The following is a 57274-nucleotide window of genomic DNA, read 5'->3' on the forward strand; positions in this document are numbered from 1 at the left end:
TCTTAGCGCCCGCTCCCGGTGCTCTCTTCGGCCCCTACTCATGTACCCGGATGCGCTCATGCTTAATCCGTTCGCTGTCGTGTTAGATTGGGTTCGTTCTGCCAAATTCTAAATGCGCTTTCTTCCTCGTTTTGTCGCTTGGGTTCGTTCTGCCAAAAAGTTATGAGAACACCTCCTTCAGAACTTCATCGTCTTGCCTGTACTCGGCAAGAGCCTTTTTGCGCTTCGAACGAATACGCCGCTCATATCGGCCGATCTTTGCAGCCGCTCGAGCTAGCTCAATGCTTTGGATCGCTGTTTGAGCCCCTGCAAGCGCGGCAAGCACCTCGCTTTGCGCCGCTCGAATGCGCCTCAATTCTAAGCACGATTCCGCAAGCATATACGCGTGTTCGTACGACCGGAGATTATTCGAAGGACCGGATAAAATCCTCGCAAGATGCTCGACGTGTAACCGCCCAATTGGATCTCGGGTGATTGGGATGGAAAGACCGTGGCCCAACGCGTTCTTGGCTGAACGCGCCTTTCCTGCTTGAGTCCGCGGTCCGGTGCTCAGCTTCGCGTTGCGTTGGTTAGCTGAGACGCGACGACCGGAGATCATTCTTGGTCCTTACATGCGTGGCTCGTCTTCTCCTGTTGCGCGATTTTTGCCGAGCGCTCGGCCTCGAGCTCGCGCTGCTCGTCATAGAAACGAAACTTTGCGTCGTTGAGACGGACATAAAAATTCCGATAATTCTTCATCTCTCTCGTGATCGCCCGGACCTCCTTACGAGCCGACGCAAGCATCTTATCGATGAATCCGATTGCTTCCGCACTTTCAGTGAAAGCAAGCGCATGAAGCGCGTCCCCGTCATAGCCGTACGCTCTCAGACGCGTGTTCAGTTCGACATCGGTCGGATTCTTCATCAGCGTCTGGCGCTCGGCACGCGCTTTGACGCGCGTCAAATGATTGGTGCCGGGTGTCCCCGCGTCGGGATGGGTCTTGGCGAGAGCTTTATCCAGCACGTCTGCACGGGCAGTCGGAATGAGAGCATGCTTCAACAGCCGAAGCCGGCTGATTTCAAACCAGAGCGCAGCGAGCTCGACAATCCACATCCACTCCACGGTCTCTTCGGGACAAAGATCGATCACCATTCCTTCAAGCAGCTGATAGTACTGTTCGGGCTTTTCCCCCGGCAACAAGCGCGGCAGCGTCATTACCAATGATACCAATTCCTCGGGCACATCGCGCTGATCGATCCAATACTCTGCGCCGTAGCGTTCCATGAGGTAGCCTCCTTCCTGGTTAGCGGACTTAAATCCACGAACGTATGGAGGCTCGACAGCGCAGACGTCTCTGCTGAAGTTATGGCGACAATTCCCTCTCATGCAGAGGCCCCAGGCCAGAGCGGACCTGATCAACCTAAGTTGGCTACCGCGTCAGCACGAAAAGGATCAGATGAAAGGCGCCTATGCCGTTGAAGGAGGGGAACTCGATGCGCTCGATCCCCGAAATCTGCGCCGGTACTCCTTCAGGTCCGAGGAGATCGCGATCCTCGCAATGTATGCGGCCGATAACGGTCCTCGCTCTCCGTAATGGTTCGGAAGCGACCTCAAATAGTCATTGAGCGGGGCGATAACTTCTTCCAAAAATTCGATGAATGGCCCCGCTTCCACCTGCTTTGGTCGCCCGTTTCTGTCTGCACTTTGGACAGAGTGTCTCTTTATCCGTGGATTGAAGCGCAAGAATATCCCCCGAAGTTCGAACGCCAGATGCTCAACCATCAGCTTTTTTCGACGACCACGCCTGGCCTCGCCCTTCAAGCGACGCATCGCCTCCTTGGCGGCAATTCGAATTTGGGCGGCGGTTGGCCTCACCGGCGTCCATGGCTCAGTCACATCGAACCAAAATGTGCCTGGCGGTTCGTCTGCGCGCTGGTAAGACTGTGCGAAGCTGCCCAACGCCTCGGGCTCCACGCGCCTGGAGCCTACGAGGGACGGGTCCTGCTCAACAGCCCTCAGCGTTGCAATCAGACGGTGCGACGCCTTGAAGCCTCCATCCACGGCGATGGCAGCAGCCCTGGCGAGAATGCCAGCAATCTCCCGTATCAAATGGATCGACGCGAGATCTCCGATATATCCGGGTTCATCAGGAGTGCCGTACTCGAGATAAAAACCGACCTTCGAGAGTATCTGCACGCGGCGTCCAAATAAGTCAGCTTCAATGGTCGCAGCGTCACTACTCCAATCGAAACTGACGTGGTCGAGTTCGGGTTCATACTTAACAGACATGGCTGCTTGACCTATTCACGTAACAAGCGTTGATCCTGTTAATCTCGCTCAGCCTTTTTCTGCCGACCAAATATCAAGCGGTCGTTCATATTTCGACATGCACTGGCATAGCTACACTTTGAATGCTCTCTTTGTAGAAGCGCACGGCGGCGCGTGCTGGAGCCGCAACCCTAACAGCCGAGAACCGTACACAAACTAAAGAATGCTAGCCAAGAGCCTCTATGCACCTAATCTGATGCTATGTGGAAAGCTTGAGGACAAACGATCGGCGGGCAGCACCACAGCTTGCCATTTCGAGCGAATCAGGATGCCTTCACCGCTCTCCCAAGCCTTCGCTCGAATGCGCCGGCCTTGAGCCCGCAACTCGCAGGAGAATTGCAAGGCCTCTGCTGCCACCAGCGCCTGAGAAAGTGTTGAACTTGAAACAAGAGGTCAAGCTGCTCAATGCGCAGCGCAAGATCCTGAGAACAGGATGCATGGCCTTGCGCGCGGTCCTCCGCGGTCCCGGCGGCAGCAACAAAGCCGAACAATTAACTGAACTAAGTTCCGCTCTCCGGCGGATATATAAGAGCTCGCTAATAGCCAATATTGAAGCCAACCAGACCATCGCAGAAGAAGCTGAGCTGCTTGTAGGCGATTATCTCGGCGAATTACCTGGCCTCGTGAAAGCCAACTCGCGTCTTTTGGAGACGTGCCTGCTTGCTATAAATCTGATAGATGAAGCCCGTCATCACCTGCAGGGCAACAAATAGGCCGAGCGTGGCTCTTCCGCTCACAGCGGAGCTCGTCGCCCGCCATCCCCAGAATTTCGAAGCCCGGGTGAAAAGACTGCTCGGCCCGGTGCCGGAGATGCGGGAATCCAGAGCACCGGTCGCCACGAATGCCTCGAAGTGTCGTGAGTTGGCCCACCGCGGCTTGGAACATTAACGTCATAGACTAGGACGCAATCAAAACCTGCGCGTTCCGATGAACGTCAGCGATAAGCTCCTTGCGCCAACCTATTCCAAAACGGTTAAAGCCTTCATCGGCATGGGTGCGGACGATTGTAAGCCCTCGGCTTGCGGCATAAGCCGCAATCAGCTCAGCTTGGTTCTGCGTCGAGTATTTCTGGTGGTCGGACATGCGCACATACTACGCAGCCCGAACGGGCCGCTCTGTCGCTCCACAGAATTGGTAGCTCCGGTTGCACGACTTCACCTCGCTAAGGGCGAACCGATTTGGTGCTGGGCTGAGGCTATCCGCTGAAAGCCCCGCCGCAGGGTTGGGGCGCTTTCAAACCGGACGCGCAAACGGCGGCCGGCACCTATCTGCCGGCAGAAGCCCTCATCACGGTGGCGCTCGCCGACCCCTCCTATCCGCTCCAACAGGTACTCGATACCACCTTCCACGAGGCGTTCCACGCGCTCGAGGACCGGATTCTTACCGATCAGGAATCGAGCAGAGGTTCGGGCGCGACACCAAGGGCTTTGTACCTCAGACCACCCGGGCACTGTTCGACAAGCTGGAAACGGAGGCCGAGAACGAATCCGAGTTCACCGGCCGCTACATGCGCTCGAAGATCGAGGAAGCCGAGCGGCGGCTGCCGAGCCTGCGGGAAGAGCGGAGCAAGCCGTTCGCCAAGGCCGACGACCTGAAATCGTTCCGCGATCGCCTCGAAGAGGTCATCAAGATCCTTGACCAGCGGACCAAGGAAGCCGAGAGCGGCGGCTGACGGGCGAGCAGGCGTCGATCGCGCGGTTTTCAATCGTCCGCCGCTCGTCATCCCTCACAGGGGCAGAGGTCGACGCGCCCGAGTTGCTCCAGCAGTTACAGCTTCCGCATGGTCGGTTCTGGGCCGACTACACGGCGCTTTCGAAGAAGCACCCCGAGGCGTTCTCCTCACCCGAGCAAGTGCGCGACCATGTCGAGAGCGTGCTGTCCGCCCCAGACGTCGCGATCCCCCAGCGAAGCGGCGATATCGACATCGTGAAACGCGCTGACGTGGACCGGATGATCGGCTTCCGCGCTCATCTCAAGAACGGCCGGTACCAGATCTCGACCGCTTACGTCCTCGAGCCGGGGCAATTGGAGCGCATGAAAAGCGGCGCGGCCCATGCCGGGGCGACGGTCTTGGAGTTAACTTCCAAGGATCACTTGTCCGGTCAGGGCCGCATCGACGAATATAACCGCGCAGCCGGTGCTGGACAAGCTCCCCGCAGGATGACGCCCGAGGCCCGCGCCAACCTCGAACTCGCGCTGACCGATGTGGTGCGGAAGATAACCGGTCCTGGCATCAACGTCCGGTTCGTCGACATCTAATCGCTGACGGAAAACGCGGTGTTTACGACTCTGCGCTAGTTGACACTTAGATTAGTCGTTATTCTTGCAAGTGCTGGTCAGTTGCTCGCAGACAGCTGGCGCTTGTTTCAAACTGTCCTGTGTTGAGTCCGGCAAAGACGCCCAGCGCTACCGTGGTGTCGGTTTGCTTAGCCGAACACCAGGACCTCCGCCGTTTTCGTCTATGAATTGAACTCCGGCGTTTTCTAGCGCCTGCCGAATGGCGCGCTGATTTGCGGCCGTCATTGACGTCACGCCGTCCTCTGATTCCGCCCGCCGAATCGTATTTGCGCCGACGGCCGACTCCTCCGCCAACTCCGCTGCACTCCACCTTAGGAGAGCACGAGCGGCGCGAATCTGCGCGCCAAAAAGAGTTTCGTTTCGCCGCTTGACATTTTCTACCATATGGGCAATTTTACACCATGTGAGCATTATTTTGAACTCTAGGAGCATAGAATGGAGTCGGTCAATTCGGCAAAGCAGATGTGGGATCGTAGATCCTTTATTGGCGGATCAGACGCTCGGATCATCATGGGCGATGACCAGACAGCGCTCACGCGGTTGTGGCGCGAGAAAAGGGGCGAACTCGAACCGGAGGACCTAAGCCAGAATCTCATCGTGCAGCTCGGTACCATCTCATCGTGCAGCTCGGTACCATCACTGAGGACCTCAACCGCACGTGGTACCAGCGCAACACCGGCCACGCGGTCGCGGACGTCCAAAGGAGGATCTGCCACCCTATCCACAAATGGATGGCAGCGACGCTGGATGGCCTGGTGCAACAGACCGGGGCCGTGTTCGAATCCAAGTTCATGCTGCCTTGGAATTTTTCCGAGGAAGCTGCGGCCGAGAAGCACATGGCCCAGCTCCAGCACAATATGTGGGTGGCGGCAGCAAAGTCAGCAGTGCTTTCGATCATTACCGGGGGCGGCAAATGGGTGGAGATCCAGGTGCATGCCGACCCGCTCTACCAACATCTCCTTTTGACGGCAGAGAAAAAGTTCTGGCGGTGTGTGCAGACAGGCGATCCGCCTTCGCTTTTTGGGATCGAAGTTCCGCGGCCACGGCTCGAGCCGTAAAGGTCGTCGACATGAACCCGTCGAACTCCTGGGCAGACCTTGCCGCGACTTACTTGCGGACTCGCAGCGCGCACCAGAATCACGAGAGCGCAAAAGCGGACCTCAAAAAGCTCGTCCCTGAAGACGCAAAGGAGGCGTACGGACACGGTATCCGCGCGAAGCGCTCGAAGTCCGGCGCGATCAGCTTTGACCCGATTCACATGGAGGGCTTCAATGGATCAGTCTAGTGAGCGCATCGGCGCGATCGCGGCGGCGCTTGCCAGAGCGCAGGCCGAGCTGACCAACCCGGAAAAAACCTTAGTTGCCACGATCCGCTCGCCGTTTCCGCGCGAGGAGGACCGCACGTTCCGCTACGCCTCTCTTGCAAGCGGCCTGGACATTGTGCGCAAGGCCTTGAGCCAGCAGGAGATTGCAACTATCCAAACCACCCGGATCGAGCCGAGTTCGGGGCAAGTTCGTCTGACCACTCTGCTTGCCCATTCATCAGGCGAATGGATTTCGGCCGACTGGCCGGTATGTGCCGCGAAGGACACCGATGCGCCGCACCGGATGGGGGCGGCCTTGACCTATGCCAGGCGCTACGCCCTGTTCGCACTGGTGGGTATCGCGGGCGAGGACGACTTGGACGCACCTGACGCCTTGCCCGGCCTACCACCGCCCCGGCCGAATGAGACGCGCGCAGCCGACGGCAAACGCAATAAGCCCGTTCTGCACCGTCCGCCAACGCTTGGCGTAGATCAGTCCGCCCAGCTGCGGCACCAGATGCTGGGTGAGATCGGCAGCTTAACCATGGAGAATGAGCTACTCGCCTGGGCCAAAGACGGACTCCCCCGGAAGAACGCTCTGCTGGAGGCGGATGCCCGGTTGATCGAGGTCGCCTATCAGCAGAAGCTGGGCGAAGCCGCACTTCCTTCGGAGAATCTGACGACCTCACCGACAGAACCGTCTGTCCCCGCCGTTCCACAAGGTCCGGCGGCTACGCTCGCCCTGCCGAAGGAGCCTATGCGCAAGCGCAGCAAGGCGCACCTGTCCTTCGTACGAGGACAGCCTTGCGTGATCTGCCAACAAATCCCATCGGACCCACACCACCTGAAGTTCGCCCAACAGAGCGCCTTAGGACGCAAGGTCAGCGATGAGTTTACGGTGCCACTCTGCCGCACGCACCACCAAGATTTGCATCGGCACGGCAACGAAAAAGCCTGGTGGGCGAATATGCAGATCGCGCCAATGCCTATTGCCAAAAAACTGTGGGACGCCAGCCAGACCGGGGGCCAAGAAGGGACCCCGATACTACCTAACCCCTCGCACACATCAACGCCCGAGGGGCTCACAACATGAATGCTCCCTCAATACCGCTTCGACCTTTGCACTACCCGCGGAGTTGGACTCACTATCGCCCCTCCTTTGCTGCTGCCTGGTGAATCACTCGAAAAATACGAGTTGATGCGCCACGCATCTTGGCTTTGAAGCTCTGCTAAATAGCGCTCAAAACCGACGCATGTCCCTACTCCGCGAGATCAATAATCGTCGTCCTGCAAGAGATAGACCGAAACACTACCATCGTGCAGAGTGATATCGATCGACACAAAGCCTGGAAGCCTGCTTAGTCGGGGCCCACTCATTTATCTGATCCCTCTCAAAAAAAGAGCGGCGACTACGGATGATCGAAGCTGGGCTGCCGTCGTTCTCAAACTCGTCCGCACAGTGATATAGACGCATTCGAGTACTGCCCATTCCATCCTGAGGCAATTGTTGAGCGCTACCGCCGCGCTAGTGACCGACGCAAACCCTGCGGCCAGCATGATAAATGATCTTAGCGCTTTCCAGTGGACGTTCGTCGAAGCATGCTCGTCGGAGACAAGCTTACAGATTTTGAGGCGGCTCGTGCCGCCCGCGGGAGAGGCTATCTATTCTCGAGTGCAAACCTTGAACGGTTTTTGAGGCCGCTCCTACACTCGAAAGAACGTTGACATGCGATGGTGACGAGACTGGTACGATCCGTGCGAGAGCCAGTGGATCGAGATATCGGTTTGCCAGGGGCTCCGGCAACCCGTATAAAACGCCGCAACTTTCCGCCAATCCCCACGATTTCCGGCCTGTTTTCGCCAGCCGACCTGACGCCGTTCCAATGACCAACCCCCGCACTTTGGTGCTGATTCCCAGCCGCATGGCGGCGACCCGCCTGCCCGGAAAACCACTCCTGGACATCGGCGGCCTGCCGATGATCGTCCATGTATTGCGGCGAGCGGAAGAAGCCCGGATCGGCCGGGTGGCGGTCGCCACCGACACGCCCGAGATCGCGGCCGCCGTGAGATCCCATGGCGGCGAGGTGGTGATGACGCGGCCTGACCACCCCTCCGGCTCGGACCGGATCTATGAGGCGCTCAGGGCCATCGATCCCGCGGGCCAGACCGAAATCGTGGTCAATCTGCAGGGCGATTTCCCGACCATTTCGCCTGTCAATATCAGGGACGTGCTGCCGCCGCTGGCCGACCCCGCCGTCGATATCGCGACCCTGGCGGCCCAGATCCACACCGAGGAAGAGAGCACTAATCCCAACGTGGTGAAGGCGGTTGGCTCGCCGATCGGCGATCGGCGCTTGCGCGCGCTCTATTTCACCCGCGCCACGGTGCCCTGGGGCGACGGGCCGCGTTACCATCACATCGGGCTTTATGCTTATCGCCGCGCAGCCCTGGATCGCTTCGTGCGGCTGTCGCCCTCTCCGCTGGAGAGGCAGGAAAAACTGGAGCAACTGCGGGCGCTCGAGGCCGGCATGCGGATCGACGTCACCATCGTCGACACAGTGCCCCGCGGCGTAGACACCCCGACCGATCTTGAAATTGCCCGCCAGACACTGGCGAAATCTCAATCCGCCTGTTCTGATGTAGCGGCGGTTCGCTAACGTTTCTTCCTCTGGCCTTGCTCTCCGTCGCCCTCCCCTTACGATCACGAGAACCAGTCCAAACTGGCTGACGAACGGGATGCAATCCTGGTCGAGCAGGGCTTGCCTTCAATTTCGTTTCAGCAGGCTATTGAGATAGGCGCCGTATTCGCTTGCCAAAATCGGTTGCACAAGCGTCTCTAGTTGCGCGTCATCGATCAACCCAAATCGCCACGCGGTCTCTTCAGGACTGCCAATCTTCAATCCCTGTCGATGTTCGATCGTGCGGATGAACTCAGAGGCTTCAAGCAATGAATCATGCGTTCCAGTGTCGAACCAAGCGAAGCCACGCCCAAGAACCTCGGCGTGAAGATCGCCCGCTTCCAGATATGCGATATTGACATCCGTGATTTCAATTTCACCCCGCGCCGAGGGCCTCAGCTTCGCTGCGATATCGACCACGCGGTTGTCATAAAAATAGAGCCCAGTGACGGCCATGTTGCTGGGAGAGACTTTCGGCTTCTCAATCAACGCCGCGATGCGCCCATTGGCATCTAATGTAGCAATTCCATATCGCTCCGGGGTAGCAACGGGATGCACAAAAACCGTCGCCCCATTCTTGCGAGCCGCGGCTCGTGCAACGGCATCGGGCAAGCCGTGGCCAAAGAACAGATTGTCACCAAGCACTAGCGCAACGCCATCTTCACCGATGAAATCGCGGCCGACAATGAAAGCGTCCGCGAGGCCGCGCGGACGATCCTGCTCGGCGAATGACAAACGAATGCCCCATTTCTGGCTGCCCCGAAACAACTCCTTGAAGCGCGGCAGATCATGGGGCGTACTGATCAGCAAAATGTCACGGATGCCGGCCATCATGAGCACCGTCAGCGGGTAGTAAATCATCGGCTTGTTGTAAACCGGAAGCAACTGCTTTGAGACTCCGAGCGTTACCGGATAAAGCCTTGTGCCGGCACCGCCCGCAAGAATAACACCCTTCATGTCCCGCTCCGTTGCTGTTCTGCTAGGTCATTATGAAGACCGCTCAGGATATCATCCAGCGCGCGCTCCCAGGGCCGTAAGGCGACGCCGTAAACTTGAAAAATCCGGCCGCAGTTAAGTATCGAATAGATCGGCCGCGCTGCGGGCGTCGGATATTCCGCTGTCGTTATAGCATCGAGCCGCGGCGCGGTGCGGCCGCTCGCGGTAAGCCAGGCAAAGACGTGGGCAGCGACACTGTGCCAAGTGGTGGCTCCTGAGTTCGTCAAATGAAACGTCCCGAACGCGTCGCGACCTTCGGACAGCCCGGTGATGATCGCGAAGATGGCTGCTGCCAAATCACCGGCGGAGGTGGGCGTTCCCCACTGGTCGGCCACCACACGAACAACTTCCCGTTCGCCTGCGAGCCGCAGCATCGTCTTGACAAAGTTCGATCCATGTGTGCCGCAGACCCATGCGGTCCGGAGAATAATGTGGCGTTCGCACCCTATGGTCACCAGCCGTTCGCCGGCCTGCTTGCTGCGTCCGTACACGCTGAGTGGATTGACAGGATCGTCCTCGACGTAGGGCTCGCGTTTGCGGCCGTCGAACACGTAATCCGTGGAGATATGAATCAAAGTCGATCCCTGCGACTGAGCAGCTTGCGCAAGGTTACCCGCGCCCTGCCCGTTAACGGCAAACGCGCGCTCCGCTTCGGATTCCGCCTTGTCGACAGCCGTATAGGCCGCGGCGTTGATAATGACCGAAGGTCGAAGCCTGTCGATTGCAACGCGAACAGCGGCAGCATCGCTGATATCGACATCCTCGTGCGTGAAGCCAACCACAGGCAAGCCGATCGACGGTTGCCTCAGCAGTTCGCGGCCAACCTGCCCCGCCGCGCCAAAAACGACTACCGGTCCGACAAGACGGCTCATGGTGTTGCGGCAGGCTCAAGCACGCCTAGCCGCGCGTTGTCGTATCCCCGCGCGCGAACCCGCTCACACCAGTCATGGTTAGCTAGATACCATTTTACCGTGCGACGCAATCCCGACGCGAGGGTTTCGAGGGGCTTCCATCCCAGTTCGCGGCGGATTTTGTTGCAATCGATAGCGTAGCGAAGATCGTGCCCCGGACGATCGGTAACGAAAGAGATCAGATCGGCGTGGTTCCGGTGCGGCCGATTGGGGATCAGATCGTCGAGGATCGAGCACAACGACCGAACCAAGTCGATGTTCGTGCTCTCGGCGTTGCCGCCTATGTTGTATTTTTCTCCGGGGCGTGCGCGGTTAAGGACAAGCCAAAGCGCCCGTGCATGATCGTCGACAAACAGCCAATCCCGCACATTCATTCCGGTGCCGTAAACCGGCAACGGCCGACCACGCATGGCGTTGGTGACCATCAGTGGAATCAGCTTTTCGGGATGCTGATAAGGTCCATAATTGTTGGAGCAATTTGACATCACCACCGGCAGACCGAACGTATGATGCCAGGCGCGAGCCAGGTGATCCGCCGAGGCTTTGCTCGCCGAGTAAGGCGAGTTCGGAGCGTAAGGTGAGTCCTCGCCAAATGCACCTTCCGCACCGAGCGTTCCGAAGACCTCATCGGTTGAGACGTGATGGAAACGGAAATGCTGCCGGCGCGCCGGCGGCAACCGCTCGAAATATCGACGCGTTGCCTGAAGGAGCTTAAACGTCCCGACGATATTGGTCTCGACGAACGCCTCGGGACCGTCGATCGATCGATCGACGTGCGATTCTGCGGCGAGGTGCATCACGGCATCCGGCTGCTGCTCACGAAAGATACGGTCGATGGTCTCTGAGTCGCAAATGTCGGTATGCTCGAAGCGATAACGATTACTCGTCGTAAGCGAGGCAACTGCTTCGGGCGATGCGGCGTATGTCAGCCTGTCGACATTAACAACCTCTGCGTCAGTGTCCTCGATCAGAAGCCTGCATACGGCAGAGCCTATGAATCCTGCGCCCCCTGTGACCAGTATTTTCATGAGATTCAATTGCGATAAACGAATGGATCAGCTAGGTCGCGAAAGCGCGGTAACGCCAGGTCTTTATCGGTAATCACAGCGGCGTCAGCTTCAACCGGCCATTTTATGCCAAGGTCTGGATCGTTCCATAACACACCACTATCGAGCTTCGGGACATATGGCGCGGAGACTTTGTAAAGCACTGACGTATCGGGCTCGAGCGTGCAAAAGCCATGAGCGAATCCTTCGGGGACATAGAGTTGGCTCCACGAATCGCGGCTTAACTCGACCGCGACATGGCGGCCATAAGTTGGCGAACCGCTTCGGCAATCCACAACCACATCCAGAATTCGTCCTGCGAAAACCATCACGAGCTTGGCCTGTGCGGCCGGCGGAAGCTGGAAATGCAACCCGCGAACAGTGCCCCTGGCGAGAGAGAAAGAATAGTTGTCCTGAACGAAATTCGTCATGACACCGGCTTCGCGCAACGCCGCGCTGTTATAAGTCTCGGAAAAAAATCCTCGCTTATCGGCATGCCGACGAAGACCAAGGAGTTTCACGTCAGGAACTTCAAACGTCGCAATTTCCATCACGAAGACAGCCTCAGCGGTTGCAATACTCCGATTGACGGAAAGCACAACTTTCGTTTATCACCAAACCCTTGAACGGGATCAACTCCGCCGCCGGGCTCACAGATACTCGAAGACCGGGGCGGCTGCGGCATGCCGGGCCCAGGCTTCCGACCGACGAACTAACCCATTCCGCTGTCCGAATCAACAGAGTCCAATGAAAAGCCAACTCCGCCGGGTCATAGTCGGCAACGTCACGTACGCTGTTGAAATCGATCCCGCATATCCGCTGACGGCGGGATGGCAAGTCAGTCTACAAGAGGCCTGTCGCGCCCATCCCGCCGCACTGGTTTGGGACGACCTTATCGTCAAGAAACGGCGGGGGTTTCGTCCCGAGGCGTTTCGGCTCGTGTGGCCAAGGCCAGACAAGCTTTTCTATCAGCAGGTCGATCACGCTGGGCGTTGTGCGGTTCGCGCAGACTTTGTCGGAGATGAAGCACCGGGAGCCACGTCGCGGGCACTATTGAGAATCATCGATGAGGAGCGGCCTATCGCATTCAGCTCCGACATTCTTCGCTTCACCCGCTCCGTCAAATCGTCAGTCTACAATCCAATCGCGCCGCCCCCCGCACCGTCCGCACGGGCCGATAAGATATCGGTTATCATCAATTATCGCGATCAGCCGGAGCTGATGGAAGCATGCCTGGAGAGTCTTGCGAGTCAGAAGTTGCGCAGCCGGCTCGAAGTGCTGTTGATTGACAATCAATCGTCCCCCGACAGTCTTGCGCGCATTGCATCTTCAGCGGCACGTCTGCTGTCGGCCAAAGCAGAGGTTTGTCATATCCGCTACGACAAGCCGTTCAATAAATCAGCGCAGGATAATCTGGGCATAGAGACCGCTTCGGGCGACGTGACGGTGATGATGAACAACGATGCCGCCTTCACTCATCTCGATGCGCTGCAAACTATCTCCGATTGGGCCGCCACTCCCGGCGTGGCTTCAGCCGGTCCATTGTTCACCGGCGAAGGCGGACGCCTGGTTTCGTCGGGCGTATTTATACGGCCGGCGCAGAAGAGCAGCCACACCATCATTCGAGAAAATGAACTCGTCACGTTTGCATCTACCGTTCATTACTCCGCCGGAAGCAGTTTCGGATGCGCTGCTGTTTCCAAGGCGGCTTGGGCCAATGTCGGCCCTCTCGACACCGAAACGTTCCGCTCGCAATACAACGATGCTGATGTTTTCATTCGCGCGCTGCGGTTGGGACTGAAGCACGTCTATGTCGGCTCGGTTACCTGCCATCATGAGCCCGGCCGCTCGGAAGCGCGCACCAAGCAGCTTATACAGAATCTCCTGAGGCAACTGATGGAACGTCATCCGGATGCCGCCCAATACGCCGGTACGGATCCCGATCTGATCAAGTATGGGGCCCTCCCGCAGTTTGAGAGTGCCAGGGCGAATGCCTGGATGACACTCGTTCACAAGACACGACAATTGGGCCGCTTGGCTCGCACAATCGGCGGCCGGACTTAACCCGTGGTCTTCAGCTCCGTCACGTTTCTGTTTTACTTCCTGCCGCTCCTGCTGCTCGCCGTGGCATTCACACGCTCGGTGTCCGCGAGCAATATGGTACTTCTTGTTTTCAGCGTCGCTTTTTATGCCTACGGCGAATCCGACAAGGCATACATCGTCTTCCTTGTCGTAGTCGTCAGCTTCCTGTCGGGCCTCGCGATGCAGGAAGCAAGCCTGTCTCGCAGACGTGCGGCACTGGTGGCGGGCATAGCGATCAATCTTACAATCCTGGCCTATTATAAATACTCCGGATTCGTGCTGACTAACCTGTCGGAAGTTGTTTCGCTTCCATTCGTCGTGAGTCACGTCCAACTGCCGTTAGGCATTTCGTTCTTTGTCTTTCATGCGATTTCCTACATCGTCGACATCCACCGGAAGATGGCACCCGCACAACGTCGCTTCCACGTCTTTACGCTGTATATTGTTTTCTTCCCTCAGCTCATTGCGGGTCCGATCGTTCGTTACCATGAGATCGCGGAACAATTTCTGACCCGGCGGATGAGCTGGCAGGATTTCAGCATCGGCGCTTCACGGTTTGTGATCGGGCTGGGCAAGAAGACGCTGATCGCAAACCCACTCGCGGTCGCGGTCGATCAGATTTTTGGATTGCAGCAGTCGCAGCTCAGTTTCGAATTAGCGTGGCTGGGTGCTATACTATATGCGCTTCAGCTTTACTTCGACTTTTCCGGATACAGCGACATGGCGATCGGCCTCGCGCGCATGTTCGGATTTCGTTTCCCGGAGAACTTCAACTATCCTTACGTCGCGCAGTCGATCCAGGAATTCTGGAGGCGCTGGCACATCTCTCTTTCAAACTGGTTTCGGGACTATCTCTATGTTCCCTTGGGAGGCAACAGGGTGTCGCCCGGGCGTACTTACCTGAACCTGCTGATCGTTTTCTTCTTGTGCGGACTTTGGCACGGAGCCTCCTGGAATTTCGTCGTCTGGGGCCTTTGGCACGGACTTTTTCTCATTCTGGAGCGATCATTCTTGTCGGCCGTGTTGCAGCGTACCTGGCGCGTACTGCGTCACGGCTATGCGATGCTGGTCGTCTTGATCGGATGGGTGTTCTTCCGGGCGGACGATCTACCGCAGGCCTTCAGTCTGATCTCCCACATGTTCAACTTCGCAGAGTTCCGAGGAAACCTGTATCCGCTGGAGGTCTACTTCACCACCGAGGTCCTGGTCTTGACGCTGCTGGCCATCTTGTTCAGCGCGCCCCTCGTGCCCTGTATGTCCGCGGCGATCGAGCGCTTCCGGCAAGTTTCGCGGCTATCCTGGGGTGTCGCTCGTGCGGCGCAGGTGGCTTTGTCGATATCCTGCTTCGTGCTGTCGAGCATGGCGGTAACTGCCCAAACCCATAATCCGTTTCTTTACTTCCGGTTCTGAACATGATGCTTCATGACCGACCGAAGGGGCGCGCACTTGATTTTAGCGGATTGTTTGCCACCGCGTTCGTGATCATGATCGCAACGCCGCTTGTGATCCATTGCTGGCAAGGCTCCGCGGCCGTCTTGCGCGACGAAAAGCGAAACGCTGCGGCATTTCCGTCTCTGCCGGGGAAGGACCGTCCCGTTCGAACCTTCGCGCGCGAGTTGGATGCATACCTCAAAGATAACTACGGGCTGCGAAACTGGCTGCTCACTTCCTACAACGTGGTTAAGTATCGCGTGTTCGGCAACTATGACACCGGATCTGGCCACACATTATTCGGCAAGCACCGCTGGATGTACTACACGCAATTTGAACAGATAGACGCGTACCGCGGGCGCTACGTCGTGCCTGAGAGCCACCTTAAGGAAGTTGCCGATGGTCTCAAGCGCCAATACGACGCCGTCACGTCGCGGGGAATGACTTATGCCGCTGTAATTGCTCCAAACAAGCAAACGATCTATCCGGAAAATCTGCCAGACTGGGCGCAGCGGTCCCTGGGGTCGAGTGCGACCGATCAGATCCTGGCATATGTTAAGCAGCAATACCCCGAAATCATCGTCATCGATACCCGCGATGGCGTTCGCAACGCGAAGCACCTCGCCCCCTTGTTTGTTCCGACCGATATCCATTGGACCATGCAGGCGGGCTATTTCGCCAACGCAGAAATCATTCCGGCGCTGCAAAAAGCAAACGTCAACATCCCTGATCCATCTCCCTGGTCTGAATATGCGATCACCCCGCAACAGGACGTCGGCGGTGACCTCAGCGCGCTGATCAATTTGAGAGCACACATGAAGGAAACAATTTACGCGGTGACGAAAAGCGGCGGCTTCCGCAGCCGAAGGGATCCGACAAGTCCCTATATGCAGTTTCCTACCCTGGATTCGTTTCATCCGACCTTTGTGTACAAGATCGACGATGACAGGCTGCCCAGGGTGCTGGTATTTCGCAATAGCTTCTTCACGTCGCTCATGCCATTTTTCTCGGAGCATTTTCGTGAAACGGTTATCTTGTGGCGTGACTTCGATACCGCCTATATCGACAAAGTTCATCCGGATATCGTGGTCCGTCAGTTCCTCGAAATGAATTTGTTTGAGCCTTCGCCGGAGACGCTGAAACAGTTCGTGGAGCGGTCTAGGTCCAGCGAGAGCCGCTGACTTGCTTTGAGTCACTGCGGGACTTTTCAGGGATTGATGCCTGTAGCCTGGTCAGGCATGGTTCGGGTACAAACAATGGAAAACATTTTGAACATCACTCCTACAGCCGCGCCGGTAGTCGCCGCTGGCATGGTCAAATTCGGCAATGACCTACCGATGTCGGTCATCGCCGGCCCTTGCCAGCTCGAGAGCCGCGCGCATGCGCTCGAGGTTGCCGGCGCCCTGAAGGAGATCGCGACACGGCTGAAAATCGGCCTCGTGTACAAGACCTCCTTCGACAAGGCCAACCGCACCAGCACAGCGGCGGCGCGCGGCATCGGACTGAAACAGGCGCTGCCAATCTTCGCCGAAATCCGCGCCTCGCTTGGACTGTCCGTACTCACCGACGTCCACGAGGTTTCACAATGCGCCGAGGTCGCGCAGGCCGTGGATGTGTTGCAGATCCCGGCCTTCCTGTGCCGGCAGACCGATCTCCTGTTGGCAGCGGCGGCAACCGGCAAGGTCGTTAACGTCAAGAAAGGGCAGTTCCTCGCACCGTGGGATATGGCCAACGTCGTCGCTAAAATCACGAGCGCAGGCAATCGCAACGTGCTGATCACCGAGCGCGGCGCGTCCTTCGGCTACAACACGCTAGTGTCGGACATGCGGGCACTGCCGATCCTTGCGCGGACCACCGGTGCCCCCGTCGTTTTCGATGCCACGCATTCGGTGCAGCAGCCCGGCGGCAAGGGCACGTCATCCGGCGGCGAGCGCGAATTCGTGCCGGTGCTTGCGCGGGCAGCGGTCGCGGTCGGAGTCGCCGGCGTGTTCATCGAAACCCATCCCGATCCCGACCATGCCCCGTCCGACGGTCCCAACATGGTGCCGTTGCGCGAGTTCGAAGATCTGGTACGGACTCTGATGGCATTCGACACGCTTGCCAAGGGTCAAGCTTCGGCGATTCCGGTGAAATCGGAATAGCACTGGACGACGACTTGTTTGTTATCAATGCCTAGAGCATGCTGCAATTGCAGTGCGCTATCCTAGGCAACACCTATTCGTAACAAGTCGTGTATGTGCACGATGCCAACTGGTTTTGCCGCATCAGTCACATAAACCGCGGTGATCTTTGAGGCATTGAGCATTTGGAGCATCTCGCCGGCAAGACAATCGGCGGTGACCGTTTTCGGATTCTTCGTCATCACGTCCTCTACCCTCGCATTCGTCAGATCTGGACGCATGTGCCGGCGCAGATCGCCATCAGTTATAATGCCGACGATGTCGCCGCAACTGTCGACGATACCAATGCAACCGAATCCCTTTGACGACATCTCGATCAATGCCTCAGCCATGTTCGTACCGAGCGGCTTCAGTGGCATAGCATGACCGATATGCATCAGATCTCGCGCATGTTTTAGCATGGCGCCGAGCTTGCCGCCTGGATGCAGCACGCTAAAATCGACTGGGGTGAAGCCGCGACTTTGCAAGAGCGCGATCGCTAACGCGTCGCCTAGCGACAATAACATCAACGACGAAGTGGTAGGCGCCAGATCATGCGGGCAAGCCTCGCGCGCTCTAGGCAAAGCCAAGACTATATCGGCCGCCCTCCCCAAGGTCGAACGTTCATTCGCGGTCATCACAATCAGCGGAATCTTAAAGCGACTGGCGTAGTTGATAAGGTTCTTCATTTCCTGTTGTTCGCCGGACCACGACAGCGCCAGAATGACGTCACGGTCGGTGATCATACCGAGATCGCCATGGCTCGCTTCCGCAGCGTGCACAAAGAAGGCAGGCGTCCCGGTGGACGCAAAAGTAGCGGAAATCTTGCGTCCGATATGGCCCGACTTGCCGAGACCCGTGACGATCAGACGTCCACTTGTATTGAGAATAAGTTCAACCGCTTCCCCAAAGGCACTACCAAGATCCGCGGCTAGTGCTGCCGCCAGCGCGCGAACGCCCTCAGCTTCTGCCTCAAGCGTCTTCAATGCGGATGTAATCGCCGCTTCATTGCCTTTTGGGGATTTGGATGTTCGGAGTTCGGTATGTGCCATAGCCAGTCCCTAAAGAAACAGTTAGTAACGGAACGCGTCTTGCGTGGTCTGCACCAACCCGCGCTCAGCGAGTACTCGGCAACTGCTTGTAAACAGAAGTTAGAGCCTTGCATGCCATCAATCAGCCGCACAGCATGTCAGAACATACACGGCCATTTGCCTTCAATGACTGGCAAAAAGCAGGATACGACAACCATTGCGCTCTTGCCGCTCCTCGACAATCCTGACCGAGGCAAAGCCCGCTTGTCGGAGCAAGGCCTCGATATCCGACTGAAGCAACCATTTGGCGTGATCATACATGCCTGAAAACACTTCGGTAGTGCCACCTTCCTTGTAATGTTGGTAGCGGTACTGCTTTCCGTCGACCTCGTACACGCTGCGTGCCATATCGGGAAGCGCGACGTGTGTGTCAAGCATGATCCCCTCCTTCGCGACCTTACCCAGAGCAAGCAAGTGTCGAACGGGATCCTTGAGATGGTAGAGTACCCCGACATGATGTATCAGGTCTGTTTCAGGTAGTGTGGCGAGATCAGAAGATAGATCCAAGTTGCACACAAAGACATTCGGGCAGTAGCCGAACATCGCGCAGCGGACGATGGTCTTCACCACATTTTCGATGCGAGAATCCACGGCGACCACTTTCGCTCCGAAGCCAAGCAGGCCCACAGTATGTACACCCTCGAAACAACCCGCCTCGAGGACCGTTTTGCCGCTCAATTTGAATATCTGATTCATCGTTTGGATGCGCCTATCAGGAATGACCTGCGGCGCGTCGCGCTTTCCCTTCCACGCAATGTTGCCGAAACGGCGGCCATGACTATCAACCGTGAAGCATCTCCATGGAAGCAATGCGTTCAAATGCCTGAGATCGTCGTCGGACATTGCATCGACGTGGCGCGTCGGCACGCGATGCCGATCAAAGCCGCCAAATTCGATCTTGTTGCCGGCAACGCCGACGGCCGCAGCCGAAGAAATTCTTTTCCAGATACTCGACCAAAGCGTCATAATGAATTCCAAACGGCTATGAGTTGGGGAGCTTCGGAGGGAAGCGACTGGTTGCCATTAACAGCGGACCGAAACTATCCAAACAAAGACTTCAGTTCCGGAGCGCGGGCTTTGGACCAGCCGCGTAGAGCAATTCCAAGCCGCCAAGACCCCTGGGCAGGCATCCTTGTATTGAGTGCCACGCTCAGTTAAAATACCTGCTCGTCTTGCGCTAGGTCAATGCGCGCGACCACGCCCAAACGCCTAGCGTACCTACCCAATCTGATGGAGACGACGTGTGACGCTTGAAACGCCGGTTCGAATATTCGTTGGCACTGACCGCTCGCAAATGGTCGGCGTCAAGGTGCTGGAATACTCGGTAAAACGCCATACCGATCTTCCAGTCGAAGTCACACCCCTCATCGACGTCAAGCTGCCAGAACCTCGCGACCCGCGGCAGCGCCAGCGAACCGGGTTCAGCTTTGCCCGATTCGCCATCCCGAGGCTCGCCAATTACCGCGGCAGGGCACTGTACACCGATGCCGACATGCTGGTGTTCAAGGACATTCGCGAATTATGGTCGGTCGATTTCGAAGGAGCGAAAGTCGTCGTTCAGGAAGAGCTTCCAGGCCAACACGCCAAACACCGGAAGGCATTTGCGCCGGGCAAGCGGGTCAAGCAATGCTCGGTAATGCTGATAGATTGCGAAGCCGCAAAATGGGATCCAGAGGCGATCGTGCGCGGGCTCGACGACTCCTACAGCTATGAAGATTTGATGCAGAACCTGTGCATCCTGCGTGAAGACGAAGTTTCCTACCGGGTGCCCTTCCGATGGAATAGCCTTGAATATTACGACGACACCACATGCCTGATCCACTACACGGACATGCCTACACAGCCGTGGGTTTCCGCGGACAATCCAAACGGATACCTTTGGTCGAACGAGGTCCGCCGCATGCTTGGCGATGGCGCTCTCACATTGGCCGAGCTCGAACAGGAGAAAGCGCTTGGCTTTTTGCGCCCGTCGTTTCTGACCGAGCTCAAGATGGTCGATGACTCTGCCAAGCTGACCAAGGAGCAGACAAGGGCTCTGGTCGCAGAAGACAAAGTTGCCCATTTCGTCAAGCATGCAGCGTTGACCGAGGCGCGCGAGCGACGAAAGCAAGAGATAAAGGAGTACGAGAAGCAGGTCAGGAGTGGACAAGTTTCGTCCGGACCGACGTTCCCTCGCCCGGGTCTCTTAGACCGCTTGCGTGCGCGGCTTGCCCGCTGAGGAGTGTCCCCTGACTCGTGATCGTATTCTTGTGACCGGCGGCGCCGGCTTCATCGGTTCGCGGCTCGTGCGCCAACTTTGCGCGACTGCCGAAAAGACTGTGGTGTTCGACAGTCTGCACTCGCAAGTCCATGGCGAAGGGGCGACCTTTCCGGACGAAGGGGCAAACGTGATCTGCATGAAAGCGGATATTCGCGATGGCGATGCCCTGAGAAGCGCCATCAGCGATCACGCTCCGACACTTATATATCATCTCGCCGCGGAAACCGGCACGGGACAATCCTACGATCTCATTTCGCGCTACTGCGATGTCAATGTCGGCGGCACGGCCCGCCTTATCGAGGCGTTGCGGCAAAGCAGCTCCCCGCCACGCCGGGTCGTGCTCGCTAGTTCCCGTGCAGTATATGGCGAGGGTGCTTTCCAGACCGACGACGGGTCGCTGGTCATCCCCGCTTCACGTCGCGAGGAACGGTTAAGGGCCGGCGATTTCGTGCCACGCGATCTCGCCGGTAGAGCCTTGAGGCCGGTTCCAACGCCGGAAAGCCTGCCCCCAGCGCCGGCTTCGATCTATGGCTCCACGAAACTGATGCAGGAATACCTGCTGGAGCAAGGTCTTGCCGGGATGGCCACTGAGCTGGTGCTGTTGAGATTTCAGAACGTGTACGGGCCAGGCCAGAGCCTGCGTAACCCCTACACGGGCGTGCTGTCGATCTTCTGCTCGCAGATCCTCGCAGGAAGAACGCTCAACATTTTTGAAGACGGCGAAATCGTGCGCGATTTTGTCTTTGTTGACGATGTAGTTGAGGCGTTAGTGAAGGCCGGCACCGCCGCAGCCCCAGGCAGCACACCGATAAATATTGGCAGCGGCACGCCAGCAAGTATCCTTGGCACCGCGCAATTCTTGCTAAAAACACTCCGAGCGCCGGAGGATAGATTTTTGATCTCTGGCGACTTCCGCATCGGCGATATCCGTCACTCCGTGGCCGATATCGGGCGCGCGCGCGAGCGTCTCAATTGGCAGCCGCGCTTTTCCCTGGAGAAAGGGCTTGAGGCACTGGCGGATTGGGCACGCCAAGAAGCCTCCTCATCGCGTTAGACTGATACGGTGAGATCAAGGTCGCGATCAACGCGGCAAACATACATGACGCGGAAATCTCCGGCCGCATCGCCAAACGGATTAGGATGTAATTGCCGAGCAATATAGGGAAAGCCGACCGCCTTCAACGCGCGAAGAAGCTCCGCTTCCTGGGCCCAAAATGAGAAAGTGTTGTCGAGCGAGCTACGGACCCTGCGCTCGAGTTCCTCTGGAGTGAGCCCATCCGGATGCTCGCGATACAATCGCCCGACATAGCCGTCTTTGTTCGTCATCGGCTCGGAAAGGCGCTTTCCGAACCGCACGTCGGCGCCGTTTTCGGCCGTGTGTGTGTAGAGCATCAACGTGTCCGAGGTGACCTCGCGCAGAAGGTTGAGCATCGGCAGAAAGTCATCGGCCCCCAGATGATGCAGGATACCGAAAAACAACACGAGTTCGAATTTGCCCAACTCCGCTGGAGAGATCTTTCTGACATCGCCCTGCTGAAAATTCGCGTTGCTTGCACCGAAACATCTGGCGATAAACCGCGAGCGATCGACATAGAGCTTTCTACCTTCGATGCCGAGGACCCTGCCGGCGCCAGCCATGGCCAACTCAATCGAGTGCTGCCCTTCCGCGCTGGTCAAATCGAGTACTGAAAGGCCCTCGACCCGGCCGCGGCGCGTAACAAAGGGAACCGAATCGACAACCTGCGTTCCTATAATCTTCAAGCCTTTTGCTTTGCCGAAATAACGCTCGTTGCTGGCTGTTATTGTTTCTCCGGCTTCGCCGAGATCATAATAATGCGCCCAAGGCTGCTCCGGCGAAAGCTGTGCAAGGCCCGCACGAATCTCGGCACTGCTCAAGACAGGCTTAAACTTCTGTATCGGCATAGGATGGCCGATCATCTGCTTGGCCGCGGCTGCCGCATCAACAACGCCACCAGCCGCCTTTGGACCTGCGACCACTGCACGGGCCGGATTGCCCAGACTAGCGGTAGGTTTGACTGCGTCACGCACGCTTTTCAACAGACCTCTAATCATGCAAAACTCCTCCCGGAAGAGAGTCGGCGCACTTTGTCGAACTCGACGTCCGGACATTTCGTTACCCCAGCGTCCGCCATATCCGCAACAACCAAATCCGTTACGCGCGAAATACAGTCGCCATCGAGGCGGGTACGCTCCCGGAAAATGGAATTTTGGTCAATCAGAGTGGCTGGTTCTGTCAGCGCTAAATCGGCAAACGCGAGCCAATCCGCCCCATTCCGAATTTGGGGCAATGGGCGGTAGACATCAAGGTTTAGGCCGTACGCCGCGACTGCGACTGGCACGCCGAGCTCAGTCGCATCCAGCGCTACTGTCGATGGTGTCGTTATTACACATTTGCAGTGCGGAATGACCGCTGCTGCAGTGTACGGCTCCCACTTCGGATCGTCAGGATCAGCAATGATCATGTTACGCCCATATCCCTCAAGCCTGCCAGGCCTCGCAAGGTATTTCCCAGCGTGATGAGGCTTGAGAAGAAATATGAACTCCGGCCGCGTGGCAGCCGCCGCCAGAAGATCCCGGACAAAGTTGTCGCGGTAGGACTGCGGATACCGCTCCCAGTGCAAATTCTCGAACACGCCGATCACGTTACGGCCGGACAATTCAGGAAAGTCGACATTAACTCGTGCGACCTCAGCCGACCGGCCAACAGCGAATGCCTTGCGGCGCGTCTCCTCCGCGGTGGCTTCCGGCAGGTTCTCCGGCGCCGACCAAGTCAGCACGCGATCGGAAGCAAACCTGATTTCGGGGCCGTGCGTTTCGTCGAAGTAGGTGAGACCTATATTCTCCAGTCCGTGCTGGAACGTGTAGGTTCGAACGCCATCGGCGTTCGCTGCAATCGTCAACTTATGGTTGAACAGGTGTGCGCGCGCGGTCGATTCCGACGCGGAAACCAAGACGTCCAGACCGCGGACACTTTGGTCATTGCCCAGCAGAACCTGCTCGCGTGCGACGACGGACGGAACCACGGCAAGTTCTATCAGTGCCCTCACAATTCGTGGCGACCTCGATAGCGAGGTATCGGATAAGAGAACCCTAAGCTCGAAACGCGGATCTTTCCGCCAGGCGTCGATGAGCGGGCGCAGGATGTCGAGGTCTTGCGTCAAATCGAGCAGAATGCCTGCCTTGATGCGTCCGTCCGCTCTGCCGCGCGTAACCTTCGAATGGGGAACGCACCGCAAGAGATGGTCCCATTGCTGGCCGATCGCTTTGGGCGAATACAGCGCATCGAGAATAGGGGCAGCCTTGTCGAGATATCGCTTTGCTGTTTGGGGATCTGTCAAAAGTTGTCGAAGATTGTGCTCCCAATTTTCGAAAAGAACAGCCTCGCCCAGTGGTTCGAGCGCTTTCAGCGGTGAAGCGATCGCCGGCACCCCATGTTGAAGGGCCATGACTACGCGATTCGCCGATTTGGTTTCAGAGAAGTCATCTCCCGTTGAGGGAAACAGACAAGCCGAAGCCCTCTTCAGACTTGAAAAGATCACAGAGGGCGACCACGCGAAATAACGCGACCGAAACCTCAGCGGCGCGATCGCTGATTCGTATTTCTTCTGATGGTTACTGATCACCCACACTTCGAAGTCATATTCTTGCGCAAGCCGCTCCAGGACCGGAGCAACCTGGTACAGTGAAAGCATCCCGAAATTGCTGTGGGGCGAGCCGTGATTGCCGAACCAAAGAAACACCGGACAATCCGAAGGCGCTGGACCGGGAGCAGTGCCATCGTTGGTGCGAGGCAAAGTCCGCTCCTTGCGCGAAGCGGCTAGCCTCAGTCGGTCCCAAGCGATTCTGGACGCTTGCTCCGGAGATTTCCGAAAATGATTCGCAAACACCAAGCTGCGCTTCACCATGGAAGACTTCGACGGCCTGATCATATTAGCATCAAGATAAGCAGTGGCGGCCCCATACGACTCCGCTGTTTCGATTTGGTCCGGAATGATCTCGAAGCGCGTTCCTGGAAGCATGGTTGGGCGGATGGCACTCGCCATGGCCTCGGTCGTGACCACCACCGCGTCGACGAGCGCACTAGCTGCACTAAGCCACATGCGCTGAAGGTGCGATGCCTGCCTTTCATATTCGATGACGATCGTATTGTCACACAGGTCAATGAAAATACGCTTGTTAAGCAGCGCAGCGGTGTCGATGAGACGTAGGGAATGCGCATCAAGCCGTTTTACCAAGACAATGGCATCGAGCTCCTGCACGTCACGCAGAGCGTCGAGCGAGTTCGAATATATTCTGCTCTTGTGCCCCAGTTCGCCGATTGCGAGTGCCGGATAAAGGACGCGGTACCGCGTGCTTGCGATCCGGACGTTGGCACTCTGTACAATCCAACCGATTACCATGTTGAATCTTCAATCTTTCGTTGTCCGTGCCATTCATAGTACAGCGTGGCCCGGTTTAAAAGGCCTCAAGACCTTCCGCTTCGTCGAAATCATCGATTTTTCTGTTGTTTTCAATTGAAACGCCTGAAAACGTCCATTCTCTCGGCTGGTAGAACGCGCAATGCTTGGTCTTGCCGCTGTCGACAACGACCAAGCGCAGCTTTTCGACCATATCGACGAGATCTTGAAGGTTCCCCCGCGTGATCGCGATCTTGAGATTATATGTCCCAGGGGGAAGGGTTACCGGAGCAAATGCAACCTCGATCGTCGCCTCGGTTCCATCCGCCCGCATCGTGCCAACATCGGCTGACGAGGTTATGACTTGAATGTTTTGGGGCGTGCCGTGGCTTAGGTCGGCAATCACCAGAAGAATACTGAGTTCATCCTCAGAAGCGGTCGTCCTGACGGAGATGGAGAGTGAACCAGGCTCTCCACTTCGCCAATGGCCTGCATCGCTCATCCCCGGCATTTCCAATTTGGCGCCCGTGATGGCTGTCTTCTTGGTAACCCTCGCTGTGGAGATATTTCCTGAGTCGGGCTTAGCCGCAATCTTCGAATTGGCGGCCCTGGCAACGCTGATGGAGTCCGCCTCATATGCTTTAACGACCTCGTCGGATGGTCCGAGCGCCGCTTCCTTGCCTTCCTTGAGATACAGGCATCGATCGGTCAGCATCTCGATCGTGACAGCGCTGTGAGATACCAGCAGCATCGACGTCCCGGCCCTGCGAAGCTCATTGATTCGGTTGCGGCATTTCATCCGGAACGGAGCATCGCCTACGGCCAACACCTCATCGACGATCAGAATTTCGGGCGACGTGTGTACTGCACATGCAAAGCCGAGCCGCATCTGCATGCCCGTGCTGTAAGTACCCAACGGCGCCTCGATCGCGTTATGCAATTCAGCGAAGTCGACAACTGAGTCGTAACGCCGGTTGATCTCACCAGCAGTTATGCCGAGAATTGACATGTTCAGATAGATATTCTCGCGCCCCGACAGTGACGGCTTAAAGCCGGCTCCGAGCGCCAACATCGGTGCGACCCGGCCCTGCAAACAGACCTCCCCTTTTGTCGGCCGCAGAATTCCCGCGATGATCCGCAAGAGTGTTGTTTTTCCGCTACCGTTCAGACCAATTATTCCAATTGCAGAACCACGCTCAAGATCGAAAGAAATGTCCTGCAAGGCCCAGAATTCGCTGGGCCGCAACACGGGATTGGGCGAGCGCCCGGTCACAGCCCGCGCGATATCCTCCGCGCCATACACAAACGATCGCTTGAGCGATCGCGCGAATTTTTTCGAGATGCCACGAACAGAAATGCAGATGTCGCTTTCCGAGGCCATCACCGTCCTCCAATCAGCATTCGCTCGACCACAATTGGCAATGCGATGCGGATCAGGATCGTGCCCACAACAACCAAAAGAATGGAGACAAGTACGACGGCGAGGAATGCCGGGGCCACCGACGTCATGTCGCCGGTCTCGACGCCTTCACGCGCTGCCGCCATTACAATCGAGATCGGATTGATCTGGATCACTCGGCCAAATACACCGCTATGCGGTGCATAGAAGGCCGCAGAGACGAAGATACCATAGGCAACGAATAGCCTGACCGTATTCCGGAGATCCTCGAACAGGATCATGAAAGGGGCCAACAACATTCCAACGCCCAGTCCCATCAACACCGACGTCACAATCGAAGCCAGCAAAATCAGCGCACCGCCAAACGATAATATCCCATACGCCGCGATGACTGCGCACAGAAAGAGATATCGGGCGGCAGCACCGACAAGCGCTTCGTAGACTTGCACCAGCACGATGGCTTCCCGAGGGAAATTGACTCGGGTTAGATATGACCGGGCGTTGTCGAATGCCTGATAGGGAACATCGAGAAGCTCGACGAAAATCATCCAGATGACGACACCGATGAAGACGAACAGGGTGTAAGGAAGGCCAGTAGCGCCAGGGTTGATCGTACCGGCCAGCTTGGCCACGGAGACACCCCCGGCGATCACGACCACCGGAACGATCATCCAGAAATAGCCGAGGAACGATTTCCGGTATTTGGCACCGATAGTCCGCGAGAAAATCTGAAGGGAAAGCACAATGGCTTCCCGGGCATTACGAATAAGGCCGGTTTGAATGAACACGTCGGTTCCCCTAGCAGCAACCGTTTGGGAGGACTCTGCCCCAGCCGCGCCAACGCAGATTGCGCCTATCTGCCCCAGCGATTCTTGTAATGAGCCCCTATTACAGGAAATCCAATTACTCTTTCAAGATGAACGCCTTTGTCTGGTTTTCTCCATCGTCGCCCCAACGGACATGAAAGAGGGTTTCGGGCCGATCCTTCAGAAAGGCATCGATCGCCTGACGCGCCATCGGGAACACCTTGGAATGATAGTCGTCAAAAAAGATCGTACCGCCCTCCTTCATTCGACCGTAAAAGTATTCAAGGCACTGAATATGCCCTTCATAGAGATCACAATCGATATTGACGAAATCATATTGAAGCTCTGGCAACGTGACCAACGTGTCACTGAAGAGCCCTTTGACTAGTTCAATCGAGGCGAGGAGTCCGGCCGCTTCACATCGTTCCCTGACTTCTTCGAGGGACGCGTCTGCGAACAGCGTTCGCGACTTGTAGGCTGCCTTGGGGGGTGAAAGGTCGGCATCGATCGCAGATAACGTCGGCAAGCCCGTGAAAGTGTCGAGGCCAAAAAACCTGATCGGCACCGCGAGATCCTGCGCAACGCGGGCGCACGCAATCAACGAATGTCCCTTATAAACACCGCACTCGGCCGCTACGAAAGGGCGGGGGTGGTGAGCCCCAGACCCTGCCTGTTCGGCAAGATGTTTGTATAGGCACTGCTCAAACGCGACCAGCAACGGAATCTTTTCCTGGTAAAACCGTGTGCGCGGCAACGGGTGGGGCAGCGCGAGCGCGGTATTGTAAGTCGTGGGATTGGTCGAAGACCCGGAGGGCTGCTCCTCAGCCGTGCTTGTTACTGTTTTACTCTTCCCAGGAATCAAGACGAATGCTCCAACTGCTCGATGAACGCTCAGGTATAGATGTCGTACAACCGCGGGATAGGTCCGAGCAAGAAGTGAGGCAGAACAAACAGTAAATCCTTGGGTTACTTACTGTTGAACCTTTCCTCAGAGGTGGCGCCCGCCATGAAATGTTTGCGCTCGTGTTAGCCCCTGAACGCTATTCCTGAAACGTAAGACCACCAACTAACTCCAGAAACCCAAAAATTCGGAGCGCGAGTTCAAGCACCGCCGCGACCGAATGTCCTCCATCATCAATGGTTTGGGCTGTAAAGCTGCACGTGTCAAGATTGTCAAGACGGCATCAGTTCCGGGCCGCCGCCTCCGCCTTTATCTTACCAACCAATTTTCGGGCCAGGCGAGTTCCTCAGGCGCTCGGATAAGGATCCTGCCGCCAATCGATACGCATCGCCATTGGGGAGACACGCGATGAGGCAGCCAAGTCGGCAATAGAGCTGGTCGGTATTGAAACTGAACCGCTGGTTGGCTAAAAGCGTTTTATGAGTGAGACTTGGGACCAGACCGACGGTATTAGACAGCGTCAATACCGAAATTATCAAGAGTATTGCGAGCATCAGGTTTCGAAGCTCGCAACCCTGGACCTCAGCAGGTATAGTACCCAGTTTCGAAGTGCTTTAGCAAAGCGCATCGATGCATTGTCTGCTCTCCCGCGAGGGTCGACGGTTCTTTGCCTTGGAGCTCGCAACGGCGCTGAATGCGAGGTTTTCATTGAAAACGGCTTCTTTGCCGTTGGGGTCGACCTGAATCCAGGACCCAACAATCAAACTGTGCTTACGGGCGACTTTCACCATCTGCAATTCGCAGACGGGACGGTCGACGTAGTTTTCAGTAATGCCCTTGATCATGCGTTCGATTTCAAGGAAGTCATGAGCGAGATTCGGCGCGTTCTAAAACCAACTGGTCTGTTTGTTGCTGAGATCGTTCGCGGTTCTAAAGACGCGGACGGGCGCGAGCCAGGCGCGTACGAAAGCGTTTGGTGGGATTACGTCGATGAAGTTGTGACTCGCATTCAGAAACATGAATTCAGAATGTTGAAGCGAACGCGCTTTAGCTATCCCTGGAATGGCGATCAGTGCATTTTCGAGCAAGGTAACCGCTGATTTGGGTGGTCGGACGGGTAAACCTTAGCGCAGCTCATGATCGGCTTAGAATTTCACAGCCTCTAAACGGACCACCGAACCCCTCGCTCGTAAACGTCAAAAAAGGTTGCGTCACCTGCCATCGAATTAGAAGTCGGACAACAACCCCTTTCCCCAATTCGCAAGAACGTGCAGGTGCTGACGTCCTAAAGTCGGCCCAGCAAAGCCGCGAGGAAAAGTCCGATATTGTCGATGAGGTTTTGTCGATACACGCCCGATTTCCAGAGTAGGATCAGACGCTTTACGCGCCGCGACCGCCGGGCTGCGGCAAAATTATGGAGAACGGCTGCGTTGTCCAGTGTCAGCAGGTCCCGCATCCGGCCGAGACGCTCGAGATTTATGTCATTCCATGTCACGACGCGGCCGTTGAGGAACGCAAGCAAACGCTTAGTCCGAGCGCGAACACCGATATTCGAGCCGATGATATTCTGATCGTGCTGTCTGTACTTAAGGCTCGGCCAAGGATCATAATGCGCGACTCCGCCTACTCCGGTCACGAGCTGATAAGTCCACCAATCGTGAGCAATCAACACTGCGTCCACCGGCGTTGCGCGGAGCTTCAGCCGCGCCTCGCGATTGAAAACCATCGTGTTGCCGCCGCCGATATTCTGCACCAACGCATTCCTGAATACCGGCGGCCGAGTGAAGAGCGGTGAATGTCCACTGGAGGTACCGTCTGGCCCGATGAGTTCGGTACGCGTGAAATACAAGGCAGGCCGCCTCGCATCGTGCGTTCCGAACCAGGTCACAGCGCTAGCAAGCTTCTCCGGAAACCAGATGTCATCCTGATCGCAATAGGCGAATAGGTCACCATCGATCTCGTCATTTCGAACCAGCGACATAAAGTTCTGCCAAAATCCCTGCCGCGGGCCATCGCGCACGGCCACGCGTTGAGAGACGCTCTCAGAAAATGATCTGACAATCCGGATCGTGTCATCCGTCGAGCCATCATCCGAGACCTGCAACTCCCAATTGGAATAGGTCTGAGCGCGTAAGGAATCGAGCTGCTCCTGCAAATATTCACCACCATCTTTGGTCGCAAGCAGTATGATGATTTTGGGTTGTGCAGGGAACAAGATCCAAGCCTTTTGGTCTAGGGTGTGTTGTTTTTTCCGGTCGAGAGGTTCTGGACGAAAGCTTTACTACTATCGCTCTGCCCGTGACGCAAAGCCGCTTTCGCAGCACTATAGCGACACGTCACCGTTTCGTGTGAAAAGACCAGAAAGTGGCTGAGGCGGCAGCTAAAAGAAGAGACATAGGCGATTCCCGCTCCGGACGAGAACCGGTGGTTGGCCCACAAGTGTTGTGCGCTTTTCTGGGTTAAGCTATCTCGCTTGCATGATCCGGCACTGGATGACGAAAGACATGATCAACGATGATCCGCGTACGCGGGAACGCCTCCGATGGGGAATCCTAATTGGTGTTCGTATCGTTGTCTGCTGCGTCTCGCTGAGCCTGGTACTCGCTAATTGCTCGTTGATTAGTACAGCTGGTGCCAAACGGAAAAATTACCAGAGCCATTGATCGACGTCAGAATCATGAACACGCGGACGGCGACAAGCTCGCTTTAAATTGCGCAGCGGACGAGCCCGTGGGTGTAACCCGCTCAAACCGCAGCCGGGCTAACGCGCACCGTCAATGAACGATGAACCCATGCACCACGGGGTCAGCAAGAACAGCTTTCGAACCCTCATGGCCGAGATCGACGACTGGATCGTAACCGGAGCCGAACAGCCGCATTTGATCGGAGTGAGGATCGTTCGCAAGCGTCGCTACCTCGTTGTTGAAGGCCACTTGTGAAAATTCATGAAATCCAACCTGGCCCATGTTTCCGCTTGATAAAGGTGAGTGAATTCCGAGAGCTGGATCGAAGAAGAATGGCTCGTTGCACACTTGACCAAAAGCCGGACTTGAAAGGGTGGCTGCACCCCGGACGTTGGACACGCCAACGGTCCCGTCGCCGTTCAAGTCCTGATGGAAACTGCTTTCGGCTGACTCCAACGTCAGGCTCGTACCCGACACAGCGCCGCCATCTGACAGGTAGTTGCCATTGCTGTCGGTATACCAGACTATGTATCGATCGGCGCCGGTGACCTTCCAGGCCACCTGATATCCGGTTGCCGTCTGCTCCGCTCCGATCGGCGCCCACGGGGCAAACTGACCTGCCACGACGGCCCCGCCGGCATATTTCAACTCCGGACCTACGCCGCCATTGTAGAGATAATAGTTGCTTCCGACCTGGGTCAGGCTGGTCGAGCCGGCTGCTTCGATCATCGCGGTGGGAACGCCGATCACCCCGTCGCCGTTCAAGTCCTGATGGAAACTGCTCTCGGCCGACTCCAACGTCAGGCTCGTACCCGACACAGCGCCGCCATCTGACAGGTAGTTGCCATTGCTGTCGATATACCAGACTATGTATCGATCGGCGCCGGTGACCTTCCAGGCCACCTCATATCCGGTTGCCGTCTGCTCCGCTCCGATCGGCGCCCACGGGGCAAACTGACCCGCCGAGACGACCCCGCCGGCATATTTCAACTCCGGACCTACGCCGCCATTGTAGAGATAATAGTTGCTTCCGACCTGGGTCAGGCTGGTCGAGCCGGCTGCTTCGATCACGACCGGGCCAACAACAATGCCGAGCAGATCGGCCGTATTGATCGTGACGTTGCCCGCAATATCAATCGCAAAATCAGCAACCATGTCACCGTTGGTATCGCCCTGCAGAGTCGTGACGCCGGTGGAGCTGTTATAAAAATAGTTGAGTTCGCCGGCCGCGCCGTCGAAGGCGGCGGTCGCGAGGAACTTGAACTGATCGTAGCTGCCGGTGCTGCTAATCGCGTCGAACCCGCTGAGGTCGATGCGGTCCGCTCCCGAAACGAAATCGGTGATGCGGTCATGCTGGCCGCTGGCGGCTGATGTGTCGCCCAGCAGAAATACGAACGTATCACCGCTGCTGCCGCCGGTCAGATTGTCGACGCCGGAGCCGCCGATCAGCTTGTCGATACCGGCCCCGCCCATCAGCGTATCGCTGCCGCCGCTGCCCGACAGCGTACAGCCCGTGTCGCTTGCCGTCAGCCTGTCGTTGCCGCTGCCGCCAATCGCTTTCTCGATGGTTGCGCTGAGCGCGATCCCGATATTGTTGGCGAGGCCGCCTATCGAGGAGAAGGCGCCGGAGTGCAGGTCGATGGTCTGGGCCGACGAATAGCCGGAGCAATCGAGCGTGTCGTTGCCGCCGCTGTCATAGATCGTCAGCGCCGGCGCCGAAGTGTAGTTGCCGAAATTGAAGACCGCGCCCGCATTGCTGCTGAAGCCATAGACAGTATCGCCGATCCTGGTCGAGGTCGCCGCTCCGTAGATCGAAGCCATGGCGTAGATATCAGCCATCTGCGGCGTGACCACGTAGCGGTACGAGCTCCCGGAATAATTGTGCTCGCCGAAATACGACATGATCGAGTATTGCCAGGTGTCGTTGGCGTAGATCGCATTGGTCGAATACGACGCGCTGCCGTTGTACGGCCCCTGGTGGCCGAGCCCGAGCGCATGCCCGATCTCGTGGACGTAGGTCTGGTAGGCGTAGCTATCGATGCCGGTCTTGCCGTCGTTGGCGCCGCCGTCGGTGGTGACCCAGTCGGTGCTGATGACGATGTTCATCGACGCGATTGCGCCCGAGCCGTACCAGCTCCCGCTCGCATAGGCCTGCATCGAACCGGAATTGCTGAACGTGATATTCGCCGTGCCGGAGGTCTGGACGAAGCTGATGTTGGCAACATCAGACCATGCCTGCAGCGCTGATAGCGCGAGGAACTGCTCCGCCGAATTCAGGCCGTTGATATTGAAGGTGATGGTGTTGGAAGCCCAGTGATGGGCGATCGTATTGTTGTATTGCCAGAAGCCGTTGATGAGGTAGTCGGCAAGCTGCGCGATCGATGCGACCGGTTTTGGAGAACCAGCGCTGGCGCTGACCGGGCTCGCAGCCTCGACCGCCAGCGCGTAAGGGTCCCCTTCGTCGACATAGAGTGTGTCGGCCCCAGTACCAGGCGCGGGCACAGCCGCACGGTCTCCAAGGCCGAACCACCGGGTCGCCCAAACATCATCGGCAAGCAAATGGCTGCGCTTCATGGACTAGACCCTGTCCGCAGGTACATCCTCGCTACGAAATCGGAAGATCCGGGGCGACGGCAGAATCGGCTCGTAAGGGCACAATTACCAGCCGTATTTGCTCTGAACTTCCTTTAAGAAACGATTACGGCGGGAAACGGAATCGCGGACAGAAGCAGCGCCAAGCCCGTAGTTTTGCGGACCCTCGCATTCGGAACCGGCCCGGGCGGAACAACTCGAGATAGCTTCACCCTCGACGGGGCGCCAGCCTCGGCGGAGGCACAGTCCTGCCGTATCGAACCGGCAGTTGGAAGTCCGGACCAAATGATCAAAGTCAGATGACGGCAGCGCTTACCCCCGTGAAAATCCGAAAAGAGATGGTTTCTCAATGCCTTCCGCGCTTCTGAGGCCCTTTCCCGTTTCACCGTGCTCGATCTCTCACCCGCGTTCGCTCCGAGCCCACCTGCGTGCGGCACTGGCGGATTGGGACGCCAATGTGATTGACGCGCTAATGGAAGATGCGGCGAGCAAAGGTTCCGATTTCCAGAATCCGCACCGGACCAAGCGGGCGATGACGCTGAACCTGAAGGAGCCGAAGGCCTCGACGTCTTCAAGCGCCTTGTCGAGAAGGCCGAATGTCGTGGTCAAGGACTTCCGTCCCGATGTCGAGACCAAGCTCGTCAGCCGGCTCTCGGGCTACGTAACTTGCCGCTCAGTCGAACTGGCAAACAAGGTCGATTACCATACGTTGCTGGTCTGGAGTGATCTCCGCGAACATCGGCAGTGACAGAATTTGACCCTGATCGCCAAACGCATTCGGAAACTGTTCGGGGCAGTGCCCAAGGCGCGCATAGGCGGCAAGGAACGGCAGCGCGGTCGGATAGTTGATCGCGGTCTGCACGCCGTTGGCGTTCAGGTGTGCGGCCAGCGCGTCGCGGCGTGGATGCTTGATCGTGTAGAGATGATAGACATGGGCGCGGTCAGGCGCGACCTGAGGCACGATCACATCCTCGACCTGGTTTAGGCCGGCATCGTAGGCTTTTGCGGCGTCCTGACGCGCCTTGGTCCACTGCGCGAGATGCGGCAGTTTCGCCGAGAGGATCGCCGCCTGCATGCCGTCGAGCCGGCTGTTGATGCCCTCGATGTGATGCTGATGCTTTACCAGACCGCCGTGCCGCGCCAGCATCGTCATGTGCTCGGCGAGCGCGGCGTCATTCGTGACGACGGCGCCGGCATCGCCCATCGCGCCGAGATTCTTGCCCGGGTAGAACGAATAAGTCGCGGCCGCGCCGAACGTACCTACCTGCTGGCCCTTGTAACGCGCGAGATGCGCCTGCGCACAGTCCTCGATCACCCAGAGCTTATACTTGCTCGAGATAGTCATGATCGCATCCATGTCGGCCGGCTGCCCGTACAGATGCACGGGGATGATGCCGACGGTGCGCGGTGTGATCGCGGCCTCGATCGCCGCCGGATTGATTGTGAAGGTCGAGCCATCGGTGTCGCAGAACACCACGGTGGCGCCGGCATGCGTGATCATTGCGGACGTGCTGATCCAGGAATGCGCCGTGGTGATCACCTCGTCGCCTGGCTTGACCTTCAGCGCCGCCATGGCGAGATACAGCGCGTCGGTACCGTTAGCACAGGAGACGCAATGTTTGACGTCGACGGCAGCGGCGAACTCCCGTTCGAACGCGTCGACATAGGACCCGCGAATGAACGCATTGTCGCGGATGACGGAGGCAATCGCGCCATCGATCTCGCTCTTGATGGTCTGATACTGCAGTTGCAGATCCGCAAAAGGCACCGGCATCGGTCGGCTTCCTACTTGTCCGCCAGCAGCCGGCGCGCCGGGTTGCCGGCATAGGTCCCTGGCGACGTGATATCTCTGGTCACAACAGAGCCTGCGCCGATGACGACGTCATCGGCGATCCTCACCGGCAAGATGGTGGCGTTGGAGCCGATCGAGACGCGGTTTCCGATCACGGTCTCGCGCCATAGATCCTTGTTGCCCCGCGCCGGGCCGCCGGTCGAAAACGTGTCGTTCACGAACATCACCCCGTGCCCGACAAAGCAGTCTTCGCCGACCGTGACCAGTTCGCAGATGAAGGCGTGAGACTGCACCCGCGTGCGGGCGCCGATCACGACGTCTTTCTGGATCTCGGTAAACGGCCCAACAAAGCAATCGTCGCCGATTTTGCAGCCGTACAGATTGCACGGCTCGACGATTTTGACGCGCGCGCCGAACGCGACATCGCGCACGCCCGCCTGATGTATCACCGGCCGGTTCACGATACGACACCGAGCCGGCCCAGCCGAGGCGCGAAGCGAAGCGGCACCTCGGCGCCCGTCTCGATCGATTCGTAGAGCGCCGAAATCAGTTCCAGGCTCTTGCGCCCTTCGAGACCATCGACCAGCGCCGAACGCTGGTTCACCAAACAGTCGATCACGTGCTGGTAATAGGCCTGGTGACCGAAGCCGTAGACGTTCGGCGGATTGACGGAAAATTTCTCGATCACGTCCTTGTCCGAGGCAAGTTCCTCGACAAAGCGCCAGTGCCGGATCTGGTTGACGGCAAAGCCGGCAATTTCGACCGTTCCCTTCTCTCCGAGAATCGAAAGCGAGCCTTCGAGGTCGGTCGGACGCGCAGCCGTGGTCGCCTCGATGATTCCGAGCGCACCGTTGCGGAACTTCAGCGTGGCGACCGCCGTGTCCTCGGCCTCGATCTTTGCCAGCGCCGTAACCGCGCGGGCGTGAACGCTGACGACGTCGCCGAAAAACCATTCCAGCATGTCGACGTGATGGCTGGCCTGATTCGAGAGCACGCCGCCATCATAGGCCCAGGTGCCACGCCAGGCATCCTGGTCGTAATAGGCCTGGTCGCGGCACCAGCGGACGCGCACGGTGCCGAGTATCAGGCGGCCGAAGCGGCCGGCCTCCAGCGCCTCGCGCGCCTTCACCACCGGAACGTTGAAGCGATTCTGTTTGACGACGAACAGCTTGACGCCGGCCTCGTCGCAGGCGCGGATCATGTCGTCGGCGTCCTGAAGCCGCAATGCCATCGGCTTCTCGACGATGGCGTGCTTTCCGGCCTTGGCGCAGGCGATGACATGGGCGGGATGCATCCCGCTCGGCGTCAGCACCGCCACCGCGTCGATATCCTTCCGGGCCAGGAAGGTATCCATGTCATATTCCGCGGGGACGCCGGATCTCGACGCAATCGCGTCGGCGCGGGCGCGAACAGTGTCGCATACTGCGACAAGCCTGGCTCCGTCGACATGATTGCCACCCAAAAGGTCGGCGTGGCGCTTTGCGATACGCCCGCATCCGAGCAGGCCGAATCTGATCATGGGGAGCCTTATTCCGATTAACCGTCTGGATTCACATTAGCCGCCCCGTCGACCGCAGCCAACCCTTCAAAAAGGGCTGCCTTCCAAATCCCGGATGGGCCTGATAGATTTCGCCTCTCTCCGAAGCGTTGACGATCTCCCAACTGCTCCATACGACAACGCACCAAACGGCGAATATCGACCGAGCCGCACATTTACGCTGTGGTCTACGCTTGCCTCATAAAAAGCAAGCTCGATCGAAACTGCCATGTGAAGGCGACGAATGAAGAGACCAGCAGTTTTCTTTGATCGAGATGGCGTACTCAATGAAGACCACGGCTATGTTTACGAGATCAGCAAACTGAAGTGGATAGATGGCGCACGTGAAGCTGTAAAGGCCGCCAACGACGCTGGATATCTTGTCTTCGTCATTACGAACCAGTCAGGCGTGGCCAGAGGTCTTTACGATGAGCATCACGTGCAAGCTCTGCATGAATGGATGGCAGGTGATCTGGCTAAAATCGGAGCTCACATAGACGCATTCGAATATTGCCCCTATCATCCCGATGCGGTGATAGAGCGTTATCGCAAGGTAAGTCATCGACGAAAGCCTGCTCCCGGAATGATCACCGATCTTCTGGAGCGCTTCCCAGTAGATATCAATCGGAGCATTCTCGTAGGAGACAAGCCTACTGATTTGGAGGCAGCACGGGCCGCTGGCGTCCAGGGTATTCTGTTCTCCGGTGGCAACCTCGCACGACTGCTGAGATCGGTCCTGTACCCGAACCCAGAGGAGAGCATCGACAACTGAAGCGCCAAGCAACTCATGCGCGTCGACGGTTTCATTGGCCAGGGAAAGAGCGCCTCATTCTGCTCCTACCGAAGCTGCCGCTACCTTGACCTCGGCTGCGAAGCGGCATCAACGATCGATCTGGATGCAAGCCATTTTCCTTGCGGCGAGAATTGGCATATACTCAAGCATCGTTCAGTAATCTCGCTTCGGTGAGTTTTCATGGCTATTACCGTCCTCGTGACCGGCGCCGATGGTTTCATTGGACGCAACCTCATTCACTATCTCGCATCACGAAATTTCAAGGTCATCGCTGCGTCCAGGACGGTTTCCGAGTTCAAGCATCCGAGCGTTGTCTCGGCGCCTCTTCCCGACCTGGCTATGCCGTTCGATTGGCAGCCCCTGCTGGAAAAGTGCGACGCCGTCGTCCACCTGGCCGGAATTGCGCACCGCTTTGCTGACGAGGAGCAGTACACCCTGGTCAATCACCGTGCCACCGAAGCGCTGGCGAATGCAGCTTCTCGTCAGGGAAAGCATCTGGTTTTCGTTTCGTCGATTGCCGCGCAGAGCGGATCATTCTCGGAGGCGGAACTAACCGAAGATGACCCGCCCAAGCCTACCAACCCCTATGGGCGCTCCAAACTGGCGGCTGAAGAATCCGTTCGTGCGGCCCTGGGTTCCTTTACGATTCTTCGTCCCGTTGTAATTTACGGACAAGGTGAGAAGGGAAATTTTTCCGTCATACACAGGATATCAGGTCTGCCGATACCGCTGCCGTTCGGAGCATTGAAGGCGCAGCGATCGGTGCTGTCGGTTGAAAATTTCAGCTCGGCCGTCGAGCTGGTGCTGACCGAGCCGCGAGCCCGCGGGGAGATGTTCATCGTATCCGATCCGACGCCGCTCACCGTTCCGGATCTAATTTCGCGGCGGCGCGCCACGCTGGTTCGCGCACCCTGGCTGGTGCCAATTCCCGAGAACTGGATGAGAGTGTTCTTCGCGGCAGCTGGTTGGACCGGGCTTTGGCAGCGGATCGGCGAACCTCTCATTGCGCGCCCCACGAAGCTGCTCGCGCTCGGCTGGCAGCCGACCCTGAGCGATTCCACCTCTGACCTTATGAGCGCCCCCCGCAAGTAATCTTGCCGAAATCGCCCCGTGCTATTGTTCAGCCTAATCGTTACTTCCGTCGAACTACCGGCGAATCGTAGTGTAATCTCAGTTTGGCCTCTAACAACCACCACGGGCAAATGAGCTTTACCGGTATTATCATATGTATTTCAGCGTATCCAGCCCTGCGGGCGCCAACAATTCCGCCAAAAGCACCTGTCGTCGTCACCTAAGCATCAGTAAGGCATCATGATCGAGCCGGACGCCCATCCCACGACGATATCCGCACGCCTGCAGTGCGGGCGCAGATTAGCTTGGCTCCTTTGCTGGCATGTCGCGGCATGTTGCGTCTCCCTTTCCTACGCCGCCGCAGCCTCCTTTCCTGGCATCGTGGAGTTTGACAAAGCAAACGTCCTGATAGCGATACTGCGGACGCTCCCCTTCGTCGCGGTATCCGCCGTTTTCATAGTCAGCCGATTCAGCTTTGGCTATTTCGTCGGATTTTACTTCTACACGATGATCCTCGGCTATCTTTGGCTGATCGAGTTTTCGCTCCTTCCTTACAATCACTCGTTGGCGATAGTCTCCATTTTCACGTCCGCGCTGGCATTCCTGGCGCCTGCGCTGTTTGTCACTTCGCCGGTCAGGACGCGATTGGGTTTGTCGGAGAGAGGCTTCGATCTCCTGTTATCGGCTATCTTGATCTTCGCTGCGATTTCCATCGCGGCCGCCGCCTCTTACAATTTCAAGCTTGCCGGTCTTTCGGAAATCTATCGATTTCGCGAAGAACTCGCGTTTCCCGCGGCGGTGAGGTATGCCCTCGGCATCACATCGAACGCGCTGTTGCCGTTTGCATTTGCCGGCCTCATTCTGCGTGGAAGTCTTTTGCGGGCAGGAATCGTACTTGCCCTGCTGCTGCTGCTCTATCCCGTGACATTGACCAAACTAACGCTCTTTGCGCCGTTCTGGCTCCTGTTTCTCGCCTTCTTGTGCAGTTTTGTGGAAGCGAGGAGCGCAGTCATTTTGTCGCTGTTGTTGCCGATATCCATCGGCATAGCAATGCTATTGGTCTCGAAGGCGGGGCTAATTCCCTTTGAATGGTCAGCGCAGTACTTCGACATAGTCAATACCAGGATGGTCGCCATCCCATCGATCGCGCTCGAAGTGTACAACAACTTCTTCTCGACGCATCCGTTGACGCACTTTTGCCAGATCAACGTCGTGAAGCTTGTCATCGACTGTCCGTACAATGAACAGCTATCGATTCTCATGAAGGTATATAACCAAGGCGCATTCAACGCATCGCTGTTTGCGACAGAAGGCATCGCTTCCGTTGGCCTTAAGCTGGCACCGCTTTCTGCATTAGGTTGCGGCCTCGTGTTCGCAATTGCCAACCGCTTGTCTTCTGGGTTGCCGTGGAGATTTGTCTTGTTATCAGGTGGGATGCTTCCGCAGGTTCTTCTTAACGTGCCACTTTCGACTAACCTACTCAGCAACGGCGCCGCTATCCTGTTCTTGCTTTGGTTCGTTACGCCACGCACCATCTTCGACGGCAAAAACCAAGCGGTCTCTCAAACCGCAGCAAGTACGACTTAGCCGAAATCTATCCCCGATGTTGCGACGACTTCAGCGTTTTCTCAATAACCGTCGCAAAGCCCGTGGCAAAGGCAGCGACGCGGTCGTCGTGGCCGGGAACAAAACTTCGAACTGACGGTGCGCCGGAGTCCTGAGAGACCCGCACAATGTGATCGGCCAGAGTCGCGGGATCATCCGTCCCGAAATAGCTCGCCGTATCGTTGGTCTGTTCGCGGTGGACGTCAAGATCAGACAATATCATCGGTACGCCAAACGACTTCGCCTCCTCGACGGCCGTGCTCCATCCCTCCGAACGCGACGGATTGATCAGCCCGGTGCACGCCCGCAGCAATGCGTAAACGTGCGAAAGCGGAATCATTCCCAGATGACGGAAGCGTTTTTCGAGCCCGCGACTTCGCACCCGCGCCATGACCTCATCGAAATAGCCTCGCTCGCGCCGATCTTCGGTGCTGCCCGAAGCGCACACGACCGCATCGAACCTCCGCTCCGCCAGGATGGCCAGCGCATCGACGACCACCTGGTGATTCTTGTGCGTGTAGAACTGATTTGGCAGGTAGAAATACTTTTCAGGCAACTGATACTGCGCAACGATCTCAGCCGGATTTGCGGTCAGGAACGCCGGCGACGGCCCGGTCGCGAAACGAACCACACAGACCTCGTTCTTCGCTCCGGGATAGAACTTCCGGAAGTCGCGATGCGAGCTTTCGCTGCTCAGCATGACGGTGCGCCCCGATGCGATCTGCATTCGGAAGCCGGCTTCGCGACGCCACCGCGCCGCCGCCGGAAAAAGCTGCGGCAATCGTCGATGCTGAAAATCGGGAAACCAGGCAATCGCAGGATAAGGCAGTCGCCAGCCGAAGAAGCGGGCTGCCTCGAAGACGGCATCGATGCGGTGCGTCCGGAATGCGGCCACCGCCTCCCGGTCCAATCCCCATGCCAGCGCGGCAGCCAAACCGACACGGCCGTCGAACGCCGCCGATCGCACCACCTCCACATCAGGTATCGCGGCAAGCGGTGCAAGATCGGCATCATCGTCACCGGCCCCGGCAAACAGGATGGGCGCAAAGTCGCCGGTGCGGAACTTGCTCAGCGCCTGAAATAGATTGCTTTGATAGTTATAGCCGCCGGCCCAGAGCCTGCGCGGAATATGCGTAAAGGCGAGACGCAGCGGCGCCCCCTCGTTCACCGGCTCTGACCTTTGAACCACGAGACATAGTCCGGAAAGCCCTGTTCAGCCGGGATCGTCCACTCGAAGGGCAGAGCGCGGAGCGTTGCGTCGTCCGCCAGCAGACTTGACGGATCGCCAGCGCGCACAATGCCCGAAAATTGTACCGATACGGTTCCGCCCCAGCATTCTGCAAGCATGGCGGCAACCCGTGCCACCGTCGTTCCGAGACCGGAGCCGGCGTTGATCACTTGAAAGGTCTCCGCATGCGGCGTTCCGCCGATCACCGCCAACAGCCGGGCGATGTCGCGAACATCGGTCCAGTCCCGCACCTCCGCACCTGTTCCTCCCAACACGAGGTTTCGCTCACCAGCTTGCAAGCGGGAGCAGATGTCCCATGGCAATTGCTTGCGCAAGTTTGGGCCGTAGACCGAGAACAGCCGCGCCACCGTGCTGCGTATGCCAAAGGTGACGGCATAACTTCGGCAAAGCTGCTCCATCATCAGCTTGTGCTGCCCATAGGGCGACATCGGAAGCGTTGCGGCATCCGTCGCAATTGCACCCCCATGACCGTCTCCATAGACTGCCGCGCTCGACGCGACGATCAAGCGACAATCCCTGGCGGTCCCGCGCAGCCACTCCAGCAGCCTGGCCGTGCTCGTAACGGTGCGCGAAAAATCCTCAAACGGCTGCGCGATCGACAACCCAACCGACGACCCGCCGGCCAGATGGAAAATCGTCGACGGCAATCCTGCGCGCTTCGCAAGCGTGTTGAGATTGGCCGCATCGATCTCGCCGTTCAGCCAATGCTCGATACCGATGCGATGCCGTTCGGCTTCGCCGATCGCGCCGTGACCGATGCCGTGAACGCGATAGCCCCGATCGGCGAGCACCCTGACGAGATGCCGGCCAATGAAGCCATTGGCGCCGGTAACCCACACGTTGATATCTACCAAGCTAGTCATACCTGAGGGGTAGATCCGCGCGATAGCACCTTATTTACTATCATGGTTCTAGCGCTCACTTGGCGACAGCTCCCTCACGACAACCGCCGGATTGCCCGCCACAATGGAAAAGGCCGGAACGTCCTTGGTCACGACGGATCCGGCGGCCACGATGCCTCCCTGCCCGACGGTGACGCCTCGCATGATGATCGCGCAAGCCCCAATCCAGGCGTCATCGCCAATCTTGATCGGCTTATCGTCCAGACAAATGTCTCTTGGATGGCCCATTGTAAAGATCTGTCTCGCTTGTGCGTGACGCTCCGATGCTCGAATCGGATGCGTCAGATTGTCGAATATATTGACAGAATGGGAGATCAAGACCCGATCACCTATATCGATCGATGCTCCGGACCAAATGCGCGTTCCCATACCGACATAGCACCACTCGCCGACTGAGATCCGTCCGCCATGAGCGAAGATCATCAACTCGCCCCTGACATGCGAATTCGCGCCGATTACGATCTGGCTGCTGTCTCCTAATGCATTTCTAATTCTGGCGTTATGGCTAAGGAAGGCGCCCGGCTCAAGTCGGCACGTCGCCCTTCCGATCAATCGTTGAACGAAGAAATGAAAATTCACGCCGTCAATAGCGTGAGCGAAATGGCGATTGAGCGCTGAAAACCATTTCGTCGAATGCCGATAGTTCTCCGACGTTAAATCGATCGGACGCACTCTGGCCTCCCTTCCCCTTATATACCGTGGCAATGCCGATGTCCCGATAGCGCAGGATAGTTTAGTCCGAGCTCGACGCGCATTAATTCTACTGGCTAAAGGCGCGCCACAATTGCCTGGAACGCCAACCATTGACGTTCCTTACTGTAGATTTCATCGATAAGTCGTCGTCCATCTCCGGCAATTCCTTGCACGTTGGTCCAATCGTTCACGCACCGCTCGATCTGCCTGACACAGCTCTCACTATTCGAATAGGTGAGCATCGTCTCTTCGTTTCTCAGGCCTTCCGGATAATTTCCTTCATCTGAAACCAGCAGCGCACCGCATCCGATCGCCTCGAAACAACGCATATTGCCGCGATCTGGCCCCGCCATATCGATAGCGCCGTTCAGCACTATCTTCGACTTTCCAATTAACTCATATAGCTGCCTTCCAAACACCGGCGATCTGGCTATTTTGGAAACCGCCTGTGGCCGTCGATACTTCTGCAGCGGCAACAAACAACCGGCAAAACTTTCTGCAATCCTGGTCAGCCGCGACGCATCCAAACAGTACACCACATGCCACTCCTTAGCGAGACTGGCAACACGCTCAAGGATCTTCGCACGAGCGGAATGATGCCGGGAATATCCGCCCACAAACAGCACATCAATTGGCCGCTCACCGTGCCCATACGCATTCATTTCGGGATCAATCGCCGGCGCGAACCATTCCGCCCGACAGCCCTTCTTGCGCCATAAATCCAGGATCGACGGGAAATTGCCGAGCACTGCCCCATAAGCCGTGAAGTCCGCTTGTCCGGATGGTGCCGCTCTCCAGCATAGGGTCTTTCGCACGCATCCAGGTAGTGTTCGAACAAACGAACTTGGAAAGCGGACCGGATCGAGATTGTAGAGGATCTCGGTTCGATGGTGTTCGATCTGGGCAAGTAGAATTTCCTCGAGAGATGATTTTGCGGGAAGTCCATTCTCTCGCGCCCACGACCGTTGCATCATCTCATCGTTGCCGCAGGCAAGGAAAGATGTCGCATCTTTTTCCATCACCGGCTTGAGAAAGTGCAGCGCCCCAAATCGGTCGTCCAGAAAGGACCGATGCCGCTCGTCGAATGTCACTCCTGAAGGCACCCGCTTGTCCAGATGCGCGATATAGGATGGCGTGAGCCCGCAATTTTGAAACAGTCGCATCTCTACGATACTCTTGCCATCATCCATTTCATGTTTAGATAAGGCCAGATTCTTCCGGCCGACTCCCAGTCCCATTTCTTCGCAGAAGTCAGGTTGATGACTGCGCTACGCAGGCGGTCCTCGTCGACCAACTCGGCAAACGCCGACACTTTTCGATCGAGCAGATCGGTGGTCCATTCGACGAGAGGTCCGTTCAACCATTCGGGCATCGGCGAATTGAATCCGACCTTTCGGCGTCCCATCCGGATGGATTCCGGCATCAGGTTAGCCATCGCCTTTCGTGCAATGACCTTGGTATAGCCATTCGACGACTTGCTGGATTCCGGCAACGCCATCGCATAGGTAACCAGACGCCAGTCCATGAACGGCATACGGACCTCAATGCCGTGAGCCATCGACAGGCGGTCGAAGTTTCGCAGGATGGTCGGCAGCACGGTGCTGTGAGACATCCGGTAGAGCCGTCGGTTCAATGCACCCCAGTCGTGCGGCAGCACGTCGTCTTCTCCGACCAGCGGGAGCTCCGCCGGGACATCACGCAGACCGCCACGCAGGAAATAGTTTCCCTGGCGCCGGATCATCAGCGCCCGCAGCAGATCGGTGCCTCGCCGCGCCGGTGCCGAACTGGAAGCAAATCCGGCGAGCAGGTTTCGCATCCAGAACGCCCCCGATTGCCCCTCCTGAAGATAGGCCCCCATCAACTCGTCCGCGCCATGGCCGTCCAGCGACACTGTCACGTTGTGACGCCTGAGTTCTCGATAGATCAACCAGGCCGCGCTTGGAAGTCCGATATAGACGTCATCGTTGTCGTCGAGGATCTGGTCGAGTTCGATCAGCGCGTCGGCCCGCCCAATCTCGAGGAAGGTCGGCGCGACATCCGCCCACGCCGCCGCCTCCTCCGCCATCGGTCGCTCGTCATTCGAGGCGCCGGGAAACGTCGCCACAAAAGCATGGCGCCACGAGGTGCTGTCCCGCGGACCCATGCCGGCCTTTTCGTGCGCGGCCATGGTGCTGATCACAGCCGACGAATCGAACCCTCCCGACAGACAGGTCCCGATCGGCACGTCGCTGCGCATCCGAAGCGCGACCGCGTCCTGGAACAGTTCGCGAAAGCGCTCCACCCGTTCGGCTTCGGTGTTCGGGACCACCGGCAGGTGATCCACGGTCCGCCACCAGCGCCGGACATCCAGTTTGCCCTGGCGCAGCCACATGCAATGCCCACCCTGAAGGCGGCGCACCTCCCGGCAAAGGGTCCGTTCGCTTCCTTCGACTCCGAAGGCATCAAGCATAAGTCGCCGCGCCACGTCGATATCCAACGACACGTTGATCAGGCCGCTTCGGACGAATGCGCGCTGCTCGGATGCAAAGACAAAGCGCTCCGATGTCAGCGCATACAACAGCGGCTTGATGCCGAAGCGGTCGCGCGCCAGAAACAGCTCTTCAGTTTTGGTGTCGAAGATCGCCAGCGCCCACATTCCGTTGAAGCGCGTCAGCATGCCTTCCCGCCACGCTTGCCATGCGGCCAGAATGACCTCGGTATCGGACTGGCTGCGGAAGATTGCTCCCTGCGCCTCGAGCTCGCGTCGAAGTTCGAGGAAATTATAGATCTCACCGTTGAACACGATCACATGGCGGCCGTCGGCCGACACCATCGGCTGAAAGCCGCCCTCGCCAGGATCGATGATGGCCAGCCTGCGATGGCCGAACGCCAGATTGCGGTTCGCGCTGAACCAGCTTCCCTCGCCAAAGGGTCCGCGATGCGCGAGGAGATTCGTCAGTCGCGAGATTTCCGCCGGTTCGACCGCGTTACCGCGGAGGTTTATGATGCCAGCAATTCCGCACATTCGTCAGATCGCCTTGAGAGACAGGAAACGGCTGGCGATGACGCGGAGATCCCGCCAGCAGGCCGCGCCGTAGGGACCGGCCCGTGAAACCGCGACCGCGACGACGAAGATGATACCAGCCGCCAGCACATAACAGCCCCCCACGTACCACCAGCCAATGGCCTGGTCGAGTTGCGCGTTGCGGAAGCCATATCGCAACGCCAGCGCGGTTGCGATGCCGACGCCAATCGGCATCAACACGAAGTGGGTCAGACGCAACCGCATACCGGCGAGCCCGAAATGCCGGCACAGCAAGATCACGACGGTCACCATTTGAGCGATCATGCCAATGCAGGCACTCCAGCCCGCCGCCTGCCATCCGAAAGACGGCAAAGCGGTCGCACTGGTCGCCACCGTGAACACGCCCGTGAGCAATGAGATCACGGCATTCGAACTCGATCGCCCTTGCGCCAGAAGATAGAAAGCAAAGACATTCGAGCTCGATCCAAGGATGCCGGCGATCGACAGTGTCACCAGCACACGCTGGGCCTCGGCAGCCACTTCGGCGCCGGTCCACAGATGAAGCAACGGGCCGGCGACGGGGATAAGGCCGCCAAGCGCACTCGCGGCGAGCACATTGAGTATCCAGGACGAGCGGAACAGGAGATCGGCCTTGCGATCGTCAGTCTCCTTCTGCAGAGCACTGAAGAACGGGAAGAGGATTTCGCCGACCTTCAGGACGCCGATATACACCGCCTCCTCCAGCCGCTGCGCAATCGTATAAAAGCCGACGAATTGCGGCTGCAGCAAAGCTCCGAGCAAGTAACGATCCGCCTGTGCGGCAATGAGCGCGCCACTCTGTGCGGCCAGTTGCCAGCCACCCAGCTTGACGAGGCTGCCGAGCGACCCGCGATCGATCGTCGGGCGCGCGAGCCAATCGCCTATGACACGTCGGGACCATCCGAAGGCCAGAACAAAGCTCGTTGCAAAACCCAACGCTTGACAGCCGAGAAGCGTCGAGGCCAGAGGCCAGCGCGGAATCAACAACAGCATGGAGCTTGTTGCGACCACGGTACTGATGATGCTGATCGAAGCAACCCTTCGATAGTCCTGGCGCGCCGTGAACAAGGCCAGGAAGACAGCGGACAGGCACTGGCACAGCCACCCGGCACTGGCCAGCACAAACGCGAGTCCCAGGTCATCCGCGGACAACCCGCTCAAATGAAATCCAAGCCGCGCAAGCGGTGCCCCGGCCAAAGCAAACAGCATCGCGATCGCGCCGCCGGCTGCCAGTGCCAGCATTGCCGCCGTGGCGAACATTCGTCGCGCATCGTGGCGCTCCGACGGCTCCAGCCGCAGGGCCAGTTCCCGGGTCGTCGACAATGCAAGGGCGTTGCTGAATGCCAGCGCGGGCGCAACGCATGCCGTAACGAGCCCAGCGACGCCGAACGCAGCGACGCCGAGGCGAAAGACCACAAACGGCAGGACCAGGAGGTTGAGCGCCACGGCTACCGCAAAGGCAATCGCGTTCCAGGCAGAATTACCCAGCACATCGACCGGACTTTTTCTTGACGCCGTATCAGCCATCAGGCCATCGCACCCTTGCTCAAATCGCGCATCCCGTTAGACCAAGCCTGCCCGCGCCCCCCGGGGCAGCGCGACACGGATCGGCCAGTTGGCGCAACCGTCCGACAGCCAATAAAGTCCCGGGGAATATGTCACACGGCCTGAGGGCAATTAGCACGGCCGCGAAACGGATCGAGGTACCAGAAGCTTGATTTGTCCCTAACAACTCAACTACAGGATCAGCCGGAACGCCGCAATGCAATCGACGTAAGTTGTTGAAATAATGGGATTAACGGATGAATCGGCGCGCAGGTTTGCGTGGCTTTGTCGGCACCGATTTGCGTTCGTAGGCCCGCCTGCCCTGCGGGCATCGAACCAGGAGTTGGAAACCTGCGCCAGATTGTCTAAGTCAGACCGAGGCTGCCTTTCCGACGCAAAATCCAGAAAACGAAGCTTCTCATGCCTTTCCCACGCGCTTCGCAGGCCCTTTCCCGCTTCACCGTGCTCGATCTGACCCGCGTCCGGTCCGGGCCGACCTGCGTGCGGCAGTTGGCGGACTGGGGCGCCAACGTCATCAAGATCGACGCGCTCTTGGAAGATGGTGGCGGCGAGCAGCCGGGCGGCCCGCGCCATGGCTCGGATTTTCAGAATCTGCATCGCAACAAGCGGGCCATGACGCTGAACCTGAAGGACCCGAAGGGCCTCGAAGTATTCAAGCGCCTCGCCGCCAAGACCGACGTGGTGGTCGAAAATTTCCGTCCCGACGTGAAGGCAAAACTCGGCATCGATTATGAGAGCCTGCGCCAGGTCAACCCGCGCCTGGTCTATGGCAGCATCTCCGGCTTCGGCCAGGATGGTCCCTACCACAAGCGGCCGGGCTTCGATCAGATCGCGCAAGGCATGGGCGGGCTGATGTCGGTCACCGGCGCGCCGGGCCAGGGCCCGATGCGGGTCGGCATCCCCGTCGCCGATCTCACGGCCGGGCTGTTCTGTGCTCTCGGTATCCTCACGGCGCTGCTGGAGCGCGATGTTTCCGGCGAGGGTCAGTGGGTGCAGACCTCACTGTTGCAGGCGCAGATCTTCATGCTGGATTTCCAGGCCTCGCGCTGGCTGATGGAGAAGGAAGTCGCCAAGCAGGCCGGCAACAACCATCCGACCTCGATCCCGACCGGCGTCTTCAAGACCTCCGACGGCTATATCAACATCGCGACGACGGGCGGGCGGATCTGGGAACGCTGCGCGCAGGCGATCGGCGCCCCCGAACTGATCACCAATCCCGATTACGCCACGGCGCCTGCGCGCTCGAAGAACCGTGATGCGCTGAACGAAGCGATCGGCAAGCTCACCGAAAAGAAGTCGACGGAAGCTTGGGTCAAGGAATTGAACGAAGCCGGCGTGCCCTGCGGCCCTATCTATTCCATCGACCAGATGTTCGAGGACGCCCAGGTCAAGCACCTCGGCATCGCGCAACACGTGCCGAACGACGAGAACCGCCACATCCAGCTCGTCGGCCAGCCGGTGACGCTGTCGCGCACGCCAAGCAGGATGGCCGCACGCCCGCCGGAATTCGGCGAGCAGACCGAAGAGGTGCTGGCCGAGTTCGGTTTTGCCAAGGACGAGATCGCCGAATTGCGCCAGCGCAAGGTTGTTTGATTCCTGGATTCGCAGGGCGGATGGCGAAGCGTAATCCTCCGAACTTGCCGTGAATGGCGGATTACGCTGACGCTAATCCGCCCTACGGCTTCGGCATCACGCGTCAGCGTTCACCGGCTGACATGTTGCCGCGATCGGCTACACTGCCCTTTCATTATCCCGTGAAAGGCATTCCATGCGCATCATGATCCTCAATGGCCCGAACCTGAACATGCTCGGCATCCGCGAGCCGCATATCTACGGCTCGACCACGCTCGACGCCATCAAGGCCTCGTGCGAGGAGTTCGCCGCCTTCACCGGCACGCAACTGGCGTTTCACCAGTCCAACCACGAGGGCGAGTTGGTCGACCTGATCCAGTCCGCCCGCACCTCGGCGGACGCCCTCATCATCAATCCCGCCGCCTACTCCTTCACCTCGATTGCGATGTTCGACGCCATGAAGATCTTCGAGGGACCGATCTACGAGGTGCACATCTCCAACATCCACGCCCGCGACGAGTTACATCGGCATTCGAAGCTATCGGCCGCGGTGAAAGGTGTGATCGCGGGCCTCGGCCCCTACGGCTACATCGTCGCCATGCAGGCCGCGTTGCAGGGCGCCGGCCAACTGCCGGAGTCGCTACCGGATGCCGTCCGCATTGGCCCGAAATGACGGATGGAGCTTAAGATGCAGGGGTCCGGCTACCTCGCGATCTGGAGCGATCTGACGCCGCAGGACGAAACCGACTGGGCGCACTGGATCACGCGCGAACACGCCGCCGAGCGCGTCGGCATCAACGGCTTCCTGGCCTGCCGCATCTTCCGCGCGCTGGGCGCGTCGGTGAACCGCTATTTCATCCTCTACGAACTTGAAGACGAGCGCGTCGTCGGCGGGCCGGACTATCTGGCGCGGCTAAATGCGCCAACGCCATGGTCGCAACGCATCATGCCCCGGCTCGACAATTTCGCGCGCGGCGGCGGCCGTGTCGCGGCGTCTGCCGGCACTGGCCAGGGCGGCATCGTCGCGCCGCTGCGCCTCGACACCGCGCCATCCTGGGATGCCGCCGTGCTTGTCGCCGAGCTCGCGCATCTCGACCGCATCATCGCCGCGCGGCTACTGCTCACCGATGTCGCACAGACCTCGATCAAGACCCGTGAGAAAGGCATGCGAAGCAACGACGGCTCTTTCGCCGCCCTGCTGCTGATCGAGGGACTGGACGAGGCTGCCGTCCGCGACGCCCTTCATCACCTCCGCAAGATGCTTCCGGCCGAGGATCACGGTGCAATCGACAGCCTGCCGCTCTACCGGCTGGCGTTCAGCCTGCCGAAGTGGCTCCTGCCGGGTTGAAGAAAAGTGACTAAACGAGTTGACGAACTGCGGGCTGATTTGCCGCTCGCGCAAGCGCGATTCATGCAGCGGCTTGCGACAAGATAACCTGACAGGCAAATCAATTCTGATTTTCAGAAATCGTGTCAAGCCCGGGAATCAAAAATATTCCGCTTTCGTTCTTACCCAAATCAGTCGCATAACTCCGCCCGTCTCACCCAATTGAGGGGCGGGTCGCGATCGTCACGAACGTGCGGTGAGATGCGATGGACGCGAGAGGCGCGCAAGACGTAGGCGCGCTGAAGCGTACGGCGAAGTCGTGTGGTTCGGGCGCCGCGGTGCTGGCGTTAAGTCGGCGGTTGCGCATCGATCCAAATGGATCGAGCGCGGTATCCCGTCGGCGACGGAGGCAAGAAAGCCGTTCTCCGGGAAGAGCACGAAGTAAGCCGTAAAGCCATTGCGCAGAAGGCCGGGATGCTCCCGCTGTACCTGTATGCTCGTGTGCGCTTTTGCTATGCGCAACGGCACACGAGACCGCGGGTGCAGCCAGCACCCGGTCTTCCCTGCGCCCTCTGATTGAGAGGGCGGGAATTCGAGAAGCAAGACTCGGGCGAATTGAGCCGCGAGAACGTCTCCTCATACTCAGTCGTCATCGCCCGGCTTGACCGGGCGACCCAGTATTCCAGAGACAGCAGTGATTGAACCGATAAGCCGCGGCGTACTGGATCCCCGCATGCGCGGGGATGACCAACTGCTGCGCATCGATCGGCCTCCACTACGCCTTCGCCAGCCGCAACATGCGCGTGACGCTGCCGAACGCCTTGTCAATGACGGGCCAGAACAGCAACACGATCGCCAGTGTCGTGATCGAGCCGACCAGGCCGTTCGACCAGAACACCTTCAAATCGCCGCCGGCGCCGATCATCGACAGGCGGAACGCATCCTCGGCGCGGTTGCCGAGCACCAGCGCCAGCGTGAACGGCGCGAGCGGAATGCCGATCTTCTTGAAGACGTAGCCGACGACGCCAAAGCCCAGCATCAACCAGATGTCGAAGATCGCGTTCTGGATTGCATAGGCGCCGATCGCGCAGGACACCACGATCATCGGTGCAACGGCGGCGAACGGCACGCGCAGGACGGACGCGAAGATCGGCACCGTCGTCAGCACCAGCACGAGGCCGACGACGTTGCCGAGATACATCGACGCAATCAGCCCCCAGACGAAATCCTTGTGCTCGACGAACAGCAGCGGCCCGGGATTGAGCCCCCACACCATCAAGCCGCCGAGCAGGATCGCTGCGGTGCCCGAGCCCGGGATGCCGAGCGCGAGCATCGGCAGCAGCGCCGCGGTGCCGGAGGCGTGCGCCGCGGTCTCCGGCGCGAACACGCCCTCGATGCGTCCCTTGCCAAAGCTGTCCTGGTCCTTGGAGAAGCGCTTGGCGAGGTTGTAGCCCATGAAGGACGCGGCAATCGCGCCCCCCGGCGTAATGCCGAGCCAGCAGCCGATGAAGGACGAGCGGAACAGCGTCACCCAGTATTTCGGCAGGTCCTTCCACACCGACAGCACCACGCGCAAGGAGATGCCGGCGGCGTGGCCGCGCAGCGCCAGGCGCTCCTCCATCGTGAGCAGGATCTCGCTGATGCCGAACAGGCCGATCACCGCGACCAGGAAGTTGACGCCGCGCAACAGTTCCGCCGAATCGAAGGTCATGCGCAACTGGCCGGACACGGTGTCCATGCCGATGCCCGCGAGCAAGAGACCGAGCGACATCGAAATGACGGTCTTGTGCTTGGCCTCCCGGCCGAGCCCGACAAAGGAGCAGAAGGTGAGCAGATACACCGCGAAGAATTCGGGTGGCCCGAATCTCAGCGCGAACGACGAGATCATCGGCGCCAGGAACGTGATCAGCATAACCGCGACCAGCGAGCCGATGAACGACGAAGTGAAGGCCGCGGTCAGCGCTTCCGCCGCCCTGCCCTGCTGCGCCATCGGGTAACCATCGAAAGTGGTCGCGACCGACCAGGCCTCACCGGGGATATTGAACAGGATCGAGGTGATGGCACCGCCGAACAGCGCACCCCAGTAGATGCAGGACAGCATCACGATCGCCGAGGTCGGGTCCATCGTAAACGTCAGCGGCAGCAGGATTGCAACCCCGTTCGGACCGCCGAGGCCGGGCAGCACGCCGACGAAAATGCCGAGCACCAGCCCGGTCATCATCAGGAGCAGCGTCTTCCAGGTCAGCAGCACGGCGAAGCCGTGCATCAAGAGGCCCAAAGCTTCCATTTACGGGGCTTCCATGGCGCGTGTTCCACCGACCGGTTAGCGGCCAAGCGCCGCTTCGAGCGGGCCCTTTGGCATGATGACGTCGAAGGTGATGTCGAAGGTCACGAACATCGCAGCGGTGAACACGAAGGCGGTGAGCAGCGACTTCCACCACGCGATCTTGCCGACCAAACGCATGAAGCAGGAGATCAAAAGGAAGCTTGCGACATAGAGCCCGAGGAATTGCGTGGCGAGGCAGAACAGAACCGTCGGCACGAACACGGCCATCACACGGCGAAGCTGCGCTTGCGTCACGAAGGATTCGGAGGCTTCCCGGCGCGACAAGAACGCCGCAACCAGGCCGTAGAGACTGGCGCCACCGAGGATAATCGACAGATAGAACGGAAAATAGCCGGGCTGCGGACCGGTGGATTCCCAGCCGGCGCCCGTTCGCCAGTTATCGTACCCGAGTGTCAGCGCAAGCGCGAGAAGCAGAAGGCAGACGACCACGTCGACCACCCGAACGCTCGCCATCTGAGGCGAGTCCGCCTCCGGCGCGGTCGGATCCTCGACGACGATTTCGATGTCGGTATTGGACATGGAGACGGTGCCCCCCGGTACGACAGTCCTAAACGGGGATACGTGCCGGCGCCGCCGGCGTCAATGTCCAGCGCTGCGCTCCGGGAATGCGCTCGCAAGTGCAGCACGATCGGGCCGCAGCAGACCGCGTTCGGTGATCAAACCCGTCACCAGCCGCGCCGGCGTGACGTCGAAGGCGTAATTGGCAACGGGCGAGCCGTCGGGAACCACGCGCACGGTCTCGACGCGCCCGTCGGTGGTGCGGCCGGTCATGGTCGCCACCTCCTCGGTGTTGCGCTGCTCGATCGGAATCTGCCTGATACCGTCGTCGATGCTGAAATCGATGGTGGGCGACGGCAGTGCAACATAGAACGGCACGCCGTTGTCGTGGGCGGCGAGCGCCTTCAGATAAGTGCCGATCTTGTTGCAGACATCGCCACTGGCCGTCACCCGGTCGGTGCCGACGATCGCGAGATCGACCATGTGGTGCTGCATCAGATGGCCGCCGGTATTGTCAGGGATCACCGTGTGCGGCACGCCGTGGTGCCCGAGTTCCCAGGCAGTCAGCGAAGCGCCCTGATTGCGCGGCCGGGTCTCGTCGACCCAGACATGGACCTTCAGGCCGCTATCATGGGCGAGGTAGATCGGCGCCGTGGCCGTGCCCCAGTCCACCGTCGCGAGCCAGCCGGCATTGCAATGGGTCAGGATATTGATCGGCTCGCCCGGCTGCTTCGTTGCCGCGATCTGTTCGATCAGCGCCAGACCATGCCGGCCGATCCCCTGGTTGATCGCGACGTCCTCATCGGCGATTTCGCCGGCGCGCCGGTAGGCTGCCGCGACGCGCTCCGACGCCGGCACCGGCCGAAGCAAGCGCGCCATCTCGTCGAGCGCCCATTTCAGGTTGATCGCCGTCGGCCGTGCCGCCAGCAGCATGGCATAGGCGCGATCGAGCGCCGCATCGGAAGCGTCAGCGCGCATGGCGAGCGCCATGCCGTAAGCCGCAGTCGCGCCGATCAGCGGCGCGCCACGCACCAGCATGGAGCGGATGGCCTCGGTCGCATCCGCGGCGCTCGCGATATGCGCCACCACGAATTCATGCGGCAATCGCCGCTGGTCGATCGCACCGACCGTCCAGCCGTCGTCCTCAAGCCAGATGCTGCGAAAATGCCGGCCATCGACCTTCATGTCTTACGCCCTTCGCGTCGTGCGCCCGCTGGAAGACATCCTCACGACCGTAGCACCCTCCCCGCCACGGCATCGAGCTTGGCGAGCAATTCTTCATCGCGCGCTTCCGGCGCCGTGATTAGGGCGGTGTCAAGCGCCTTGTCCGAGCCGATCGGGCACGGCTCATGCTCGCGCGGGAAATCCCGGGCGAGACGCGCAACCAGCGCCTTGGCTTTGCCGGCATTCGAGTTCAGCACGCGAATAATGTCCTGCACGGTGACCGCCTCATGATGAGGATGCCAGCAATCGTAATCGGTGACCATCGCCACGCTGGCGTAACAGATCTCGGCCTCGCGGGCGAGTTTTGCCTCGGGCATGTTGGTCATGCCAATCACCGAATGACCCTGCGCCTTGTAGGACTGGCTCTCCGCGAGGCTGGAGAACTGCGGCCCTTCCATGCAGACATAGGTACCGCCCCGCACCGCCGCGATCCCCTCAGCCTCGGCCGCTGCCGCCAGATGCACGTGCAGCCGCGGCGACACCGGATGGGCCATCGAGACATGGGCGACGCAACCCTTGCCGAAGAACGAGCTTTCACGGCGGTAGGTGCGGTCGACGAACTGATCGACCAGCACAAACGTGCCGGGCGGCAGTTCCTCCTTGAAGGAGCCGCAGGCCGACAGCGAAATCAGGTCGGTAACCCCTGCCCGTTTCAGCACGTCGATATTGGCGCGGTAGTTGATGTCGGAGGGCGAGAGCACATGCCCCTTGCCATGGCGCGGCAGGAACGCGACCGGCAGCCCGGCGATGATGCCGCGCATCAGCGGCGCGGACGGCTCGCCCCACGGGCTGTTGATGGTTTCCTCGCGGACATCCTCCAGCCCCGGCAGGTCGTAGACGCCGGATCCGCCGATAATGCCAAGCACGGCACGCGTCATGACTTCTCCCACTTACGATTACACGGAAGATGTTCGACTATACTGCGCCGCAATAATCAAGCATTGTCGCACGGTTGCAAGGGGCCTCAAAATGCCGACGAGGAACGACCGAGAAAAACGCCAATCCATCATCGACGCCTGCCTGCGCATGACTGCACTCGGCATCAACCAGGGGACGTCGGGCAATATCAGCCTGCGCCATGGCGATGGCATGCTGATCACCCCGACCAGCACGCCCTACGAGGCGATGAAGCCCGAGCAGATCGTCTACATGCACCTCGACGGCAACCACGATCCCGCCCAGCGGCCATCGAGCGAGTGGCGGTTTCACCGCGACATCCTCAAGGCCCGCCCGGAGGTGCAGGCGATCGTGCATGCCCATCCGCCCTACTCGACCATGCTGGCGATCATGGGCATGGAGATTCCGCCGGTGCACTACATGGTGGCCGTCGCCGGTGGCGATACCATCCGCTGCGCGCCATATGCGACCTTCGGCACCCAGGAGCTCTCCGAACACGCGGTCCGCGCGCTGGAGGGACGGCTGGCCTGCCTGCTCGAACATCACGGCATGATCGCGATCGGGCCTTCACTGGCAAAGGCGATGTGGCTTGCAGTCGAGGTCGAAACGCTGGCGCGGCAATATCACGGCTGCCTGCAGATCGGCACGCCGCCATTGCTGTCAAGTGCGGAAATCGAAAAGGTCCGCCTCCGCATGGCCGGATACGGCCACGCGGAGGAGTAAGCGCGTTACTTCGCGACGAAGCCCGCTTCTTTCATCAGCGAGGCATTCAGCTTGTCGTCCTCTTCGAGGAATTTCAGCATGTCCTTGCCGGTGAGGAAGATCGGCTTGAGCGCCTGCTTCTCCATGTAGTCCTTGTATTCCGGCGTCTGCGTCACCTTCTGGAACAGATCGACATAGAACGCCTGCTGCTCCGGCGTCACCTTGCCGGGCAGGAACATCGCGCGCAGCATCAGGTACTGCACGTCGAGCCCTTCCTCCTTGCAGGTCGGGACGTCGTTCCAGGATTGCGTCTCCGTGACCTTGGTTTTGTAGGAAATGCGCTCCTTGTCGAACACGCACAGCGCGCGGACCTGTCCGGCGCGCCAGACTTCGAGGTTTTCAGACGGGTTGTTGACATTGGCTTCGGTGTGCTTGCCGACAAGCTGCGTCGCCGCCTCGCCGCCGGACTTGTACGGCAGATAGGAGAACTTCGCGCCGGTCTTCTGCTCCATGAAAACCGTCAACACATGGTCCTCGCGCTTGGAGCCGGTGCCGCCCATCTTGAACGGCGAGCTCGCGGCCTTGGCGGCCGCGATAAAGTCCTTCACCGTCTTGGGGCCGTCGGCATTGTCCCACAGCACGAACTGGTCGAGCGCGACCACCGACACCGGCGTCAGGTCACGCCAGTTGAACGGGATCTTGGCCGACAGCGGCAGCATGTAGATCAGGGAATAGGCGACCAGCACCTTGTTGGGATCGCCTTCGCTGGATTTCATGTACATCAGCGCCTCGGCGCCGGACGCCCCGCCCTTGAGCGACACAACCATCGGCTGCTTCATCAAATTGTTCTTTTGGATCGCCGCCTGCATCATCCGCGCCATCTGGTCGGAGGCGCCGCCGGCGCCGGCCGCGACCACGATCTCTACCGGCTTGGTCGGCTCCCAAGCGGCAAACGCGGGGGTGGTTGCGATCAGGGCCGTTAAGGCGGCCGCAGCTTTGAGGATCTGTCCCACGAGTTTCTTCCCCATGTATTTGCAAGACCTGGAAAATCAGATCTGTCTGGTTGCCCCATCTTGCGAGCGAACCGATCAGAG

At 58.7% G+C, this 57274-nt stretch carries 51 protein-coding genes and 1 pseudogene; 21 read left to right on the forward strand and 31 right to left on the reverse strand.

The genetic code is table 11. The annotated features are described in order from the left end of the window. Positions 1 to 594: 594 nt before the first annotated feature. Together KJQ96_RS00805 and KJQ96_RS00810 are read right to left on the reverse strand one after the other, a co-directional pair. Entirely contained in the window at positions 595 to 1263 is a 669-nt protein-coding gene (locus KJQ96_RS00805) for a hypothetical protein (protein WP_213284811.1), read from the reverse strand. Between the two features lie 183 nt (positions 1264 to 1446). After that, positions 1447 to 2268, reverse strand: a complete 822-nt coding sequence (locus tag KJQ96_RS00810; protein WP_213284812.1) for a hypothetical protein — start codon at positions 2266 to 2268, stop codon at positions 1447 to 1449. A gap of 413 nt (positions 2269 to 2681) precedes the next feature. On the opposite strand from KJQ96_RS00810, the gene KJQ96_RS00815 reads away from it, so the two are divergent. Continuing rightward, a complete protein-coding gene (locus tag KJQ96_RS00815) occupies positions 2682 to 3020 on the forward strand; it encodes a hypothetical protein (protein ID WP_213284813.1) in 339 nt (112 codons plus the stop codon). 184 nt (positions 3021 to 3204) lie between these two features. On the opposite strand, the gene KJQ96_RS00820 is transcribed toward KJQ96_RS00815, so the two are convergent. Then, positions 3205 to 3390 carry a hypothetical protein gene (locus tag KJQ96_RS00820; protein ID WP_213284814.1) on the reverse strand — a complete coding sequence of 62 codons (186 nt, stop codon included), beginning with the start codon at positions 3388 to 3390 and terminating at the stop codon, positions 3205 to 3207. A 424-nt stretch (positions 3391 to 3814) separates the two neighbouring features. Between KJQ96_RS00820 and KJQ96_RS00825 the strand changes: the two genes are divergently transcribed. Then, positions 3815 to 3979 carry a hypothetical protein gene (locus KJQ96_RS00825; RefSeq protein ID WP_213284815.1) on the forward strand — a complete coding sequence of 55 codons (165 nt, stop codon included), beginning with the start codon at positions 3815 to 3817 and terminating at the stop codon, positions 3977 to 3979. An 83-nt stretch (positions 3980 to 4062) separates the two neighbouring features. Next, the gene (locus tag KJQ96_RS00830; protein ID WP_213284816.1) at positions 4063 to 4566 is read left to right on the forward strand and encodes a hypothetical protein; all 504 of its coding nucleotides are present in this window, start codon (positions 4063 to 4065) and stop codon (positions 4564 to 4566) included. A 147-nt stretch (positions 4567 to 4713) separates the two neighbouring features. Here the strand turns inward: KJQ96_RS00830 and KJQ96_RS40030 are convergent, their stop codons facing one another. After that, positions 4714 to 4989 carry a transcriptional regulator gene (locus KJQ96_RS40030; RefSeq protein ID WP_235983980.1) on the reverse strand — a complete coding sequence of 92 codons (276 nt, stop codon included), beginning with the start codon at positions 4987 to 4989 and terminating at the stop codon, positions 4714 to 4716. Positions 4990 to 5225: 236 nt separating this feature from the next. Between KJQ96_RS40030 and KJQ96_RS41930 the strand changes: the two genes are divergently transcribed. The 3 genes from KJQ96_RS41930 to KJQ96_RS00845 all read left to right on the forward strand — a co-directional run bounded on the left by KJQ96_RS41930 (position 5226) and on the right by KJQ96_RS00845 (position 8565). Then, positions 5226 to 5663: a YqaJ viral recombinase family protein gene (locus KJQ96_RS41930; protein WP_375293126.1), complete on the forward strand. Its 438-nt coding sequence runs from the start codon at positions 5226 to 5228 to the stop codon at positions 5661 to 5663. 213 nt (positions 5664 to 5876) lie between these two features. After that, a complete protein-coding gene (locus KJQ96_RS00840; RefSeq protein ID WP_213284818.1) occupies positions 5877 to 7001 on the forward strand; it encodes an ERF family protein in 1125 nt (374 codons plus the stop codon). Between the two features lie 790 nt (positions 7002 to 7791). Then, on the forward strand, positions 7792 to 8565 hold the full coding sequence (locus tag KJQ96_RS00845) for a 3-deoxy-manno-octulosonate cytidylyltransferase (protein WP_213284819.1): 774 nt from the start codon (positions 7792 to 7794) through the stop codon (positions 8563 to 8565). A 108-nt stretch (positions 8566 to 8673) separates the two neighbouring features. On the opposite strand, the gene rfbA is transcribed toward KJQ96_RS00845, so the two are convergent. Genes rfbA through rfbC form a run of 4 tightly spaced genes read right to left on the reverse strand, consistent with a single transcriptional unit; the run spans position 8674 to position 12090 of the window. Then, the gene (gene rfbA / locus KJQ96_RS00850; RefSeq protein ID WP_213284820.1) at positions 8674 to 9543 is read right to left on the reverse strand and encodes a glucose-1-phosphate thymidylyltransferase RfbA; all 870 of its coding nucleotides are present in this window, start codon (positions 9541 to 9543) and stop codon (positions 8674 to 8676) included. Then, positions 9540 to 10454 carry a dTDP-4-dehydrorhamnose reductase gene (rfbD, locus tag KJQ96_RS00855; protein WP_213284821.1) on the reverse strand — a complete coding sequence of 305 codons (915 nt, stop codon included), beginning with the start codon at positions 10452 to 10454 and terminating at the stop codon, positions 9540 to 9542. The genes rfbA and rfbD overlap by 4 nt, the downstream gene beginning before the upstream one ends. Then, entirely contained in the window at positions 10451 to 11521 is a 1071-nt protein-coding gene (gene rfbB, locus KJQ96_RS00860; protein WP_213284822.1) for a dTDP-glucose 4,6-dehydratase, read from the reverse strand. Before rfbB ends, rfbD begins: the two co-directional genes overlap by 4 nt. Positions 11522 to 11526: 5 nt before the next feature. Then, positions 11527 to 12090 carry a dTDP-4-dehydrorhamnose 3,5-epimerase gene (gene rfbC, locus KJQ96_RS00865; protein WP_213285105.1) on the reverse strand — a complete coding sequence of 188 codons (564 nt, stop codon included), beginning with the start codon at positions 12088 to 12090 and terminating at the stop codon, positions 11527 to 11529. A 196-nt stretch (positions 12091 to 12286) separates the two neighbouring features. Here rfbC and KJQ96_RS00870 point away from each other — a divergent pair, with 196 nt between their 5' ends. The 4 genes from KJQ96_RS00870 to kdsA all read left to right on the forward strand — a co-directional run bounded on the left by KJQ96_RS00870 (position 12287) and on the right by kdsA (position 17193). After that, positions 12287 to 13603, forward strand: a complete 1317-nt coding sequence (locus tag KJQ96_RS00870; protein WP_213284823.1) for a glycosyltransferase family 2 protein — start codon at positions 12287 to 12289, stop codon at positions 13601 to 13603. Between the two features lie 3 nt (positions 13604 to 13606). Beyond that, positions 13607 to 15031, forward strand: a complete 1425-nt coding sequence (locus tag KJQ96_RS00875; protein WP_213284824.1) for an MBOAT family protein — start codon at positions 13607 to 13609, stop codon at positions 15029 to 15031. A 2-nt stretch (positions 15032 to 15033) separates the two neighbouring features. Then, a complete protein-coding gene (locus KJQ96_RS00880; protein WP_213284825.1) occupies positions 15034 to 16233 on the forward strand; it encodes a hypothetical protein in 1200 nt (399 codons plus the stop codon). A gap of 75 nt (positions 16234 to 16308) precedes the next feature. Then, the gene (gene kdsA / locus KJQ96_RS00885; RefSeq protein ID WP_375293127.1) at positions 16309 to 17193 is read left to right on the forward strand and encodes a 3-deoxy-8-phosphooctulonate synthase; all 885 of its coding nucleotides are present in this window, start codon (positions 16309 to 16311) and stop codon (positions 17191 to 17193) included. A 62-nt stretch (positions 17194 to 17255) separates the two neighbouring features. On the opposite strand, the gene KJQ96_RS00890 is transcribed toward kdsA, so the two are convergent. Both KJQ96_RS00890 and KJQ96_RS00895 read right to left on the reverse strand, forming a co-directional pair. Continuing rightward, the gene (locus KJQ96_RS00890; RefSeq protein ID WP_213284826.1) at positions 17256 to 18263 is read right to left on the reverse strand and encodes an SIS domain-containing protein; all 1008 of its coding nucleotides are present in this window, start codon (positions 18261 to 18263) and stop codon (positions 17256 to 17258) included. 162 nt (positions 18264 to 18425) lie between these two features. After that, entirely contained in the window at positions 18426 to 19268 is an 843-nt protein-coding gene (locus KJQ96_RS00895) for a bifunctional 2-polyprenyl-6-hydroxyphenol methylase/3-demethylubiquinol 3-O-methyltransferase UbiG (protein ID WP_213284827.1), read from the reverse strand. A 328-nt stretch (positions 19269 to 19596) separates the two neighbouring features. Here KJQ96_RS00895 and KJQ96_RS00900 point away from each other — a divergent pair, with 328 nt between their 5' ends. Further along, positions 19597 to 20520, forward strand: a complete 924-nt coding sequence (locus tag KJQ96_RS00900) for a glycosyltransferase (protein ID WP_213284828.1) — start codon at positions 19597 to 19599, stop codon at positions 20518 to 20520. A gap of 31 nt (positions 20521 to 20551) precedes the next feature. Next, a complete protein-coding gene (locus KJQ96_RS00905; RefSeq protein ID WP_213284829.1) occupies positions 20552 to 21616 on the forward strand; it encodes an NAD-dependent epimerase/dehydratase family protein in 1065 nt (354 codons plus the stop codon). On the opposite strand, the gene KJQ96_RS00910 is transcribed toward KJQ96_RS00905, so the two are convergent. The 5 genes from KJQ96_RS00910 to KJQ96_RS00930 all read right to left on the reverse strand — a co-directional run bounded on the left by KJQ96_RS00910 (position 21613) and on the right by KJQ96_RS00930 (position 28047). After that, positions 21613 to 22635, reverse strand: coding sequence for a methyltransferase domain-containing protein (locus tag KJQ96_RS00910; protein WP_213284830.1), 1023 nt, complete (start codon positions 22633 to 22635; stop codon positions 21613 to 21615). The two genes, KJQ96_RS00905 and KJQ96_RS00910, sit on opposite strands and share 4 nt — an antisense overlap. Next, the gene (locus KJQ96_RS00915; RefSeq protein ID WP_213284831.1) at positions 22632 to 24983 is read right to left on the reverse strand and encodes a hypothetical protein; all 2352 of its coding nucleotides are present in this window, start codon (positions 24981 to 24983) and stop codon (positions 22632 to 22634) included. Before KJQ96_RS00915 ends, KJQ96_RS00910 begins: the two co-directional genes overlap by 4 nt. 55 nt (positions 24984 to 25038) lie before the next feature. Next, positions 25039 to 26361: an ABC transporter ATP-binding protein gene (locus KJQ96_RS00920; protein ID WP_213284832.1), complete on the reverse strand. Its 1323-nt coding sequence runs from the start codon at positions 26359 to 26361 to the stop codon at positions 25039 to 25041. Further along, positions 26361 to 27167: an ABC transporter permease gene (locus KJQ96_RS00925; protein WP_213284833.1), complete on the reverse strand. Its 807-nt coding sequence runs from the start codon at positions 27165 to 27167 to the stop codon at positions 26361 to 26363. The genes KJQ96_RS00920 and KJQ96_RS00925 overlap by 1 nt, the downstream gene beginning before the upstream one ends. Before the next feature lie 115 nt (positions 27168 to 27282). After that, positions 27283 to 28047, reverse strand: a complete 765-nt coding sequence (locus KJQ96_RS00930) for a TylF/MycF/NovP-related O-methyltransferase (RefSeq protein ID WP_249733567.1) — start codon at positions 28045 to 28047, stop codon at positions 27283 to 27285. 518 nt (positions 28048 to 28565) lie between these two features. On the opposite strand from KJQ96_RS00930, the gene KJQ96_RS00935 reads away from it, so the two are divergent. After that, entirely contained in the window at positions 28566 to 29186 is a 621-nt protein-coding gene (locus KJQ96_RS00935; RefSeq protein WP_213284834.1) for a class I SAM-dependent methyltransferase, read from the forward strand. A 185-nt stretch (positions 29187 to 29371) separates the two neighbouring features. Here KJQ96_RS00935 and KJQ96_RS00940 read toward each other — a convergent pair whose 3' ends face one another. Both KJQ96_RS00940 and KJQ96_RS00945 read right to left on the reverse strand, forming a co-directional pair. Continuing rightward, complete coding sequence (locus tag KJQ96_RS00940; RefSeq protein WP_213284835.1) at positions 29372 to 30301, reverse strand: glycosyltransferase family 2 protein; 930 nt, start codon at positions 30299 to 30301, stop codon at positions 29372 to 29374. A gap of 559 nt (positions 30302 to 30860) precedes the next feature. Then, on the reverse strand, positions 30861 to 33272 hold the full coding sequence (locus tag KJQ96_RS00945) for a M10 family metallopeptidase C-terminal domain-containing protein (protein ID WP_213284836.1): 2412 nt from the start codon (positions 33270 to 33272) through the stop codon (positions 30861 to 30863). A 477-nt stretch (positions 33273 to 33749) separates the two neighbouring features. Between KJQ96_RS00945 and KJQ96_RS40040 the strand changes: the two are divergent. Then, positions 33750 to 34002 (forward strand): annotated as a pseudogene (locus tag KJQ96_RS40040) (CoA transferase); the annotation flags it as partial. Between the two features lie 33 nt (positions 34003 to 34035). On the opposite strand, the gene KJQ96_RS00955 reads toward KJQ96_RS40040, so the two are convergent. From KJQ96_RS00955 to KJQ96_RS00965, 3 genes are read right to left on the reverse strand one after another with little or no spacing between them, the layout of a single operon-like run. Further along, complete coding sequence (locus KJQ96_RS00955; RefSeq protein ID WP_213284838.1) at positions 34036 to 35136, reverse strand: DegT/DnrJ/EryC1/StrS aminotransferase family protein; 1101 nt, start codon at positions 35134 to 35136, stop codon at positions 34036 to 34038. An 11-nt stretch (positions 35137 to 35147) separates the two neighbouring features. Then, positions 35148 to 35615, reverse strand: coding sequence for an acyltransferase (locus tag KJQ96_RS00960; RefSeq protein WP_213284839.1), 468 nt, complete (start codon positions 35613 to 35615; stop codon positions 35148 to 35150). Further along, positions 35612 to 36673: a Gfo/Idh/MocA family protein gene (locus tag KJQ96_RS00965; protein WP_213284840.1), complete on the reverse strand. Its 1062-nt coding sequence runs from the start codon at positions 36671 to 36673 to the stop codon at positions 35612 to 35614. The genes KJQ96_RS00960 and KJQ96_RS00965 overlap by 4 nt, the downstream gene beginning before the upstream one ends. 262 nt (positions 36674 to 36935) lie before the next feature. Between KJQ96_RS00965 and KJQ96_RS00970 the strand changes: the two genes are divergently transcribed. The 3 genes from KJQ96_RS00970 (at position 36936) to KJQ96_RS00980 (ending at position 40142) form a co-directional block, all read left to right on the forward strand. Continuing rightward, on the forward strand, positions 36936 to 37463 hold the full coding sequence (locus KJQ96_RS00970; RefSeq protein ID WP_213284841.1) for an HAD-IIIA family hydrolase: 528 nt from the start codon (positions 36936 to 36938) through the stop codon (positions 37461 to 37463). Positions 37464 to 37664: 201 nt separating this feature from the next. Beyond that, positions 37665 to 38576, forward strand: coding sequence for an NAD-dependent epimerase/dehydratase family protein (locus tag KJQ96_RS00975; RefSeq protein ID WP_213284842.1), 912 nt, complete (start codon positions 37665 to 37667; stop codon positions 38574 to 38576). 219 nt (positions 38577 to 38795) lie between these two features. After that, entirely contained in the window at positions 38796 to 40142 is a 1347-nt protein-coding gene (locus tag KJQ96_RS00980) for a hypothetical protein (protein ID WP_249733568.1), read from the forward strand. 7 nt (positions 40143 to 40149) lie between these two features. Here the strand turns inward: KJQ96_RS00980 and KJQ96_RS00985 are convergent, their stop codons facing one another. The 6 genes from KJQ96_RS00985 to KJQ96_RS01010 form a co-directional block, all read right to left on the reverse strand. Beyond that, positions 40150 to 41349, reverse strand: a complete 1200-nt coding sequence (locus KJQ96_RS00985) for a glycosyltransferase family 1 protein (protein ID WP_309142343.1) — start codon at positions 41347 to 41349, stop codon at positions 40150 to 40152. Beyond that, on the reverse strand, positions 41325 to 42263 hold the full coding sequence (locus tag KJQ96_RS00990) for an NAD(P)-dependent oxidoreductase (protein ID WP_249733569.1): 939 nt from the start codon (positions 42261 to 42263) through the stop codon (positions 41325 to 41327). Before KJQ96_RS00990 ends, KJQ96_RS00985 begins: the two co-directional genes overlap by 25 nt. A 57-nt stretch (positions 42264 to 42320) precedes the next feature. Continuing rightward, the gene (locus KJQ96_RS41695) at positions 42321 to 42983 is read right to left on the reverse strand and encodes an acyltransferase (RefSeq protein WP_309142344.1); all 663 of its coding nucleotides are present in this window, start codon (positions 42981 to 42983) and stop codon (positions 42321 to 42323) included. A 95-nt stretch (positions 42984 to 43078) separates the two neighbouring features. Further along, complete coding sequence (locus tag KJQ96_RS01000; protein WP_249733571.1) at positions 43079 to 44194, reverse strand: glycosyltransferase; 1116 nt, start codon at positions 44192 to 44194, stop codon at positions 43079 to 43081. Beyond that, positions 44170 to 46008, reverse strand: coding sequence for an asparagine synthase (glutamine-hydrolyzing) (gene asnB / locus KJQ96_RS01005; RefSeq protein ID WP_213284845.1), 1839 nt, complete (start codon positions 46006 to 46008; stop codon positions 44170 to 44172). The genes KJQ96_RS01000 and asnB overlap by 25 nt, the downstream gene beginning before the upstream one ends. Positions 46009 to 46011: 3 nt before the next feature. Next, entirely contained in the window at positions 46012 to 47574 is a 1563-nt protein-coding gene (locus KJQ96_RS01010; RefSeq protein WP_213284846.1) for a lipopolysaccharide biosynthesis protein, read from the reverse strand. A gap of 438 nt (positions 47575 to 48012) precedes the next feature. On the opposite strand from KJQ96_RS01010, the gene KJQ96_RS01015 reads away from it, so the two are divergent. The 3 genes from KJQ96_RS01015 (at position 48013) to KJQ96_RS01025 (ending at position 50533) form a co-directional block, all read left to right on the forward strand. Beyond that, entirely contained in the window at positions 48013 to 49206 is a 1194-nt protein-coding gene (locus KJQ96_RS01015) for a CaiB/BaiF CoA-transferase family protein (protein ID WP_213284847.1), read from the forward strand. 175 nt (positions 49207 to 49381) lie between these two features. After that, positions 49382 to 49858: a type II 3-dehydroquinate dehydratase gene (locus KJQ96_RS01020; protein WP_249733572.1), complete on the forward strand. Its 477-nt coding sequence runs from the start codon at positions 49382 to 49384 to the stop codon at positions 49856 to 49858. Between the two features lie 15 nt (positions 49859 to 49873). Further along, positions 49874 to 50533: a hypothetical protein gene (locus KJQ96_RS01025; protein ID WP_213284848.1), complete on the forward strand. Its 660-nt coding sequence runs from the start codon at positions 49874 to 49876 to the stop codon at positions 50531 to 50533. 754 nt (positions 50534 to 51287) lie between these two features. Here KJQ96_RS01025 and KJQ96_RS01030 read toward each other — a convergent pair. From KJQ96_RS01030 to KJQ96_RS01045, 4 genes are read right to left on the reverse strand one after another with little or no spacing between them, the layout of a single operon-like run. Further along, on the reverse strand, positions 51288 to 52799 hold the full coding sequence (locus KJQ96_RS01030) for a tripartite tricarboxylate transporter permease (protein ID WP_213284849.1): 1512 nt from the start codon (positions 52797 to 52799) through the stop codon (positions 51288 to 51290). Between the two features lie 36 nt (positions 52800 to 52835). Next, on the reverse strand, positions 52836 to 53378 hold the full coding sequence (locus KJQ96_RS01035) for a tripartite tricarboxylate transporter TctB family protein (protein WP_213284850.1): 543 nt from the start codon (positions 53376 to 53378) through the stop codon (positions 52836 to 52838). A 60-nt stretch (positions 53379 to 53438) separates the two neighbouring features. Then, on the reverse strand, positions 53439 to 54542 hold the full coding sequence (gene mtnA / locus KJQ96_RS01040) for an S-methyl-5-thioribose-1-phosphate isomerase (protein ID WP_213284851.1): 1104 nt from the start codon (positions 54540 to 54542) through the stop codon (positions 53439 to 53441). Positions 54543 to 54583: 41 nt separating this feature from the next. Beyond that, positions 54584 to 55459: an S-methyl-5'-thioadenosine phosphorylase gene (locus KJQ96_RS01045; protein WP_213284852.1), complete on the reverse strand. Its 876-nt coding sequence runs from the start codon at positions 55457 to 55459 to the stop codon at positions 54584 to 54586. A 91-nt stretch (positions 55460 to 55550) separates the two neighbouring features. Here KJQ96_RS01045 and KJQ96_RS01050 point away from each other — a divergent pair, with 91 nt between their 5' ends. Beyond that, on the forward strand, positions 55551 to 56201 hold the full coding sequence (locus tag KJQ96_RS01050; protein WP_213284853.1) for a class II aldolase/adducin family protein: 651 nt from the start codon (positions 55551 to 55553) through the stop codon (positions 56199 to 56201). A gap of 5 nt (positions 56202 to 56206) precedes the next feature. Here the strand turns inward: KJQ96_RS01050 and KJQ96_RS01055 are convergent, their stop codons facing one another. Continuing rightward, positions 56207 to 57208, reverse strand: a complete 1002-nt coding sequence (locus KJQ96_RS01055; RefSeq protein ID WP_375293128.1) for a Bug family tripartite tricarboxylate transporter substrate binding protein — start codon at positions 57206 to 57208, stop codon at positions 56207 to 56209. Positions 57209 to 57274: the final 66 nt, after the last annotated feature.

The organism is Bradyrhizobium sp. sGM-13 (assembly GCF_018398875.1).
Taxonomy (GTDB): Bacteria; Pseudomonadota; Alphaproteobacteria; order Rhizobiales; family Xanthobacteraceae; genus Bradyrhizobium.

What these genes read in the sequence shown, in the direction of transcription:
- KJQ96_RS00805 (WP_213284811.1), bottom strand. Translation starts at nt 1,263, where the DNA reads ATGGAACGCTACGGCGCAGAGTATTGGATCGATCAGCGCGATGTGCCC.
- KJQ96_RS00810 (WP_213284812.1), bottom strand. Translation starts at nt 2,268, where the DNA reads ATGTCTGTTAAGTATGAACCCGAACTCGACCACGTCAGTTTCGATTGG.
- KJQ96_RS00820 (WP_213284814.1), bottom strand. Translation starts at nt 3,390, where the DNA reads ATGTCCGACCACCAGAAATACTCGACGCAGAACCAAGCTGAGCTGATT.
- KJQ96_RS00825 (WP_213284815.1), top strand. Translation starts at nt 3,815, where the DNA reads ATGCGCTCGAAGATCGAGGAAGCCGAGCGGCGGCTGCCGAGCCTGCGG.
- KJQ96_RS40030 (WP_235983980.1), bottom strand. Translation starts at nt 4,989, where the DNA reads ATGGTAGAAAATGTCAAGCGGCGAAACGAAACTCTTTTTGGCGCGCAG.
- KJQ96_RS00840 (WP_213284818.1), top strand. Translation starts at nt 5,877, where the DNA reads ATGGATCAGTCTAGTGAGCGCATCGGCGCGATCGCGGCGGCGCTTGCC.
- KJQ96_RS00845 (WP_213284819.1), top strand. Translation starts at nt 7,792, where the DNA reads ATGACCAACCCCCGCACTTTGGTGCTGATTCCCAGCCGCATGGCGGCG.
- rfbA (WP_213284820.1), bottom strand. Translation starts at nt 9,543, where the DNA reads ATGAAGGGTGTTATTCTTGCGGGCGGTGCCGGCACAAGGCTTTATCCG.
- rfbD (WP_213284821.1), bottom strand. Translation starts at nt 10,454, where the DNA reads ATGAGCCGTCTTGTCGGACCGGTAGTCGTTTTTGGCGCGGCGGGGCAG.
- rfbB (WP_213284822.1), bottom strand. Translation starts at nt 11,521, where the DNA reads ATGAAAATACTGGTCACAGGGGGCGCAGGATTCATAGGCTCTGCCGTA.
- rfbC (WP_213285105.1), bottom strand. Translation starts at nt 12,090, where the DNA reads ATGGAAATTGCGACGTTTGAAGTTCCTGACGTGAAACTCCTTGGTCTT.
- KJQ96_RS00870 (WP_213284823.1), top strand. Translation starts at nt 12,287, where the DNA reads ATGAAAAGCCAACTCCGCCGGGTCATAGTCGGCAACGTCACGTACGCT.
- KJQ96_RS00880 (WP_213284825.1), top strand. Translation starts at nt 15,034, where the DNA reads ATGATGCTTCATGACCGACCGAAGGGGCGCGCACTTGATTTTAGCGGA.
- kdsA (WP_375293127.1), top strand. Translation starts at nt 16,309, where the DNA reads ATGGAAAACATTTTGAACATCACTCCTACAGCCGCGCCGGTAGTCGCC.
- KJQ96_RS00890 (WP_213284826.1), bottom strand. Translation starts at nt 18,263, where the DNA reads ATGGCACATACCGAACTCCGAACATCCAAATCCCCAAAAGGCAATGAA.
- KJQ96_RS00895 (WP_213284827.1), bottom strand. Translation starts at nt 19,268, where the DNA reads ATGACGCTTTGGTCGAGTATCTGGAAAAGAATTTCTTCGGCTGCGGCC.
- KJQ96_RS00900 (WP_213284828.1), top strand. Translation starts at nt 19,597, where the DNA reads ATGGTCGGCGTCAAGGTGCTGGAATACTCGGTAAAACGCCATACCGAT.
- KJQ96_RS00910 (WP_213284830.1), bottom strand. Translation starts at nt 22,635, where the DNA reads ATGATTAGAGGTCTGTTGAAAAGCGTGCGTGACGCAGTCAAACCTACC.
- KJQ96_RS00915 (WP_213284831.1), bottom strand. Translation starts at nt 24,983, where the DNA reads ATGGTAATCGGTTGGATTGTACAGAGTGCCAACGTCCGGATCGCAAGC.
- KJQ96_RS00920 (WP_213284832.1), bottom strand. Translation starts at nt 26,361, where the DNA reads ATGGCCTCGGAAAGCGACATCTGCATTTCTGTTCGTGGCATCTCGAAA.
- KJQ96_RS00935 (WP_213284834.1), top strand. Translation starts at nt 28,566, where the DNA reads ATGAGTGAGACTTGGGACCAGACCGACGGTATTAGACAGCGTCAATAC.
- KJQ96_RS00955 (WP_213284838.1), bottom strand. Translation starts at nt 35,136, where the DNA reads ATGCCGGTGCCTTTTGCGGATCTGCAACTGCAGTATCAGACCATCAAG.
- KJQ96_RS00965 (WP_213284840.1), bottom strand. Translation starts at nt 36,673, where the DNA reads ATGATCAGATTCGGCCTGCTCGGATGCGGGCGTATCGCAAAGCGCCAC.
- KJQ96_RS00970 (WP_213284841.1), top strand. Translation starts at nt 36,936, where the DNA reads ATGAAGAGACCAGCAGTTTTCTTTGATCGAGATGGCGTACTCAATGAA.
- KJQ96_RS00975 (WP_213284842.1), top strand. Translation starts at nt 37,665, where the DNA reads ATGGCTATTACCGTCCTCGTGACCGGCGCCGATGGTTTCATTGGACGC.
- KJQ96_RS00980 (WP_249733568.1), top strand. Translation starts at nt 38,796, where the DNA reads ATGATCGAGCCGGACGCCCATCCCACGACGATATCCGCACGCCTGCAG.
- KJQ96_RS01000 (WP_249733571.1), bottom strand. Translation starts at nt 44,194, where the DNA reads ATGGATGATGGCAAGAGTATCGTAGAGATGCGACTGTTTCAAAATTGC.
- asnB (WP_213284845.1), bottom strand. Translation starts at nt 46,008, where the DNA reads ATGTGCGGAATTGCTGGCATCATAAACCTCCGCGGTAACGCGGTCGAA.
- KJQ96_RS01010 (WP_213284846.1), bottom strand. Translation starts at nt 47,574, where the DNA reads ATGGCTGATACGGCGTCAAGAAAAAGTCCGGTCGATGTGCTGGGTAAT.
- KJQ96_RS01015 (WP_213284847.1), top strand. Translation starts at nt 48,013, where the DNA reads ATGCCTTTCCCACGCGCTTCGCAGGCCCTTTCCCGCTTCACCGTGCTC.
- KJQ96_RS01020 (WP_249733572.1), top strand. Translation starts at nt 49,382, where the DNA reads ATGCGCATCATGATCCTCAATGGCCCGAACCTGAACATGCTCGGCATC.
- KJQ96_RS01025 (WP_213284848.1), top strand. Translation starts at nt 49,874, where the DNA reads ATGCAGGGGTCCGGCTACCTCGCGATCTGGAGCGATCTGACGCCGCAG.
- KJQ96_RS01030 (WP_213284849.1), bottom strand. Translation starts at nt 52,799, where the DNA reads ATGGAAGCTTTGGGCCTCTTGATGCACGGCTTCGCCGTGCTGCTGACC.
- KJQ96_RS01035 (WP_213284850.1), bottom strand. Translation starts at nt 53,378, where the DNA reads ATGTCCAATACCGACATCGAAATCGTCGTCGAGGATCCGACCGCGCCG.
- mtnA (WP_213284851.1), bottom strand. Translation starts at nt 54,542, where the DNA reads ATGAAGGTCGATGGCCGGCATTTTCGCAGCATCTGGCTTGAGGACGAC.
- KJQ96_RS01045 (WP_213284852.1), bottom strand. Translation starts at nt 55,459, where the DNA reads ATGACGCGTGCCGTGCTTGGCATTATCGGCGGATCCGGCGTCTACGAC.
- KJQ96_RS01050 (WP_213284853.1), top strand. Translation starts at nt 55,551, where the DNA reads ATGCCGACGAGGAACGACCGAGAAAAACGCCAATCCATCATCGACGCC.
- KJQ96_RS01055 (WP_375293128.1), bottom strand. Translation starts at nt 57,208, where the DNA reads ATGGGGAAGAAACTCGTGGGACAGATCCTCAAAGCTGCGGCCGCCTTA.